Genomic DNA, 57,671 nt, shown 5'->3' on the forward strand with positions numbered 1-57,671 from the left:
GAACGCCACCGGTGAGCGCCCCGTTTCCCGCGGCCATCTCGCCAAGCCGATCCTGGCGGGCGCGGGCGTCCTCAGCGCCCTGTTCCTGCTGGGCCCCCACCTCCTGAACGACGACGCGCCGTCCAGGGCCGTGCAGGCCGGCGCGGAGGACATCGACCCGGAGATCGCGCCCGCCACCGGCACCCCCGAGGACCCCGCCGCGACACCCGCCCCGACGGCCCGCCGGCGCCCCGCGCGGCACCGTCGGCAGCGGCGCCGGACACGACCGCATCGCCGAAGTGGCGGCGGCCGTGCCCACCGGGTCGGGGAGCCCCGTCGCCGCCACCGGCAGGGCCCACGCCCCGGCCGGCGCCACCACCACCAGGAGCGCGACCCCCCGCGCCACCACCGGCTCCAGCGCGCCCCCGCGACAGCAGCAGCAGTGGACGAGCACCGCCATCGACGGCACCAGCGTGCTGGAGCCCGGACAGAGCTGGTCCACCAACCGGATCGTCCTCGCCTTCCAGGGCGACGGCAACCTGGTCCTCTACGACCGCCAGGGCACCCCGCTGTGGTGGTCGGGCACCGCCGGACAGGGCGGCGTCAAGGCCGTCTTCCAGGCGGACGGCAACCTCGCCGTGTACGCCGGGGACGCGCGGACCGTGTGGTCCTCGCGCACCGACGGCCACGACGGCTCCCGGCTGGTGCTGCGCGCCGACGGGAACATGGTGATCGAGTACGGCGGCACGGTGCTGTGGTCCACCGGTACCGCCATGTGACGCCCCCTCAGGACGCCGGCCCGTCAGCTGCCCTGAGGACGGGCCGGACCGCCGTGCCGCCCCGCCCCCCGTCGGGGCGGCACGGCACCCCCGGCCGGACCCGGTGGTAGGACGCGACCGCACGGAGAGGCAAGGCATGAGCGGCAACCCCACAGCAGCGCCCGCCCACCCCGGCGGACCGGCCGCGCCGCCCGCGCCCGGCCCCCGCTTCACCGCCCACCACGCCGGCCGCGCCTGGCTGCTGGCCCCGGCCGGCCCCGTCGACCCGCGCGCCCGCGCCTTCACCGCCGGACTCGCTCCCGACCCCGAGGCCACCGTCGTCGTCGCCGATCTGCCCGACGGCGCCGACGACGCCACCTTGGACCGGCTCGCCCGGGCCGTTCCCGCCGGGACCGGTGACCTGCGGCTGGTCTTCGGCCGCCCGCCGCTGCGGGACCCCGTCGCCGTCGCCCGGTGGCTCGCCGCCCGGCTGGGCCGTGCCGTCGTCGTCGCCCGGGGACCGCTGCTGTCCGTCCCCGGTGGCGGCCTCTACGCGGGTCCCGCGCACGGACCGGGCTGGCTGCGCTGCCCGCCAGGCGGGCCCGCCGTGCCCCACTCCCGGACCTTCCCCCGGCCCACCTGGGAGGCCGCGCTCCCCGACCACCCCTGGCGGCTCGGCCGCAGCGTCGCCGAACCCCTCCCCGCCGGCGTGTGGCTGCGCCCCGCCGACGGCGTCGCCGACCCGGGCGGCCACCGCGGGCGGCTCCTGCGCGGCGCCGGCGTCCACGCCGACCTGCTCACCGTGGCGGTCGGCGCCCCCGGTGCCCCGGCCGTGCCCGTCGCGGACGTCGCCCGGTTCTGGCAGGACCTGCCGCCGTCGCTGCGGCCCGCCGTGCGGTTCCTCTGCTACGGACCCGCCCGCCTGAGCGGCGGACGGCACTTCGGTGACGTCCTCGCCCAGGTCGTCGGCGAACCCGTCCGCCTCCTCGGCGGTCTGCCCCGTCCGGGCCGTGACGGGGCCGACGCCGCCCTGCTCACCGGCCCGGACGGCACGCCGGGCAGGCCGCTGCGGGCCCGGGAGTTCGTCCATCTGCCGCCGGCCGCCACGGAGCCGCCCGCCTCCCCGTACGCGGTGGCCCACGGATGGCCCCTCGGTGATCTCCCCGAGGCCGGCCCGGGCGCCCACCGGCTCGCCGAGGACGTGGTCGTCGAGGTCGTCCGCGGCGGACTGTGGGTCCGGCCGGAACCGGCCCCCGCGCACGCCGCGCAGGTACGCGGCGCCGACCCCGACCCCGAGCACGAACGCGTCCTGTGCGACGCCGGGTCGGAGGACCTGCTCCCCCGGCTGCGGAGACTCGCCCAGGAGCTGACGCGTTCCTTCCCCGCCGACCTGCGCCGCGCGGTCCGCCTCGGCGTCTGCCGGCCCACCGGACCGGACGGCGGCGCGGTGCCCCACGCCGCACCCGCGCCGGGAGGCGGCACCGCACCCCACCGTGCCGCCCCGCCTCCGCTCACCTCCGGGGCCGGTGACGCGGCCCGCACCGGTCTCACCGCCCTCGCGGCCGAGGTGCTGCGCCGGCACCCCGAACTCACCGGCCGGGAAACGGACGCCGACGCCGTCACCGCCCTCGCCGCCGTCCTCGGCCGGCTGGCGGGCGCCGCCTGCGAGAGCCCCGGCGACCTCGCCCTGCTCCGCCGCGGCCTGGACATGCTCCCCGTCCACCACGGCCCCACCGGGCTGCGCGCCCCCCTCGACGAGCCGATGCGCCAGTGGTACGCCACCCCCCGCGAGATCACCGACCCGCAACCCTGCGAGGCGTCGGCGCGGGGGCCGGCCGACGCTCCGGGCGGCACCGACTTCCTCATCTGGTCCACGAACGGCCGCCGCACCGATCTGCTCGACCCGCTCGTCCCCGGCCGGGTGCTGTTCGCCCCCGGTACCCGGTTCCGGGTCCTGGAAGCGGACCCCGGCGCCCCGGGCGTCGTCCTGATGCGCGAACTGGCCCCCGGCGAACCGGCCGGCGACACCGCCGCCGACCGCGCGGCGGCCCGGGACCTGGTCCGCGCGCTGCGGACCTGGAACACCGGCCACGACACCCCCTGAGGCAGGAACGCGCCCCACCCCGCGCGGTCCGCCGCGAGGACGTGTGCGCGGGGTGGGGCGCGTCCCACACCCGGGGACGGGTGCCTCGGTCTCAGTCGTCGTAGATCTCGGTGCACCGGTTGTTCGAGAACAGCGGGCCCTCGACCACGGGGAGGTCGTCGGCCGGGTCCTGGATGACGGTGGTCAGGCCCGTCACCTTGCCCAGACACTCGTCCGCGGCGCTCTCACTGTCCCCGCTGCCGCCACCGACGTACATGTCGAGCCAGGTGGTGGCACCCTCGGGCGCGGAGTCCAGGTTGTGGCAGGGCCCGTCCTGGGGACTGCCCCCGTCACCACAGGCGTCCTCGACGATGAAGTACCGGCGGACCTTGGGGAAGTAGAAGCGGGTGCCGGCCGGATAGTCGAGGGTGTCCTTGCCTCCCTCGTTGACATGCCCGACCGCCAGGGTGATGGGGTCCTCCCAGGTACCGGTACCGCCGGCCTCGTCGTGAACGACGGGATGGGAGATCTGCGCGCTGCCCCGGGGCGTGTTGTCGAACCAGGTGTAGCCCGTGGTGAACGCGTTGGAGATCGTCTTGCCCGAACCCGAACCCGAACCCGAGGCATCCACCGCGCCTTCCCGCATCCCAGCCACCGGCGAGGGGTCGACCGCGCCGCCGCGGAGCGTTCCCTCTTCCGTGGCGGACGGGGACGCCGGCGGTGACACCGGTACCGGATCGACCGCTCCGCCGGGAAGAGTGGCCTTACCCGTCCCGGGGGCTGTCGTGTTCACCTTGTTGAAGATCTTCAGGAACTCGTGGGCCTGCTGCTCCGTGCCGCTGCAGTCCTCGGAGAGCCCGCCCGCCTCCGGGCAGGCCTTGTCCCGGCCGACCGCCCAGAACGAGAGCTGCTGGATCCCCTTCTCCACCGCGAAGTCCGCCAGACGCGACGCGTCCTCCACCGTGAACGTCTCACCCGGGGTGTCGTTCACACCGATCATCGGCGTGTTCCCCTGCATCGCCCACAGCTCCTGCTCGGACTTCCCCGGCCAGATCTGCCCCAACTGCCCGTGCAACGCGGTCGCCGCGTCGATCGCGGCCTGGCCCATGTCCGCCACCGCCGAGCCGTAGTCCATCGTCATGATGTTCACCAACGACACCCGCAGCCCGGACTCCGCCGCGTCCTGGAGCATGGCCACCCCGTCCGCCTGCAACCCGTCCACCCCCGACGGCAGCGTGAACTGCACGTCCAGATGCCCCCCGGCACCCTCCACATCCTTCTGCAACGCCGCGAGCGCCTCATTGCGACGCCGGTTGGCGTCCATGTCGGCCAGCGTCGCACCCTCGATGTCGAAATCGATCCGGGACAACCCGTACGCGTCCACCACCGACCGGTACTGCGCCTCCAGCGCCTCCACCGAGTCACACCCCGACGCCAGCTCGGTGCCCGACGCCCCACCGAACGACGCGATCACCTCACCGCCCGAACCGCGCAAGCCCGTCACCGCCGCCAGCCAGCCCTCGTCCGACACCGGCGTCGTCCCGTTCAGCGCGGCCTTGCACCCGCCACCGTCCAGCACGAACGCCAGCGACGCGTACCGCAGTCCCGCCGCCCGCGCCTCCTCCAGCACCGACGGCGACTTCCACGTCTCCACGTACGGAGCCGCGTACCGCGACGGGAAGGCCGAGTCGGTCGCCAGCGGTGCCTCGCCCCCCGTCGGCGGGGCGATGTCCTTGCCGTCCTCGGTGACGAACTTCCAGGTGATGCCCTCCACCAGGCCCTTCTCCAGCGGCGCGAGCTGCTCGAAGGCGGACTGGGAGAGGTCGAGGTGGCCGGAGTCGCAGGAGGGGCACATGTCCTTGACGGGCACGGTGATGGTCTTGCCCCCGTACGACACCTGCACCGAGACACCGTCGCAGAGCGGGTCCTGGTTGGGGTCGGCGGAGGTCCACCACTCGTGGGACACCGCGACGAGGTCCTCGGTCGCCGCGTCCACCTGGGTGCCGCAGGCGCCGTACCCCTTGTCGTTGTAGTACGTCATCTGGCCGGCGATCTCCTCGGCACTGACCGGGGTGTCGGCCAGCGCCAGGGACACGCCGCCCAGGGCGACGGCCACCACGGCGACTGCGCCGCCCGCGATGACCCGGTTCCGGATGGGCACGCTTTCTCCTGATCGGTCGGACGGTGGTGTTCGGCCCCCGGCCCGGCTGATCCAGACCAGGGCGACGGCGCCGAACGGGGCCCGTAGCGCGGGCCCGCGCGGTCCGTGGCGGACGCGGCACCGGGCTGATCATGGGAGAAGGGGGCGGGTCCGGGCGGAGAACCGGCGGGCGTGTGCCCGGTGGGCCACTCACTCCGCCTCTTCGGCCACCGCGCCGCGCGGGTCGTTCACGAGCGGGCGATGGCCACTCGTGCAGGGCTGTCCGCAAACGGGCAGTCCTTCGCCGCCCGCCTGGAGGAGCCCCCGCCGCCTCTGGTCCGATGGTCCGGTCGGATGCCACCCCTGCCAGGGGAAGCGCGTACAGCACGGCCAGGACAGCGGGTGAGAAAGGCTTGGGCGAGACGCCTCAGCGCCGCCCCGGCGGCGCGCCGGCCCACCGCCCCGGCGTGCCGCCCGCCGGGGACGGCACCCCGTGAGCAGGCGCACCTCCGGCGGACGCGGCCCCCTGCGGAGCCTCGCGTCCCGGCTCGGCGGCTCCGGACCGGTCGCCGGTGCCGGCCCCGTGGTGCTGCTCCGGCCGGACGCCGCGCGGTCCGCGGACCTCTCGGCGACCGTCGACGCCCTGCGCCACGAGGACCGGGACCACGCGACCGTGGTGGTCGAGCCCGGCGACGACGCCACCCGGGGCGCGTGGCGGCACCTCGGCTCGGTACTGGACAAGTTCGTGAAGTCCGGTGTCACCACGGTGCGGTTGGTGTGGGCGGGCGCCGCGGCCGAGCGGCCGGGCCGGACCGCCCCCGCGCGGCGGATCAGCGACGACTGGGGGCTGGCGGTCGTCGCCCCGGCAGGACCGGTGGTGGTCGTCCCCGGAGGCTCGCTGTTCGCCCCCACCGGGCCCGGGGGCCTCGGCGGCTGGTGGCGGCTGGAGCCCGGCTCGGACCCCCGGCCGCTGGGCCTGCGGCATCCCCTGCCGGTCTGGGAGGACGCGGCGGCGCTCCTCGCCTCCGACGCCGTCGAGCGCCATGTCGTGGTCTCCGTGCCCGCCGGGGTGCAGATCCGCCGGGCGGAACCACTGCCCGGCGGCGCGGCGGACATCGGCGCCTTCATCCCCGTGGACCGGGACCGGCTCACCGTCGTCGTCGGTGCCCCGGGCACGTCCGAGGTGACCGCGCGGGCGCTGGCCGCACTGCTGACCCGGCTGCCGCCCCGCGCCCGGTCCGCCGTGCGGCTCGTCCCCGGTGACGGACGCGACCTCCTGGACGTGGGCCGGCGGACCGCGAACCTCCTCGGCACCGAGGTGGAGGTCGTCAACGGTGTTCCCGCGCTGCTGGAACCGGCGGACGGCACGGCGGGCGAGGCGGCGGTGGTCCTGGTCGGAGCGGACGGCGAACCGGCCTGGCGGCCCTTCGCCGAAGCGGTCGCCTGCCTGCCCGCCGGGGGCGGAGGCACCCCCGTGCCGCGCGTCCTGCGCCCCCGGTCGCCGGTGGCGGGGGAGACGGTCGGCGACGACGGGACCCTGCAACTGGACGACGACTGGCAGGTCACCGTCACCCGCGCGGGGCTGTGGGTCGGACCGCGCGGCACGGAACGGCCCGCCCACCTGGGGTGGACGCTGGACCCCGAGACCGTGGTCGTGGACGTCGGCGTGCCCGGACGGCGGCTGGACGACGGGGTGTGGCCGGTGCTCGACGGCTTCCTGGAGCGGCTGGAACCCGGCGTGAGCGAGCGCACCACCCTCCACGTCAGGGGGGTGAGCGGCACCCGGGGCGGACGTCAGGCGCGCCGCGTCGCCGAACGCCTCGGGCTCGGCCTGGAGTACGACGTCGAGCCGTCCGCGGACCACGACGAGCCGGAGGCCCGCCCCGCGCCCCAGCGGGACGGCGCACCGGACGCCCCCTGGCACGCGTCACCGATGAGCGTCCGCATCCGCCATGTGGCGGCACCGCCCGCTCCCACGGCGACCGCCGCGGCCGGTCCGACGACGGGTACGGCCGCCGAGGGCGGCGGTGCCGGCGTCCGCCCGGAGGGCGGGGGGCGGACTCCCGGGACGCCGGCCGGGCGGCCGGTGCCGGCGCCGGACGGCGTGCTTCCCTCGTGGCTCCCGGCGACGGGCACCGCGACGGCTGCGGCGACGGGCGGCACCGCCGGGGTGCCGGGCGGCGCTGCCGGAGTGCCGGGCGGCGCTGCCGGAATGCCCGGAGTGCCCGGAGTCACTGGGGTTCCCGGAGCGTCCGGGTCCTCCGGGGTGTCCGGGTCCTCCGGGGTGTCCCGGACATCTGGGGTGTCCGGGGCGGCCGGTGACGGAGTCGCGGGCGCCGGCGCGGCGGTTGCGCGGCCGCCGGTGGTGCCGGTCGTCGCCTCCTCGCGGATAGCCGACGGTCCGGTCACGGGAACACCCGCCGGGTCGGCCCTACCGCCGGGATACGCCGAGGCGTACGCGGCCAGCCGCTCCCTCGGGGCGCCGGGGCGCCGCCCGGTGCCGGTGGCCTGGAACACACCGGGTGCGAAGGAGACCACGGCGGCCGTGGCCCGGCCTGTCCCGGGGCCGCCCTTCCCGGCCCCGCCCGTCGTGGCTCCGCCCCTGCCGACCCCGCCCGCCCCGAACCCGCCCGCCCCGGCTCCGCCTGTCCCGGCTCCGCCCGCCCCGAATCCGCCCGCCCCGAACCCGCCCGTCCCGGCTCCGCCCGCGCCGACCCCGGCCACCGGGGCCGGGCCCGGCGCCTCCCGGCCGGCGGCCGTACCGCCTGCCGCGCGCCCGCTCGCCGGGAGCCCCGCCGGTACGGCCCTGCCGTCTCCCGCGTCCGGTCACCCTGGTCCTCCCGCCGGCTTCCGGCCGGGTGGTACCCCGACGCCCCCCGCCCCGTATCCGGTCACCGGGAACCGGCCCGGTGCGCCACAGCCGCCGGCACCTTCGGGGCCGGGCGTCCCCCCGCCGGCACCGGCGGCTCCCGCCCCGGACGTCCCCGGCGGGGCCGGGCCGGGTGTGCCGCGGTCCCGAAGGGGGCCGGCCGGCCCCGGCGCGGCGCCGGACCCGGCGGTGTCACCGGGCCGGCCGGACCCGTCCCCGCACACTCCGCCGCAGGCCCCCGTGCCCGCGCAGCCGGCCGCCGCGGGGATCGGGCCGCTGTACCGCAGCGGTCCGGCCGACCGGCAGGCGTTGCGGGCGCTGGGCGGCGAGCAGTGGTGGCAGCAGCAGGCCGCCGTCGCGCGGGTGCTGACCGTGTCGCCCGGCCTGCGCGGAGGCGACCCCGAGGACGTCGTCCTCCCCGACCTGATCGCCGTCCGCTCCTTCCTCACCCTCGACGACGCCCCGCTCGGCTGGCGCTGGCTGGAGCGCGCGCTGGCCGCCGGGTCCGCCGAGGCCCAGCCCTGCCTCGCCGGCCTGGCGTCCGGTCTGCGACGCCTCCCGTCGTACCGGGGCGTCGTCCTGCGCGCCGCCGGAACGCTCCCGCCGCGCGCCCGGGCGCCGCTGCCCGGGAGTGAACTGTGCCCCGCGGGCCCGGTCGGGGCGTACGCGTTGGACGGGGCTCCCGTGCCGGGTGGTGACCGGTACCTCCTGTGGTCCCTGACGGGCCGCAGAGTGCGCGCCCTGACCGGCTCCGCCGCACCGGACGGGCCGGAGGAGGTCGTCTTCGGACCCGGCACCCGCTTCCGCGTCCTCGGTACGCGGGACACCCCCGGCGCCACGACGGTGCTGCTGCGCGAGGTGGCCGCCGGTGAGCCGGTCCGCCGCCCGGGGGACCAGGACGCCGTCGACCGCCAGGCGATCGAACAACTGACGCAGGTGGCGGCCGGCCTTTCCGTGGCCGAGCACCCCGCCCCCTGGCCGCCCCGGCTCACCGGGCCGCTGGCCGAACGCAATCCGCTCGGGGACGGCGCGGCCTGAGACCGCGGGCCGACCGTACCCACACCGTAGAGGAGAAGAGACATGAGCGCTGAGCGCAGGACGCCGCGGGGCGGCACGCCGCCGCAGGGCAGCGACCGGCTGAGGATGCGGCGGGCCGTCGTCCTGTCCGACGCCGGCCCCGGTGATGGTGCGCAACCACTGCCGCCGGCCGGGCGGCGAGGCCGGCCGGACGGGGCGCACGGCGGCGGTGACGGGGGCGCCCCGGAGGAGGAGACCTCGGCCGCCAGGACCGGCCACCGGCCGATGCTCGCCGCCGCCGCGGTCGCGGGTGCCGTCCTGGTCGCCCTGCCCCTGGCACTGAGCGACAACGACGGCGGCGGCGACCACGAGGTCGACTACGAGGCGTCCGGCCACCGCACCGCCTCCCCGCAGAACACCGGCCCCAACTTCACCATCGACGTGCCGACGCCCACGTCCACGCCCACCCAGGGGCCGGGCGCCCAGGAGTCCGAGACCGCCGACCCCCCGCGGGCGGCCCCGTCTGCGTCGGCCTCCCCGGCCATCCCGGTCTCCCCGCGCAAGACGTTCCAGGGCCCCGGCATCCGCGCGCCGCATCCCACCGCGTCCGCCTCGAAGCCCGCCGGGCAGGCCGATCCGAAGCCCGCCACCGAACCCGCCACCGAACCCGCCGACGACTCCGGCGACGATCGGACCGACGAGGCGCCGGACACCCGCACCACCGCCCCCGAGCGGCCCGGGAGTGCCGTCGCGCTCGTAGCCGACCCGGCGGACGACCCGCACGCGCAGCGGCCCCCGGAGACGAAGCCGCAGCCGGACGCGCGGCCGGAGCCCGAGTCGCGGCCGGAGCCGGAGGCCACCGTCGTCACCGCCTCCGTCGTGCCCGACGCGACGATCGCCAGGGCCACCGAGCCGGACCCCGGCGCCCCCGTCCCGCAGACCCCGCAGCCCGGCCCCGACAGCCCGGACCCGGACGTACAGCCGACGCGGCAGAGCACCACGGTCACGGCGTCGGCCGTCACCACGCCCACCCCCACGCCCACCCCCACGCCCACCCCCGAGGTCACCACGCAGGAGGCGGCGCCACCGCGGACCACCGGCGCGGACACCGTCGTCCAGGCGACCCGGGTACTGGAGACGGGCCAGTCCCTCGCGTCCGAGCGGGCCGTGCTCACGATGGGCGAGGACGGCAACCTCGTCGTCACCGACGAGAACGGCACCGTCCGCTGGTCCTCGCACACCGAGGGCCAGGGCCACAAGGCCGTCTTCCAGGCCGACGGCCACCTCGTCGTCTACACGAGCGACGACCGCACCGCCTGGTCCTCCGGCACGGCGGGCCACGACGGCGCCGAACTCGTGCTCCAGAGCGACGGGGACGTGGTGATCCGGCAGGACGGCACCGACCTGTGGGTCAGCGGTACCGCCCACTGAGCGCCATCGCCTGCGGCTCGGCCGCGGGCCGGTCCGGTCCGGGCCCGGGACCGGCGGGGCGGTCGGGCCGCGGCGGCAGGGCGAACGGGTCGGGGTCGCGCGGGCGCACCACGCCGTTCCGCTCGTCCGCGCGCCACAGCCGCGCCATCACCGCGAGCCGCCGCGCGACCTCCCGCCGGGTCGCCCCGGCCGTGCAGAGCCCCGGGGGCGGCGCCTCGGCCAGCAGCACCGCCGCGCGTCCGCCCGCCGGGCCCGCGACCCCGAGGACCTCGAACCGCGTACCCGGTGTGAACAGCACCCGGTCCGGCAGTTCCGGCTCCAGCAGCGCCGTACGGCGCCCGGTGAGGGAGTGGACGAGGACATCGGTGTTGCCGGGAACGCCCGGCACACCGGACAGCGACCCCGCGCACACGCGGTGCGCGGTGGCCGTCCGCCCGGTGCGGTAGCGGCGCAGCTCCGCCGCGTCCAGCTCGGCGCGGAGCGCCACCACGCCCTGGTGGACGGGGAGCAGCGCCAGGGCAGCGAGCGTCTCGGGATCGATGTCCGGGGGCTCTCCGGACCCGTACGGCTCAGGCTCCCGGCCGGCCCGCAGGGCGGAGACGGTGAGCCGGAGCCGTACGGCGAGCAGGCCAGCGAGGACGATGTCGGGCGGCAGCAGCCCGCCGAGCCCGGGCTCGTGCTGAAGCGCCAGCGCGACGACGGCGGTGTCCTTGGGCGTGCCGGTGCCGGCCCCGCGAGGGGGCGCGGCCGGGACCGGCGCGGCCGGTGGCGGGGGCGCGGCCGGGACCGGGTCCGCCGGTGGCGGGGGAGCCGGCCGTTCGGCGGGCGGGGAGGGCGGCGCCGCGGGGAGCGCGCGGGACGGAGCCGCCGCGGGCCCGGCCGGCAGGGCGCGGGGCCGGCCGCCCGGGGTGCCCCAGGGCCGGTCGGCGGTCACCACCCGGACCAGCAGGCCGTCCTCGGCCGGCAGCCGGTGGACGACGTCCTGGGCGAGGCCCCGCAGCCGGGGCAGGTCCTCGACGGCGCTGTCGTCGCACAGGATCAGGGCGTGCTGGGGGTCGGCGGGCGCCGCGCGGACCTCGTCGGCGTGCGCCGGTTCGACGGCGGGGCGCACCCACAGCCCCCACGGCAGGACCTCCAGGACCACGCCGGGACCACCCCGGTACAGGCCCTGACGGAGCATCGGCAGATGACCGAGCGGCCAGCGGTGGTCCGTGGCCAGCGGGGCGTGGGACACGCTCCCCGGCTCCGGCGGCAGGTGCAGGAACTCGCGGGCGAAGACGGGCCGTGCCGGTGTCCCGTCGCGCGTCAGGAGCAGCACCTCCTCGCCGCCGTCCCGGCCGATGCGCGGATCGCCGGTGGGGAAGCCGTTGCAGACGTGCACCGGCTCGCCGGTGAGGGCGGCCAGGGTCTCGCCGAACGGCCTGCTCCCGGGGGCAGGGACGGTGCCGTACAGCACGAAGCGCGGGGCGGCCGGGGGGTGGCCGGGCAGGCTCCGCCAGAAGTGGGCGACGTCCTCGGCCGGCGGTTCCGGTGCGCCGGGGGAGCCGAGGACGACGGTCGGCGCGTCGTCCCGGCGGCGCAGCCGGGCGGCGAGCCGGCCCCGGTGGCGCTGCTGGTCGGCGTCCTCCCGTACCGGCCGCACCCACACCCCGGCGCCCAGCGGCTCGGCGACGGCGGACGGCCCCACCGGACCCGGGCGGTCGGGCAGCCACCCGTCCCACGCCGGGCGCGGGAAGCGGCGGGAGAGGAACCGGCTCTCGCCGCCCGGCGCGCACCGCACCCAGCCCCGGCCCCGGTCGGCACCGATGAACAGAGCGCCGCCGGCGGAGGGCCGCACGATCCCGTCGGGGACGACCACGGGCTGCCCGAGCCGCCGTGCCAGCCGGCGCCCCGTGGGCGCGGCACCCTGGGCGGGCGTCCGGCCGAACACCACCCGCAGCCCGGCGGGCCCGGCCGGTACGTCTCGGGCCAGCGCCTCCTCCACCCCGTCCAGGGGCGCGTACGGCGGAAGGTCCACCACCACCAGGGTGTACTCGGGGTCGGCGGCCAGCCCGGCGGCGAACAGCAGCGACTGGCGGTCGGGTCCGGCGGCGGGGTGCACCAGCCAGGCGTTGCCGACCCGCCGCACCCCGCAGGGTCCGGCGGGGGCCGCAGACGCGAGGGGGAGGACGGCGGTCTCGGCCTCCGGGAGCCGGCGCGGACCCGCCGCGGGCGGTGCCGAGCGGGTCCGCGCCGGCCGCCAGGGGCGCCGCTTGCCGGCCGTGCCGCCGTCGTCCCGGTTCCGCGGCGTCAAGTCCCGGTCCGCCCGGGCGCGCACCCACGGGGGCCACCCGGCCCCGTCACCTGACTGCGTCTCATGCGCGGCATCTCCGTGGTCGTGCTGAAACCCCGCTGTCCGGGCCGATCATAGGGAAAGCAGACATCGCCGGACGTGTCCGTGCCCGAGGGGGAAGGAACTGCGCCCTTCCGTGCACGGACGGGCGTCACGACGTGTGCGCGGCCGGCAGCCGCAGCCAGATCTCGAAGTGTCCCGAGCCGACCGAGGTGCGGTACGTCAGCGCGCTCGCCAGCCGGTAGCGGCCGGTGGACCGCATCTCCTGGCGGATCAGGGTCTGGATGTCACCGGGCTGGTCGGACCAGTCGAGGACGATGCCGTCGAAGTAGCCGTCCTGGATCGCGGCCCGGTACCCCTCCGGGCCGCTCAGGTGCCGGCCCTTGCGGCCCGCGTAGTCGATGTAGAAGATCGACGTCCACAGGGTGTAGTCGGTCAGGCCCCGGTCGCTGAGGTAGTAGACGGGTCCCTCGTGCGGCTGGCCGAGCCACTTCTGGCCCGGCCGGACGTTCTTCGCCAGCTCCGGGATCAGACGGCCCGTGTCGGGCCAGACGCCGTAGTTCTGCGCGGACTGCGACATGCCGAAGGTGAGCGCCAGCACGCCGACCGCGATGACCGCCTGCGGGAAGCGGAGGTGGGCGCCCATCAGCCGGGACAGGCCCACCCCCGCCATCGGCGCGGCGAACAGCAGGCCGTACCCGATGTGCTTGTGCAGCGAGATGCTGGTCTGGAGGTGGATCTGGTAGGCGGGCGCGAGCAGCGCGGTGCCGGTCAGCACGGTCCCCAGCGCGATCCGCCAGCCGCGCGGGGGCGCCGGGGGCGGCCGGTGGCCGGGGATCTCACCGAGGCCGGGACGGCGGGTGTACAGGACCGTGCCGAGGCAGGCCAGGAGGGACAGCAGCCCGCCCCACCGGACGCTGTCCCGCACCAGCAGCCCCACCGACGTGGTGCCGTGGGCGCGTTCGGTCGTGGTGCTCTGGATCGCCTGGAGGTAGTCCGTGCTCAGCAGGGCGATGCCCAGCAGCAGCACCGTGCCGGCGGTGAACACCGCCCCGCGCCGCACCGCCTCCCGCGTGCCCAGCCGCCGGTACGCCACCAGCATCAGCAGCAGCGCCAGCGTGGGCAGGTACAGCGCCGAGGCGTACTTCACGCCCACCGCGAGCGCCGCGACCGGTGCCACGGCCAGCGGCAGCGCCCAGTGGCCGGTGGCGTTGCGGACCAGCAGCCAGGCGGTCAGCGCGAGCAGGGACAGCGACATCGCGTCGTACGTGGCGAAGTTCCCGAGGAACAGCGTCGACTGGGTGACGGCGAAGATCCCGGCGGCGAGCAGCGCCGCCCGCTCGTTGAACAGCGTCCGGGTGAGGGAGTACAGCAGGCCGGTGGCGCCCAGCATGAACGCCAGGCTCATCAGCCGGACACCGGTCAGCCCCGCCGCCGAGTCCACCCAGGCCGCCAGCACCGGGTACAGCGCGGGCGAACCGGAGAAGTACGTGTCGAAACCGCCGTAGTCCGGGGCGCCGTGGAACAGGTGGTCGATCATGGCGTGGCCGGCGTACACGTACAGCGCCTCGTCCTCGAAGGCGCTGTTGTGCAGCCGCAGCGACAGCACCGCCTGCGCCAGCAGCAGACAGGCCAGCAGGGCCCGGCTCACCAGGGTCCGGCGCGGCGAGGGCGCCGCGGACCAGCCGCGGTCGGGCACCCGGCCCAGCACCCAGTCGGCGCGGGTGATCTCGTCGAAGGTGTAGCCCGGGGCGAGGTGCGGTCCGCGCGGAGCCGGCACCCGCAGCCGCAGGGTGGACTCGGGGTCGTACCGCCCGGTGGTCGCGCGGTCGTCGGTGGCCGTCATGGGCGCCTCACGTCGAAGCCGAACCGCGGGTCGGCGACACCGCGGCGGAAGGCGTCCAGCGCCCCGGTACTGCTGTCGATCCGCCAGTCCGTGCGGTCGGTGGCGTCCACCCAGACGAAGCCGACCACGTCGTCGCGGGTGGTCACGGCCCGCGTCAGGTCCTTCACCACCGCCGCCTTGCGCCCGCCCGCCGGCGCGGCCGTCCCGGCGACCAGCACGGGGGCCCGGGTGAAGGCCCGCGCCTCCTTCACCACCGGGCCGAAGAGGCCGTCGTAGGTGCGCGGCCCGTCCGTGCCGTACCGGCCCGTGAGCCCCAGCCAGTCGGCGTACGCGTCACCCGGCCAGTACGGCTCCAGCGGCACCGCCGGTCTCGCGGTCACCGTGGGACTCCACGTCCACACGACGTTGGACACCCCGGTGTCCTGGAACAGGTCGTGCAGGTGCCGCCACGCGGCGACGAACTCCCCGGCGCTCGCCGCCCGAGGGCCCCAGGGCAGGCCGCGTTCGTTCATGCCGGGGGCGAAGGCCAGGGCGACCGGCACGTTCAGGTCGCGGACGGCCTCGGCGGTCCGCCGGACATGGCCGTCGTCCACGCCCGCCGCGATCTCCCGCAGGGTCCGGCCGCGCGGCTCCCAGGCGAGGTACGGCAGGACCCGCTGCCGCCACACCGCCGTGACCCGGTCCGCCGGGAACTCCTCGCCCCAGGAGAAGCGCTGCGCCAGCAGATTGGGTGCCTTGCCCGCCTTGCGCGACCACAGGTCCAGGTAGCCCGGCGTCACCGACGCCCCGCCGAAGGAGACCCCGAGGTACTTGCGGCCCTGCCGGGGCCGGATCAGCCAGGTCACGTCGAACGGCACATACGGCGCCGTCCGCCGCTCCCCGCCCTCCCCGCCCGCACCGATCGGCGCGGTACGGCTCGGCGCGCAGCCCGCCGTCGCCGCCACCGAGGCCAGCGCCCACCTGAGGGCGGCCCGGCGGCCCACCGCCGTCATGCGGGGACCCCCTCGGCGGCCCCGGCCGGCTCCTCGGGCCGGGGCACCACCACCACCCGCAGCACGGCCGCCGCGTAGAACAGCCCCGAGGCCAGCGGCAGCGCGAAGTCCTCCGGCACCATCGTGTCCATCCGCCACAGCGCGGCCCCGACCCACAGCGCCGTCGCCGGCACCGTCCACGCCCAGATGCCGATCCAGAGCCGCCGGGTGTTGTTGCGGCGCGCCCCGCCCGACCCGGTGGGCTGCCAGCCCATCGCCCGGCCGCGCAGCACGTCCCAGATCGCGAACAGGTGCGACCAGCTGTAGAGCACCCGCGCCGCCCACGCCTCCAGGCGGTACGGCGCCCGGTGCCACAGCGGGTACACCACCACCAGGTACACCAGCCCCGGCAGCAGCAGCCGCATGTCGGTGAACTTCACCTGTTCCGGGAAGAACAGCAGCAGCACGCAGACGATCAGCGGCCCGGTGAAGAGGATGAGCGCGGACTCGATGTAGTAGACGAACCCGGACAGGTAGCACAGGCGGCTCGCGAACCGCATCCGCACCTTCCAGAAGTCCTCGACGCTGGCCAGCATGCTCATCGACGCCATGCACCAGCGGTACTGCTGGTTGTAGTACGCGCCGATGGTGTCCGGGCACAGCCCGGTCGCCAGCGCCAGCGGCACATAGCGCAGGTCCCAGCCGCGCGCCCGCAGGTCGAAACCGGTGTGCATGTCCTCGGAGTGCTCGATCAGGCTCGTGCCGCCCACCTCCGCGAGCGCCGTGCGCCGGTACACCGCGCAGGAGCCGACGCAGATCGAGCCGTCGCTGCGCTGCCGGGACACCTGCACCGAGCGGTAGAACAGCTCCTGCACCGCGCCCGCGCCCCGTTCGATCCAGTTCTGCTGGTCCAGCACCCGGAAGTACTGCGGGGACTGCACGATCCCGAGGCCCGGATCGGCGTCCATGTACGGCAGCAGCTCGTCCAGGAGGTCCGCGCGCGGCACGAAGTCAGCGTCCAGGATCAGGATGAACTCGCTGTCGGAGTGCGCGAACCCGTGCCGCAGGTTCCCGGCCTTCTTGAACCAGCCCCGGTCCGGCCGCACCAGGTAACGGAAGCCGAAGTCATCGGCCATCGCGGCCACGTCGGGACTGTCGGAGTCGTCCAGCACCAGCGGCAGCACCCGCCCCGGATAGGCGTCGGCCATCCGCTGGAGGTGTGTCCAGGTGTTGTGCAGCACCTCGATCGGTTCCCCGCAGACCGGCAGGAACACGTCGACCGCCGGGTACTCCCGGGGCGCCCACGCCCGTACCAGCGCGCGGTGCGCCCGCAGGTCGAACCCCGGACTGAACAGTTCGAGGCGCAGCGAGATCAGCACCCCGAGCACCGACAGCAGCAGCACGGGTGCGAAGAACCAGATCCACGGACCGTGCCGGGCGGAGTCCACCTGGCTGTAGAGCACGCAGGTGAACCCCAGGAACGAGGTGCTGGTCAGGAGCCAGTTGTGGCGCCGGACGTACGCGTACTTCTCCCGGTCGTCGGGCGGGGTGGGCAGCAGCCCGGACGGAGCCGCCGGCCGGGTGGCCCGGGGCGGGGTGAGAACACGGTGGACAGCCATACGTGGGTGCTCCAGGGGCGGCTGGTGGGGAAGCGGTCCGGAACGGGCCGGCCGACAGCACGGGCGCCAGGCTAGGGACCCGTGCGCCACGGCATGCCCGCGCGGGGCGGACCGCGCCCGTTGGTGCACGAGGTGTGCACCAAGAAGCGGCCGTGGTCCGCGACCGAACCCGCCCGTCCCTTCGGACAGAGCGGGCGTCCAACCGGGCACGGGCCGCGACCTGCTGTTTCCCTCCCGCGCTCCGGTGTTGTTGGTTGGCTCGCGAAGCGGTGGCACGTGCCGTCCGCGGACCTGAGCGCGGGAGGAGTGAGTCGATGTCCACGCCGTTCGACGAGCAGATCGAGCAACTGCAGGAGACCTACCGCACACAGCTGGCCCAGATCTCCGATCTCCAGCGCCGTATGCGCGAGGTCTCCGCCACCGCGACCGCCAAGGCGCAGGCGATGAAGGTCACCGTCGGGCCCCAGGGCGAACTGCTGTCGGTCGAGTTCCCGACCAACGCCTACCGCCGCATGACCCCCAAGGAACTCGCCGACCTGATGGTCTCCACCGTCCAGGACGCGCGGGCCAAGGCCACCGCCGAACTGGCCAAGGTGCTCACCCCGCACCTGCCCGGGGACGTGGACGCCGAGCACCTGCTGAAGGGCACGGCCGACGTCGGCACGCTGCTGCCGAGCGAGCCGGCCATGCCGGACGCCGTGCGCCAGTACCTGGAGCGGGGACAGCTCGCCCCGGACACGGGGCAGGGGCCGGGGATCGCCCGCCGCTGACCCCGCCGTTCGTTCTTCCCCGTCCGTCCGCCGTCTCTCTGTTTCGCCCTTGGAGCGTGTCCCATGCCGGAGCCCCTGCGCGTCGACACCGAAGGCATCGAGCGGGCCGCCGCCGTGCTGCTGCCCGTCGCCGAGAAGCTCAGGCTGCTCGCGGAGAACACGGGCCGCCGGATCGAGGCGCTCGGCGACCCCGCGGGCAACGACAGCTTCGGCCGCCAGTTCAAGGGCAAGCACGACCCCTCGGCCCTGCTGGTCAGGGAAGGGGTCACGGGAGTCGGCAAGGCGGTGGCCCAGGCCCAGGAGGGGCTGGAGAAGATGGCCGCCCTCTTCGAGGCCGCTGAGCAGGGTGCCAAGCAGACCACCACCCGCCTCAACACGCACATCGGTGAGGGCGGCGGCACGGGCGGCGGAGGGCGCCGGTAGTGGCGCACGTCCCCGAGCCGCTGCGGTACGCGGCTTACCTGACCGGTACGGAACTGCCGGAGGCGGACCCCGAGGGGCTGCGGCGCCAGGGGCAGATCTGGGCTGAGCTGGGCCGTCAGGTGCAGGCCATGGTCGGCGAGGTCAACGCCGCCAACGCCGTGGTGCAGGGGCATGTCACCGGTGAGCCGGCGGAGGCGTTCACCGACTACATGCGGCAGTTGAACAGCACGCTGCCGGCGCTGGCGCAGGCCGCGGACAACCTGCAGGTGATGAGCGACGACTTCGCTCTGCAGGTCGAGCACGCCACCAACCTCGTCATCGCAATGCTGTCGTGGATGCTGGTCGAGCTGGCCTTCCTGATGAACACGCTGTTCGGGATGGCCGCGGTGCCCGCGCTGATCACGGGCGTACGCCAGGTCATCATGGCGATCCTGCGGCGCCTGCTGACCTCGGCGGCCGTCGGCGCGGGGGTGATGACCGGTCTGGAGACGCTGCTCCAGGCGATCGAGATCCTCCAGGGTCACCGCAAGAACATCGACCCCAAGGCCATCCGGGACATGGCGGTCGGCGGTGCCATCGGCGGCGCGGCCTTCGGCGGGCTCTCCGGGATAGGCAGGGTGGTCGCCCCCAAGTACTCGAAGTCGTTGATCGGCCGGGGGCTGATCGGTGGTACGGCGGGTGTCGTCGGCGGCGCGGCGGCCAACGCGGCGCTCGGCGGTTCGATGGATCTCGGTCTCGCCTTCCTGGGCGGCGCCGCGGGCACGGCGCTGGGCCGGCCGGACACGGGCGGCGGGCGACTTCCCGACACCGCGGCCGGGTCCGCCGCCGACGCGGTCAAGTCCCTGCCCCGGAAACCGGACTTCACGGGGACCGCCGGACCGACGCCGCCGGCGTCGGCCGGCCCCGTCGTCCCCACGCCGCCCCGGGGAGCGGCCGGACCAGGGCCGGCGTCCGGAGCGCCGGGAAGGGGTTCGGCGGCAGCAGCCGGCGAACCCCTTCCCGGCACTCCGGACGGGGCCACGGCCCCGGTCCCCACGGCCACCGTCGCCACGGCCCCGGGTTCCACGGTCGCGGGCGGTGGTACGGGGGGTCCCCGGCCCGCGTCCACCGGGACGGGCGCTCCTTCGGGCTCGACCGGTGCCACGGGGACACCGGCGGCCGACACGGTGACCCCCGGCCCAACGGCTCCGGTGGGGGCGTCCGCCGATGGCACGGGCACCCCGCGGCCGACGGCGGGCGGCCTGCCCGGCTTCGAGGGAACCGCGCCCACGCGGGCGGGGGCGAGTGAGCCGGCCGGCACACCCGTCCGGGAGCCGGGGGCGGCGACCGGTTCGGACGAGCCGGCGGTGTTGCCGTCTGTGCCGGTGCGGGACCCGGCGGTGGCTTCCGGCGCCGATGCGTTGGCCGTGTTGCCGTCTGTGCCGGTGCGTGATCCGGCGGTGGGTGCGGGGATGCGGGAGCCGGCGGTGGCTTCCGGCGCCGATGCGTTGACCGCCTTGCCGTCTGTGCCGGTGCATGATCCGGCGGCGGGTGTGCCGGTGCGGGAGCCGGCGGCGGCTTCCGGTGCCGATGCGCTGACCGCCTTGCCGTCTGTGCCGGTGCATGATCCGGCGGCGGGTGTGCCGGTGCGGGAGCCGGCGGTGGCTTCCGGCGCCGATGCGTTGACCGCCTTGCCGTCCGTGCCGACGCACGATCCCGCCGGTGTGCCCGCGCGGACGGAGACGGGGCCGGACGCGGACCGGGGGACGGCCACGGCCGGAGGGACGCACACGGCACCGCCCGGGACGGCTCCCGGCCCCACGCCGCACACGGGCACTCCCTCGACGGCCGATTCCGCCGCCCCCGGTGGCCAGGCCGGGCCCGGAGCGACGCAGGTGCGGGCGGCCGACGGCCCGAACGCCACCACGACGCGCGGCAGCGAGCCGGCGGCGACTCCCGCCGCGGCGCCGGGCGCCTCCACCGGAACCGCCGCGCGCCCCGACACACCCGGTGCCCAGACCCGCCAGGACGGAACGGCGACTGCCGCCCCGGCACCGGCGCGTCCCGCCCCGGCCGGCCCCGCGTCCCCGGCGCCGGCCGGGGCCGGCCCCGTACGCACCCTCTCCCCGGGGCCCGAGACCGCCGGAGCGGCCACCCCGGCACGCCCCGGCGAGGGCCCCGCCTCGGTCCGTACCGAAAGCACGGCGGCCGGCCCGGCGGGCCGCGGGCCGGCACCGGCGAACGCGCCCGCGGGCCCGCCCGTCCGCACCGAGAGCGCCGCCGGTGCTCCCGGCCAGGGAGAGCGCACGACGGGCTCGTCGTCCGGCCCCATCACGCGCGCCGAGGGCACGTCGGGACTCCCGGCCGGTACCGGCGCCCGTACGGAGAACGCACCCGGCACGGGCCGCGCCGACACCGGCACCGGCGCCCCCCGGGTCCGTACCGAGACCGCCGCGACCGCTCCCGCCCCGCCCGCTGACGGACGTACCGGTGAGCCCACGACACCCGCGCGCGCCACCGCGTCCGCACGCGCGGAGGCCACCCCGCGCCCCGCCACCGCGGAGACCACCGGTCGTCCGCCCGGCCCCGCGAGCACCCGCACCGAGACCGACGGCGGCGCCGACGGCCCCGCCGGCCGCGACGCCGCCCGGAGCACGGACGCCCGTGCCACCGACCCCTTGTCGAGGCTGGCCGCGCTGTCGGCCCCCTCGGACACTCCGGGCGCCGTCACCCCGGCGGGGGGCGACACGCGGACGGCGGCCCTCCCGCAGCCGGACGCCCGCGAGGGGGGCGCCGCCGGGGGCGCGGACGAGACCGCCCCGGACCCGTTCGCACGGCTCGCCGGCACCCGCGTACCGACGGACCCGCCGGGGCCCGCCCTGCCCGACCTCCCCACCGCGCCCACCCAGGCACCCGTGTCCTACGCCGCCTACGTCCGGGGCGCCGCCACGCGCCTGGACGAGGTCGCGCGGGACGTGGGGCTGCCCGGCGACACCAGGACGGCGCATGTCCGCGACATCCGGCGGGCCGCCGACGCAGACGACTGGCCGGGCGCGGCCGACGCGATCGCCCGCTTCCGGGACGCCGTGGAGGCCCAGGACCTGGGCGGCCGGTACAGGTCCTTCGAGTCGCACCTGGCCGGCGGTTTCGACCGGCTCGCCGAGCTGGGCGTGCCGCGGGCCGAGTGGCAGCGTGCCGGCACCGCGGTGCGCGAGGCGTGGGCGCGGCGCGACGGCCACGCCGTGGACGAGGCGCTGCGCGACTACACCGCCTTGGTCGAACGGCACGTGCCGGCCGAGGTGCTGACCGGCCGGGACGTGCCGGTGCACCACGACCCGGAGCCGGCGCGGCTGCGGCGGGACATGGAGCGTGCGCGAGGTGCCGAAGCGGACCGGCTGTACCGGGACTTCCTGCGCGCCGAGGCCCTCTCGCAGCAGATGCGTACGCGCCTGGACCAGGCCGTGGCGGACGGGGAAGGGGTGCGCGAGGCCGTTCTCCGGCAGCGGCTGCGCACGTCGAGCACCCCGGAGGAGGCCACGGCCGCCGCGCGGGAGCTGGACGACCTGCTGCGCACCCAGAGTCTGGAGGAGCGTCTGCGCCGACTGTCGTCGGACGACGAAGACGCCACCACCGAGGAGGACGCGGCGCTGCGGCGCCGCCTGGACGCTCTTGGGGACGGCAGCGCGGCGGACCGGCAGGAGCGCGAACTGCGCCGGCGGCTGGACCGCGCGGAGACGGATGAGGAACGGCTGGGCGTCCTGCGGGAGCTGGAGGAACACCGCGACCTCCAGAGCCTGCGGCAGCGCGTCGAGGACCTGGGGCGGGAGGACCGGCCCGTCTCGGACGAGGAACTGCGTGAGCGCTTCCGCGCGCTGACGGCCGACGACACCGGGGCGGTGGCCGAACTCCGCCGCGAGATCCTGGACATGCCGGACGACACCCCCGAGGACATCGCGTCCCGGCGCGCCGACCGGCTCGACGCGTTGCTGCGCGAGGAGGAGGAAACACGGCTGCGGCGGGTGCGCGAGCTGGAGCGCGAACTGCAACGGCTCCTGGACGAGCGGCAGGCCGAGCGGTACGACCAGCTGGCGGCCCTGCGTCCACCGAGCGCCATCCCCGCAGGGGAGCCGTCGCGGCCCGGCGCGGACGCCACCTCCTCCGCCCCCGCGGCCCCCTCCGCTCTCGCGGACCGGATCACCGAGGCGCGCTCGCGTCTCGACGAGGCCAGGAGCGAGGCGGAACGGCTCCAGCAGTTGCGCGGCGAGCTGCTCACCGAACTGCCCCGCCTGGAGAACGCGGGCCACCTGGAGAGGATCACCGACCGCGGACTGTCCGAGCGGCGGGAGCGGTCCGCCGCCGCCGACCGGACGGACGAGGTGAGCGGTCTGCTGCCGTCACCTCCGGACGCCGTGCGCACCGGGGCGGACGAGCCCTCCACCACCTCCGAGCCGGGCACCGGCCCCGACGCACCGGACAGCTCCGGCACTCCTGACGTTCCCCTGACCCCCGACGAGCCGGGCAGCCCCGGCACCCCCGACGCCCTGATCCCCGACGCGCCGGTCACCGGACGGGACGCGTCGGACACTCCCGGCGCTCCCGAGGACCTCCGCGCCTCCGGCACTTCCGACACCCCGGGCGTCATCTCCGAAACCGCCGCCGGCCCCTCTCGCTCCGACACCACCGCCGGCCCCTCTCGCTCTGATGTCACCGCCGATCCCTCTCGCTCCGACACCGCCGCCGACCCTCCTCGCTCCGACGTCCCTGCGGAGCCCCCTCGCCCCGACAGACGGGACGAGCCGGCGGTGCCGGCGGCCGGCGCCGCCGTCGAGGAGGGCACCGCGACCCTCCAGCGTCCTTCCGCGACCGATCCGGAGCCCGGTCAGCCGCCCGTCAGCACCGGGGTTCCGCCGCGTGCCGCACCCTCGACGGTCCATACTGTGCCCCCGCCCGCGCACATGCCGGCCAGTGACTGGCGGGCATCGGCCTGGCGGACGGCCCAGGAGGAACTGCACCAGCGCTACACCGAGGAGTTCGCCGCCGTTCCCCGTACCGGGGAGACCACACCCGACGCCGATACGGCCGCGGCCGTCACCGAGGGTTCCGAGGCGTGGGACCGCCGGGTCGACGAGACCTTCCGGCAATGGCAGCGGGAGGCGGCGCCACGGCTGAGCCCGGAGCAGTTCCAGCGCGTACGGCAGCGGGCCGAGACGGACCTGGGCCACCTCATGGCCACGAGGCCGCGCGACCCGGAACCGGAGGAGAGCGGGTCCGTCCCCGCTCGGGAACCGGAGGAGAGCGGGTCCGTCCCCGCTCGGGAACCGGAGGAGAGCGGACCCGTCCTCGCCCGGGAACCGGACGAGAACCGGCTCAGGCTCGCCTTCGCCACGGCCGCGGCCTGGGAGCTGGGCCTGGCCCGGGGCGAGACCGCCTTCGACCGCGTCTACCGCGAGGATTGGGGCAGCCGGGTCACGGAGACCTGGCGCCACCGCATCGGTGATGCGGCGGAGCCGTTCGCGCTGACCGGTGAGGCGATCACGGCGGCGCGCGACGACGCCCACAGCGCCTTCCGAGCGGAGTGGAACCAGACTCTCCGCTCCTCGCTCACCACGGTCCGCTCCGAGGAGGAACTGCGGTCAGCGGTGCGGGACGCGGCGCGCGAACTGCGGCGGCTGACCGCCTCCCTGCCCGGCCGGCTCGACCACCGGGTCCTGCTGCACGGCTTCCTCGACCGCCTCCAGGAGACGGCGGACGGCATGGCCGCGGCCCCCTCCGCGCACCTCGACGACCGCGGCCGGGAATTGCTCGCCGCCTTCGAGGCCGAGGACGTGCCGGTCTCCGGACCCGGGCTGGCCCGCGTCCTGGACGAGGCCGCCCGGACCCTGGCCGACGACTTCGAGCGGGTCTTCCCCACCTGGGACCGCGCGGCGGGCGTCTTCTCCCAGGGCCGCGAGCTGCCCGCACGGTGGGTGGAGGACTTCCGCGCGCTGCTGAGCGAACTGCCCGTGCGCCATGCGCGGCAGGCCGTCCAGGAAGCGGAGATCCTGCGCTCGCAGGAGGCGGTCGAGCGGGCGGCCACGTCCTGGGCGGGAACGGACTCGACCGTGCGACGGTCCGTCGCGGAGCGCTTCCCGGTGGACCTCGCACCGCCGCGCCCCGCCGTGCTCCAAGCCCTGCGCACGTCCGTGGCCTCGGCGGTCAGCCGGCGGTTCGACGAGATCGTCGGCGCCCCCGGGGACGCCCCCCTGGCCGACCGCGTGCGGCAGTTCCGGTCCGCCTACGAGGACCTCACCGACCCGGAGCGACTGCACACCTGGCTGACCTTGCACCAGGCCCGCGAGCGCGTCACCACTCTCGCCGGCCAGGTCTTCGACGACAGTCTGCGACAGTGGCGTGCGGAGCACGCCGGAGCCGACCTGGCCGAGCCGGATCTCGCCAGGGCACGGGCCGGTCTGGACGAGCGGCTCCTGTCCGCCTTCGACGAGCTGTTCACCGCACGCCCCGTCACCGCCCGGGAAGTGCCCGGCCTGCTGCGCCGCTGGGACATTGTCCTCGCCGGCGAGGCAAGGACCCTCCCCGCCCACTTCACCTTCGAGACGGACATCGCCTCCTCGCTGACCGGCGCCGCCCGCTCCTTCGAGGATCTGCGGGCCGGCCGGGACATCCCGCCGGAGCGACTCGACCGGCTCGCCGCGGACTTCCGCGCCGACTTCCTCGCCGCCTACACGGACGTGTGGGGCCCGCGGTCGCTGTCCGCGTCCTGGGCCCAGCACGAGGCGGCCCACGCGGACTCCTTCACCAGCGGCCTGGCAGCCGCCCGCCTGCGCTCCCTCCTCGCGGAGGACGACGGCGACGACCGGGACGACCTTCCCGGGACCACGGAAGAGGCCGGGGACCGGCCGCGGCAGCAGGACGGCGAAGAGGGTTCCCGGCAGCTCCGGGACCGGACGGGCGAGCCGTCGCGGCCCGCCGTACCCACCGGACGGGAAGCCGGGACCGCTGTCGACCGGCGGGCGCGAACCGCCGCGGACAAGGCGGCCGGGGGAGCCGAGGGAGCCGAGGCGGCCCGGCGGCGGCTGGACCCCGGGGAGCGGGAACCGGCCACCCCGGACCGCCCGGAACCGGACGCCACCCGGCTCACCGTCACCGAGGTCCGGGAGCTGGCCGGCCTCCTGGAGGTCTCCACCGGCACGGCCGAGTCCCTGCTGGTCTCCGCGGGCCGTTACCTCTCCGCCCCCTTGGAGATCGGACGGGAACCCGAGGTCGAGGCGCGCCGGGAGGCGCGCCGGGACGCCCTCGTGCGGATCGCCGAGACCCTGCACACGCGCGGGGCGGAGGCCGCCGCGTCGCTCGCGGACCGGCTGGCCGCCGACCATCCTGATCTGTGGGCGGCCGGACCGGGCCTGCCGGCCGGTGCCCGACGCAAGACGGCGGCCAGGAACACCGGCACCGCGGAGCAACAGGGGGAGAGCAGCCGGACCGGTGCCGCCGCCACCGCCGTACCGGAGCCCGCGCCTCCGGCTCCGCTCACCGAGCGCGGCAGACAGCAACTGGCCGCGGCGGCCACGTCCGTCACGGCGGACACACCGGCCGTGCGCGGTGTGCTGCTCGAACGCCTCACCCGACTGGCCCGGGCCGCCGGATGGCACGAGCAGTGGCCGGTCAGGGCGCTGGCCGGACTGGCGCACACCGACCGGCGGTGGACCGCCGAGGAGAACCGTCCGGTGGTGGTCCGCCTGCTGCGACCGGACGCCGTCCACCTGATCGAGCGGGCGGCCGCCAACCCCTTCCTCTCCGTCTACCTCTTCACGACCCCGGCGCTGGCGGACGTCCTCCCGTCCGCACCCACCCTGCTGAGCAAGCTGTTCGAACTGCCGGGCCGGTACCAGCAGCAGGCCACGACCTTTCTGCACCACCCCGAGTATCTGGCCGCCCTGGTGGCCGAGTCCGCCCCCGGCCGGCGTGACCTCCTCGAAGCGATCGAGAGCGGGGCGGTCTGGACCGACCGGCTCTTCAAGACCCCCGAGCTGGCACACCGTCTGCGGAGCCAGGTCGACCTGCTGCGCGTCGTGTCCCACGCCAACGCGCTGCCGCTGGCCAACCTCGTCGCCCGCAGCGAGGAGTTCGCCGAGGCGCTGCGCAGGGCCGACCGCCCGGTGCAGCGAGCGGAACTGCTCGCGACCGAGCACACCCTGACGGCCGGGCTCACCCGGCTGACCGGCACCCCGCCCCCGGTCCCGCTCGATCACCGCAGGCTCCTCGCCCATGAGGAGCTGCGCACGGCGCTGCGGTCCCACGCGGACCAGCCGTACGCCCTGTTCGGGGTGCCCGGTCTGCTCGACCTGGCGATGGCGGACACCTCCGTGCCGGACGTACTGGCCGCCAGCCCGAAACTGATCGACGTCCTGCCGGACGTGCCCGCCTTCGGCGCGCGGATCGCCCGCTCCAGGGCACTGGTCGAGGCGGCGGCGGGCAACCCGGCCGTGGCCACCGTGCTCTCCCACGATCCCGCCGCGTTCGACGACGTGCCCGAGGACCGTCTGGCCGACGCGCTGACCGCCGCCGTACCGCCGCGGCGGCACCCCTCCGCGGCGGTACGGCCCGCGTCCACCGGCGGCGACGCGGTGGCCCGGCTGCGAGCGGCCGACCCCGTCGCCGACCTGGCCCTCAACGACCCCGGGCTGGTCGCGGAGCTGCGCGGCACACCGGGGCTCGCGGAGGTGCTCACGGACCGTCCCGGCCTGTTCCGCGAGCCCCACGAGTACCGGCGACTGCTGCGGAAGCACAGCGCGGCGGTACGCGCCATGGTGGCGAGGGCCGACATGGCGGAACTGTTCCAGCCGGGCGTGCTCAGGACCGTTCTGCGGCACCCCGCCCTGGAGAACCAGATGGTCGGCGAGTTCGCCAGGGACGTGGTCCGGCGCCTGGCGGGACTCATGTCCTCGTCACCGGGCATGCGGGAGGCCTACTACTGGAACGCGGCCCTCGTCGAGATCGTCGCCATGACACCGGGCATCGCCGTCATCTACCGGCCGTTGGCCGGCTTCGAGGAGCGGCTGCGGACCGGTGACCACCTGGTGACACTGGCGCGGGTGACGACCGGTGACTTCCTGCCCGACCCGATGCGGCCCGTCCGCGAGCGGCTCGCGGACGGGCTGACCGAGAACGGCGGAGCCCTGCTGACGCTCTTCGCGCGCAACCCGCGCGCGGCCACCGCCCTGACCCGGCCGGCCCGGCTGGCCAACGTCCGCGCCCATCCGGAGGTCGTACGCGACCTCGCGCACCGGCCCGGCCTCCCGCTGTCCGTCACCCACTGGGAGCAACTGTTCGAGGACCGGCCGCTGCTCGGCGTCCTGGAGGGCCGCAGCGACGTCCGGGAGATGCTGCTCGCGGCACCCGAGACCCTGCTGGAGGCCGTCGCCCGGCCGGGTTTCGCCGGCGCGCTGGCCGGCCACCGGCTCGACGAGGCACTCGCCCGGGTGGCCGACACCCGGGCGAACGCGAAGAACAAGAAGGGCCGAGCCTGGATCAACGACCTCCTGGACGTCATCCGGGACACCGGGGCCCCCGTGCTGTCCGTGGAGGGCATCCGGTACACCGGCCAGGACCTCTCGCTGGCCCAGGTCCTCACCCGGCCCGAACCGGAGGCCGAAGCCGAACTGCGGCGACTGATCCCGGACGACGGCCGGGGCGGGCTCGTCCGGGCACTGGAGACGAACCGGGACGTCCGGAAGGTGCCACGGCTGTTCGAACTGGCCAAGGCCCGGCCGGCGCTGGCCGCGAGTCTCTTCGGCAATCCGGAGCTGCTGGCGACCCTGCGCGACCGCAAGGCCCTCCTGGATCTCGTGGCCGATCCGCAGGAAGGCGTCCTGGCACTGCTGCACGACCACCACGACCTCACCCGGGCGCTCCGTACCAACGACTACCTCTACCGGTACATCGTCACCGACAGTTACAACCGCGCCTGGCTGATGAAGACGCCCAGCGGTGTGCGGCACCATGTCGACAACCCGGAACTCTCCCGGCTCGTCCTGTACCGCCGGGAGGTCAATCAGCGCCTGCACAGCGATGACGACAACAGGCTGGTGACGGCCAGCCAGGACGTCGCCCGGGTGCTCGCGGACGGCGGTCCCGTCATGGAGCTGCTGGTGCGGGAGCAGAGCCTGCGGCAAGGCATGCTGCGGGTCCTGCCGGCGCCGCACGGCCCGGCCGCGATCCGTGCGGCGGTGAGCAGCCTGCCCCTGCTCCAGACGCTGGTGGGCCACCCGGAGCGCCTTGCCGTGCTGGCGATGGTGCCCCGGCTGGCGGAGGCACTGGCCGCCCGGCCGGACGTCCTGACCACGCGGGCGCAGTACGAGAAGCTGCTGGACTCGGCGTCCTTGCGGAGCATGCTCACGCGCCACCCGGAGCAGACACCGCTGGTGCTCGGGGACGCGGCGCTGTTCGACACCGCGAGCGCGCAGCCGGCCCTCGTGGCGGCCCTCGCGAAGGACCCGCACGTGGGCCGTCTGCTCCAGCGCCGGCCGGTGGTCCACGAACTGCTGCGGCTCCACCCGGAGATGGCCGGCCGGCTGAGCGAGGACGGCTCCGCCCTGCGCCGGGCCCTGGAGTCGGTGCCCGGGCTGGCCGACACGCTGCGGGAGCAGCCGGGCGTCTGGCGGGACATCCAGCGGGCCCCCTGGCTCGTGGACGCGCTGCTGCGCAGTCACCGGCTGCTCGACGCGGCCCGGACCGGCGGCGCGCTGTGGCGGGCGGCACGCGCCGACCGCGTGCTGGCGCAGGTGTTCACCCCTCAGCTCGTACGACGGCTGGCGCCCCGGGAAGCCCTGCTGGCCACCCTCGCCGAACACGGCCTCGGCACCGCCGGACCGGAGGCCGAGGAGGCACGGCAGGTGCTGTCCCGGACCGATCTGGTCCGCTTCCTCGACGAGGAGACCTGGTTCGCCGTCCCCCTGCTGACCACACCCGCCTGGCGGGAGCGGGCCCTGCGGGACAGCGGCGTCACCGAGATCCTGCGGTCGCTGACGCGCGACGGGCGGCTGCGCGACCTCGCCGCGGCGCCCACGCCCGAGCCGCTGCTGCGAGCCCTCACCCGGACCGGCGGGCCGGCCAGGACCACGGCCGAGCCGGCCCCCGCCGAGCGGCAGCGGGACACGGGACGGCAGGGCCGCGGCGGCACCGCGACGAGCCGGACGGCGGACCGGCCCGCCCGCACCTCCGTCTGGGCGCAGGCCCTCGCCACCGTGCCCGAAGCCGCCGAACTGCTGCTGAGCCCCGAGGCCGCCACGCTGGCCGCGGCCACCGTGGACCATCCCGAACTGCTGCCGCTGCTGCTCGCGGTGCCCACGGTCGTCGAGGACCTGCGAACCGATCCCGGCCAGTGGCGCGACTACACGTTCGCGGCCTTCCTCGAAACGCCCGAAGCCACCCTCGTCGGCTTCGAGGACGACTACCAGAACTGGCTGGACGGCCTGAACCTGGTGCTGGAAGGCGACTATCGCGCACGTGTCGCCGAAGCCGCCCGCGCGGTGTGGTCGCGGGCCCGGGCGGAGCGCGCCGCCGAGCGGGCGCGCGAAGCCGCGGAGGTCGACCGGCGGATGACCGCCTTCGCGCCGCACGACAGCGGCACCTGGGAGTACAGCGGGCGGCTGGTCCTCGCCGCCCACGTACGGCCCGACCGGCTCACCGCGGAGCACTACCGCGTACTGCGCGAGGTGGCCTCGGGACAGCGCCGGCCCCGGGAGAACGCGGTCCACGCCAACAAGGCGCTGCACGTGCACCTGGACGGCGGCAGCGGCGGCGCCTCCCTCGCGCACGTCCTCGCCCCCGACGGCCGGGTGGACACGCTGGTCTACGCCCTCAGCACCTCCCGTCAGGGCAACCGCTACCAGTGGGAGGGCCACGGCGCCCGGTACGTGGACGGTCCGCTGGAACTCGACGCGGTGTTCAACGCGCCGCCGCTCGTGGCGTCGGCCGAACTGGTCCGCGAGGCCGCCCGGCGGGCCGGCACCCGGAGCACCGCCGCGGCGACCGGCACGGGGAAGAAGGGCAAGGGCAGGACGCAGGACACCCCGGCCGCCGCCGACGCGGTGCCGGCGGCGGTGACCGACCCCGAACTGTCCCGGCTGACCGGCGCCCTCGCCACGTACCACACGGCTCTCGAGGAACACGCCTCCGCGCGGCAGGCCCGGAACGCGGCCCGGACCATGGCCACCGCGCAGGGCCGGCTGGAAGAGGCCCGGCGCGCCCTGCGTGACCTCGGGCTGGACCCGGACCTCCGGGACACCGACGCCGGGCCCGCCCTGCTGCGGATGAGCTCGTCCGTCCGGCAGGCCGCCGGGCCCTCGACGTTCCCCCAGGACCGGCGCCGCGCGGACGGATCCTCCCGGCGGGCGGCGCCGGTGCCGGACGGCACCGTCTCGCTGCGCGACATCGACCGGCGGGAACTGATCGACGGCACCGGCCGGCGCGTCGGCTACGACCTCGTCCCGACGCGCGACGTGGCGGCCGGCCGGGTGCGGGCACTCCCCGGCGAGTCCGTCTGGCGGATCGACTACGACCCGGGCGTCGCCGGGCACTCCGCGCCCGCCGTCCGCGCCCACGGCCCCGACGGCCCGGTGAGCCTGCCGCTGCGCGCGTTCGCCGACCTCGTGGCCGCCCACCGCACCCGGCCGGGAGCCGTGCGCCTGGTCGCCCCGTACGCCGCCCGGTACGGCCTCGACCTGGCGAGGGCGGTGGCCGACCGGACCGGCACCCGTGTCTACACGCACCCGGGCCGGGTCGACCTCGTCCCCTCGGCCCTGGGCGACCTGGAGATACGACCCGTCGGCCGGACGGAGGACGGCGACGCGGCGGGCGACTGGGTCCACGTGGACCCGGGCACCGACCGGGCCACGGACGGAACCGGCCCGCGCGACGGGAGCGGCCCGGAGAGCGGAGGGGACACCGTCGTCCACTCCGTGACCGGCGAGAGCGTCCCCGTCCGCTCCCTCGCCCTGACCCCGCTCGCCGACGCCCGGGGAGAGCTGATCGGACACGCCTCGCTGCCCGAGCGGGAACTCGCGGCGTTCCGGGGGGCGCTCACCGGCCTGCCGGACACGGAGACCTACGAGGTGCCCTCCGGGAGCGGAACACGCGCGGCGGCACGCGGTCCGAACCCGTGGGCCGGCGCTTCCGGTGCCCGGTACCTCCTCGTCTCCCACGGTGTGGCCGAGGCGCCCTACACGAACCTGGTCACCCGGGACGGCCGAACCCTGGCCTTCACCGGGGACCAGGTGGCGGCGGTGCTGCGCCGCCGGGCCAGTTTCCGCGCGTTCCACGCGCGGGCGGTCCGGCCCGCGGACAGCTCCGTCACGGTGGTCACCTGCTACGCCGCGGCCACGCCCGCCGCCCGTGCGACCTCCTACGTCCAGAGCCTCGCCGACGGGCTGGGCCTGCCGGTCACCGGGCCGACCGGACCACTGGAGATCGGCGTGGGCAGGGTCGTCCTGGTGCCCTCCGGCGGGGAGGCCGGCTGGCGGACCGCGCGCCCCGGCGACGAGACCACGGTGTTCCGGGGCTTCACCGGGCTGAGCGAGGTCACCACCGGGGACGGCCCCGTCCGGCCGGCGGGCACCCTCGCCCTGTCCTCGGCCTCTTCGAGCAGCGGCGACCTCCCGGGCGCGGCGGTTCTGGAGCCCCGCCCGCCCCGCCCGGCGATGCCGAGCCTGGACGGCCTGCTCACCGGGCTCGACCTGGGCACCCCGCCCGCCGAACGAGCCGTACGCGAGCACCCGGTCACCCCGGCCGCCGAGACCGCCCGGCAGAGCCGGGACCGGCGGGATGCCGCGCTGGTGTTCGCTCCGCCGGCGTACGCCCTGTCGCAGGACGCCGGGCGGGGCGCGGGGACGGAGACCTACGCCTTCGCCGGCGACCGGCTGCCGAGGGCCCTCCGCGACGGTGTCCTGGACCTCGTCCCGAGCGCCCGGCGCGCGGAGACGGGCCGGCTGCTCGACACCTACCTGGCCGGCGCCGGCCTCGACGACGCCGTGCGCCAGGCCGTCGCCGACCGGCTGACCCTCGTACTGCGCCCCTCCGGCGGTCCGCTCACCGTCACGGTACGGCTGCGCTTCGGCGACTGGACCCAGCTCACCGATCCGCGCGGGGAACCCGTCGGGGACGCCGGCACGGCCGGCGTCCTGCGGGACGCGCCGCCACGCCCCCTCGCCGGGCAGGTCCGGGACTGGCGGGAGAGCGCCACGGCCGACCGGTCGGTCGACCACAGCCTGCGGCCGTACCTCAGCCTGCCCTTCTCGCAGGCCCTCGCCCATGTGCCCGGGCTCGGCCAGGCCGACTCCGTGGCGCAGGCGGTCCTCGGCGGTTTCTCGAAGAGGACCGCCTACAGCACCGCCACCTCGTCCGGCAGCACGCGGACCGTGCGCCCGGCCTCGGCCGGCCGCGAGGTGAGCTTCCTGCACGATGTGGAGGTCGGCCTCACGGTCCGGTTCGCCGGGCAGGACGAGCGGCGGTCACGGCAGGTCGTCGAGCGCGCCCTCATCGGGACCTACCCGCGCCGGGCCGTGACCGCGCTGCCCGCCCCCGCCGGCACCCGGCACGCCACCGGCGCGCTGTGGACGCGGCTGTCCGCCACCGCCGCGACGGACACCGCCGAGCCCGGAGCGACGCCGGACGGCGGGCCTCCCGCAGCCGGGGCCGCGTCCGCCCCGGGCGGTGCGGCCGTCACCCTTCCCGCGCTGTCCTGGGTGGACTCGGTGACCGGCGCCGCAGAGTACCGGGCCGCCGTCTTCGCCGCGGCCGACCCCGCGACGCGGGCCGACCCGGCCTCGGCGGCCTTCGCCGCACTGGACACCTTCGCCGGGGTCCGTTCCCTGCTGGACGGCCTGCCGGACGCCACCGCCGGCGGCCACTACTCGGCCCCGCTGGTGTCCGCCGCCGGACGCGCCGACGCCATCCGGGTCGACGCCACCCTCCACAACCCCCGCCCGGTACCGGACAGCACGGAACTGTCCCGGGTGGACGTCGAGGACGTCCGCTCGGGCAGCGTCGGCGCCGCCTCCGTCCAGGGCGACGCCGCGAAGACCGGCGCCGGGGCCGCCGTCACGCTGGCCGCCGCGGCCCTCGGCATCCCCGCGCAGGTGCCGCTGCCCACCGTCACCTTCGGACGGTCCGTGCAGTACACCCGGCCCGGCCGGCAGGACGACAGCCTGGAGGTCCGCCGGCTCCGGCACACGGACGAGCCCACCACCGTCGTCGAGTTCGACGTACGGGTGGCGACCCGGTCGCTGGCCGGACGCCCCGGAGCGTCGGCCCGGCTCACCGCACGGGTGCGCATGCTCACGGCGGACGCGGCCCGCTACGGCCTGTCCCCGGCGGACGCCGGGGACACCTCCGCCGGCCCTCCCGCGGACCCGGAGACCACGGCCCGCACCCGTCCCGGCCGGACCCTCACCCTGCCGCCCTCCATGGGCGACTGGCTGCCGCCCACCAGCCGGATCACGGAGCTGGACCCGCCGGCCGCGGCACGGGCGCTGCGCGCGGGCCTCGACCTGGTCCGCGTCCACTTCCCGGGCTACCTGTCCGCGCGGGAGCCGGGCGACGCCCTCGCCGGCGCGCCGCAGCCGCACCACATCACCAACCACCTGGCCCTGGCGGAGGCACTGCACCCCGCGGCTCTCGCCCGCCGGGCGCATCTGCTGACCGGCGCCGGACACAGCGTCGTCCTGACCCGCCCCGCCGGGCCGGACACGGAGCAGCTGAGGGTGACCGTCCGGTTCGGCCTGGAGCAGGCGGACTTCGCCTACGTACGGTCCCGCCGCGGCCAGACGGAGGTCGTCCACGGCACCTCGTTCGACCTCTTCAGCTCGGCGCTGAGGCAGTCGAAGGCCGCCGCGGGCATCGGCGTCGACCTCGGTGACCCGACCGGAACCGAGTCGTCCGCGCCGAGCACCCGGATCGCGCCCAAACTGAGCTGGAGCCGGTCGGTCGACGAGACCGGCGGCTTCTCCGTGGCCGGCGCCTTCGGCGGCGGGGCGCTGTGGCTCGCGGAGTTCACCGGACCCGTGACCCTGCACCTCACCGCCCGACCGGTCACCGGCCCCGGGCAGGACGTCGCGGAACCGGTGCCGGCGCGGGCGGTGCCGGCGCGGGCGACGCTCGTGGTGCCGGAGGACCTCGCCCTCGAACAGGACGCCGGCGGCCGGCCGCGCAGCACCCTGGACTTCACCACGGAGACCGACGCCGACGGGACGGTGCGGCGCGTGCCGCGCACGGTGGACCCGGCGCCGCGGCGGTCCTGGACCCCGGCCCCCGGCGAACGGCTCCCGCAGGACGCCCTGCACATGGTCCGCACCGACCACCTCTTCCCCCAGGCGGTCTCACTGCTGCGCGAGGCCGGCGTGCACCGCCTCGACCCGGCCGACGAGGCCGCTCTGCGGACCTCCCTGTCCGGGCTCGCCGCCAGGATCGGCGACCTGGGCGGAGCCCCGTACCCGGTCTGGCGCCGGCCCGCCGGGACGGGCACCTTCACCACCCGGGCCTGGGCGGAGGTGGCGGTCCAGGTCAGACACGCCGGGCTGACCGCACTCGGCGAGAGCGGCCACGCCTTCCACTACGACCACACGGCGGCCACCGCGCTGGTCCGCGACAGCAGGACCGGCGAACGGGGCGTGGAAGCCACCGTCGGCAGCGCGTTCGGCCCGTCCGCGCAGGACGACGCGCCGCTCGCCGGCCCCGACGGCACCCGGATCGACCTCGGTTACGGGCGCGGCACCCCCGTCACGACCGGGCACACGGCCAGCGGACGCGGTGACCGGACGCGCACCCGGGTCGGGGACCACGTCTGGGCCGAGGCGCCCGTGGACCTCATCGTCACCGTGCGGCGCTGGGAAGAGCCGTCGCTGCCGCTCACCGGCGGGTTCAGCTCCCGCCGGGCCGCCCAGCGCGAGATCACCGGTGAGCCGCTGCGCACGCCGGGCCTGGCCCTCGTCCCGTCCGACGCGGCACGGGCGCTCGGTCTGCTGGACGGGACCGCCGCCACGGCCGGTCCGGCCGGGGAGCCGCAGGCGCCGCGGTCCGTGGCACCCGCCAACGTGCTGCGCGGCGACGGCTTCGACCAGGCCCTGGTCCTGGGCGTGCCCGACCTCGGCCCGCTGGTCCAGCGGACGCTGACCCAGGTGCGCGCCCTCGGCGTGCTGTCCCGGGAGCACGCCGACGCGGTGGAGGCGGAGCTGTGGAAGGTGGCCGGGCGGCAGGGCACGGCGGCCCTCCTGGAGACGATGCTCAGCGGCCTGCCCGTGCTGGTTCCCCACCGCAACGCCATCAGCACCGCCATGGCCCGGATCACCCTCACCGCCGAGCTGGGCGCACCGCGCGCCCTCGGCCGGGCCGACGACGCGTACCTGCTGGAACGCGCGCACGTGCTGGTGCGGGAAGGCACCCGGACCGTCACCCGGAACACCAGCCACCAGGGGCGGGTGGGGGCCGCCGGCACCTCGGACCAGGCGGACCTCCTGACGGACCTGGGCTCCGACGTGGCCAGATCCCAGGTCTCCCGCGCGGAAAGCTCCGGTACCCGCAGCGCGGACCGGCGCGAGGCCGCCGCCCTCCAGATCCTGCGGCCCCAGGTCACCGCTTTCGACGTGCGGGTCACCGTCGAACTGGAGGCACACCGGGCGCTGAGCGCCGCGCCGTCCCTGCTCGGTGTCGTGACCCCGCTGCTCGGGACGGTGGGCCGGCACACCCTGGGCACGTCACTGCTGCCGGGTGAGCTGCGGCTGGGGCACGAGGAACGGCTGACCCGCCCCCGCACGGAGGTGGTGCCCCGGCCCCCGGCGGCCGTCCGGCCGGCGCCCGCGCGGTGGCAGCGCCCGGAGCCGCTGCTGTCCCAGGAGGTGCTGCGGGACGCCTTCGTCGGCACCATCGGTGACCTGGCCGGTCTGCGCCGGGCGACCGAGTCCCTGGTGACCGGCCTCGACGCGCTGACCGGCGCCTCGCCCGCCGCCCACTCCTGGCAGGGCGGCCTGTTCCTGCTGCACTCCAAGATCGCGGCCGTGTTCAGTCCGCCGTACCTGTACCAGCGGTTCCTGGACCTGGTGGCGGGCGGGACCCTCCACGAACCGGTCACCCTGCCGGGCACGGGCAGTGACCTGTCCGCCCGGCTGGAGATCTCCGCGGACGTCCGGGGGCTGCGCGGGAGCGGCCCCGGTGACCTGCCCGGCACCGTCGTCCAGCAGCCCCACCGCTCCGTGCTGCTCCCGGCGGGCCGGCCCGGGGCCGACGTGCGGCTCGGCCGTCCCCTGGGCTCCGGACCCGCCCTCGGCGCACCCGAGCGGGCCGCCGACGAGACGCTGGTGCTCACCGGCCCCGCAGGACAGGACGGCCGGGTCTTCTCCCGCCTGGAGGCCGACTCGGTCACCTGGCACCTCGTGCTGCGGCCGGCGGTCGGCCCGCCGCGGGCCGTGCGGGTGACCGTGACCGACCAGGCGGCCGTGCTCTACGTGCCGGCCGACGTCCTCGACGCGCTGCCGGACGACCGGGCCGGCACCGCACGCGGCACGGCGGAGCCCGACGGCGAGGCGGCGCACACCCAGGACAAGGACAAGGACAAGGACAGGGACAGGGACAAGGGCAAGGGCAGAGCGGCCGATACCGCCCGGGAACCGGACGACACACCGGACACGGCGGACGACGACGCCCGGGCCGGGCAGGACTTCACCGACGCGCTCACGCGTCTGGAACGCGCGGAGGCGGAGCTGGCGGCGCTGACGGAGCGTCAGGCACACTCCAGCGCCGGTGGCTCCGCCGATGCCGCCCGTGCGCTGGAGGAGGCCGAGGCCGCGGCGCGGGAGGCCCGGCAGCGGGCGCAGTCCGCCGCGGACCGCCTGTCCGACGCCCTCGACCGGGCCGGGCGGACGGGCCGGGCCGTCCGCCCCACCCCCACGGACGCCCTGCTGCGCGACCGGCCCGGCCTGCTCGGCGCCGGGCTGCTGGACGGCCTCCTGCGGCGGCGCGGGGACACGGCGGCCGTGCCTCCGGCCGAGACCGTCGAGCTGCGCCCCGTACCGCCGCGGCGGACACCCGCCGCCACCCGGGACGAGACCACCGGCAGCACCCCGCGGCCCGCCCCGGACGGGGACCCCGTAGCGCGGCCGGCCCCGGACGGGGACACCACGACGAGGCCCGCCCCGGATGGGAACGACGCGCGGCGGGCCTCCGCGGACGACCTGGTGAGCGACCGGTCCCCCTGGGGCGAACCCGTACACGACCGCCCCTCCTGGGTCGATCTCGTCACGGCGCGGCCCGCCCGGGAGGAGCCCGTTGTGGCACGGCGGCCCGAGGACGCCGGCCCGGCGCCGGTCACCACGGCCGAGCCCGAGCACCCCTGGTACGTGGACCACGGCCTCCTCGGCCACGCCTCCGTCACCTCCACCGCGGGCTTCGGCGCCGTGGCGGCCCAGGAGGCGGCCGAAGCGATCGCCGGGCGGCTCCCGGAGGCGCTGCGCCCCCTGGCCGGCGACATCGAGGCCGCGGTGCGGAGCCTGCTGCTCACCAGCGGCAGCCACGCCTGGGAGGACCTCCTGGCCCACGGGGTGACGCTGACGGTGCGGGGCCGGCTGGTCTGGCTGCGCCCCGTACTGGTGGACGTGCGCCCCGCGGCGGTGGCGGAGCGCGCCGACGGCGTGCGCGAGTACGGGGTGCGTTTCGCGACCACGGCCACCGGCCGCCAGCGCACCCGGCAGCGGGCGCTGGGCGCCGAGGCCGCCACCCTGCTGGGCTTCGGCACGGCCTCGGCGGTCGCGTCGTCGATGCTGCTGGGACTGCCGCAGCTGCACGCCGAGACCTCCGCCCGGACCACCGACGTCCTGCGGCGCAACGTCATCGCGGGCCGGACCCTGTTCATCGGCGGCAACCGGCCGTTCACCGCGTCCGTACGGGTCCGGGTCTTCGTGGACGGTGCCGAGCACACCCCCGAGGTGACCGTCGACCGGCGGCTGCGGGTGGAGTTCCCCGCCGAGTACACCGGCACCACCGCGCCCCGCCCGGACATGACGGCCCCGCCCGTGGCCGCCGCGCCGTCCACCGCTGTCGGCGCTCCCGCCCCCAGGGGACTGGACCGGCCGGTGCTCAACGCGATCGACATCAGCCCGGTCGTCGCGGAGCTGCACCGCAACCTGCGGCACGCGGGACTGGACGCCTCGGCGGCCGGGACGTTCATGCGGCACGCCCGGGAGATGCTCAACGAACGCACCGCCCGCACCCGCAGCCGATGGTGGCTCACCAGCGGGGACACCTCGGGCGTCATCGAGGTGCCGCTGACCGCGGGCCGCTCGGCGCGCGCCCGCCTGTCGGTGCGCGCCGAGGTGGACAGCCTGCAGTTCGCCGGGATCAGTACCGGCGTGCAGACCCGTGACGACCTCGGCCGGGGCATCGCCCGGGGCACCGGCCGCGCGACGAGCGGCTCGGCCGGCGTCTCCTTCGGCTACAACGCGTACGGCTTCTCCATGCCGGTCACCGAGGCCGGTTCCACGGCGCCGGGCGCCAAGGGCCTGCTGCCCCTGTTCGGCGTCGGTTTCGACCGCGGCACCGGCAGCGGACTGACGGTGACCTCCCAGACCCTCAACCACACCGTCCTCAATATGAGCGGCGACCAGGCCAGGTACCGGGCCCGGCTGCGGGTCACCGTGGAGGTCGGCGGCACCGGACGGCTGCGCGTCGCACCGGTGTCCCGGGTGGTCGAGGCGGACCTCGGGGTGCCCCTGCGCGACGGGGGCGGCGCCGCCGACTTCGAACGACGGGTGCTGGGTGCCGTCCACACCCCCGGGCTGCTTCCCGACGCGCCCACGGTGCTCCCCGGCCCGGTCGCGGCGCAGCCGCACGTACGGGCCCTGCTCCGGGAGTCCGGCACGGCGCCGGTCCGCCTGCGGGAGCTGCCGGAGCGCATGGCGGCCGGCCGCCCCCGCGCCCTGGACCCCGCCGAGCCGCTCGCACTGGCCGCGCGCCGGGGGCAGGGCTTCGCCATGGCCCTGGCCATGCCCGGTTCCGAGCTGGTGGGGGAGCACCTGCTCGCGGCGCTGCGGGACCAGGTCACGCCCGCCGTACGGCGGTCCACCGACTGGGCCGCCGTCGGGGGTGAGGTGAACCTGTTCTTCGGCCGCCCCGTGCTGGAGGCCGACCTGCCGTCGATGCTCGCCGGGATCGCGCACACGGTGACGGTCGGCGGGGCCCGGTACCGGCTGACGGCGCGGGCCCTCCTCGGCGACCGGCTGTCGGGCGGCGGCTTCGACATGACCGTCAACGCCCGCGCCGCGCGCACCGAGACGGTCACCGGCAAGCGTGGCTCCGAGTGGCGGGTCTCGGCCGGCGGCGGTGGCGGTGTACTGGTGCCCCTGGGCGAGGGCCGGCGCCTGCGCGTCGGCGGGCTCACCGTCCGCGGCGGCCTGGAGCGTTCCGTGGACGAACAGTTCACGGCCGCGCACGCCGGCTACCGCCGCACCGAGACCGAGGGCGCCGTCCACGAACACGTCTACGACACCGTCTACGAGCTGTCCGTGCGCCGGGAGGACGCCGCCCCCGGCCGGTCCGGCGCCGAGACCTGGTGGATCGACCCCGCCGAACGCCTCGTCACCCAGGTCGTGGTGCCGCGCCAGCACCTGCCGGCCGCCCCGGTCGACGCGGCCGCCGTGGCGGAGGCGGGCCGGGTCACCTTCCAGCGCGACTGGCCAGCGGCGACCGCACGACAGCTCGACCTCGCCCACGGCGGCACCGGGGGTCTCTACCCGTCCTTCCTGGTGATGCCCGAGCTGACCCGCCTGATCGCGCACGGCTACGCCTCCCTCGCCGGGCTGCCCCCGCGCTGGACCGCCGACCGGGGCAACTGGCCCGAGGAGATCACCGAGCTGACCCAGCCGTCGGTGCTCGCCGCCCGGCTGGGCGCCCTCACCGGCCCGGACGGCCACGAGACCGTCCTGCCCAAGCGCGACGGATGGCGGTACACCGTACGGCTGCGCCTGCGCGCCTACGCGCCCCGGGACCTCGGGCCGACCGGGGGGCCCACCGAGATCGAGCAGTACGCGCAGACCGTCGACAAGTTCGGGCGCGACGAGCGCCGGACCTGGCGGGTCGGACTGTCGGGCAGTGTCGGCCCGCAGTTCGGCGTGGGGGCGTTCGCGGGGAACTCGCACGGCACCCGGCACGACGACGGCGCGGCCGTCCTGGCCCGGACCGAGGACCCGGGGCACGGTCACGCGGACCCGGACACCGGCGGGGAACACGGCACGGTGGCGGGGGAGTCCGGCCACGCCGGGGCCGGGGCGCGCGTCGTCGCCCTGGCGCAGACCGAGGCCAAGTGGGCCTGGGGGAGGGGCACCGGCAAGGTGGCGGGCGTGGTGGAGATCAGCCGCGCCACCTACGCGGGCACGCCCCACGTCCTCCAGGCGTCCCCGGTCTTCGAGGCGACCGTGGTGCGCACGAAGGGCCGCCGGCGCGAGGAGTCCGTGCGGTACCTGCGCGTCGAACGAGGACTGGAACTCCTCGTCCCCGAACGCCGCCTGGAGGACCTGCTGCGACCCGCCCCCGAACCGCCCCCACCCACGGCCGCCCCCGTCTCCGAGCCGTCGGCGACCACCCCCGCCCCCGAACCGCCCGCCACCACTCCCGTCCCCGAGCCGGTGGCGTCCGGCTCCGGCCACCGTGCCCTGGACCGCCGCCACCTCCTCGGCCGGCCGCTGCCCGGGGCCGTGCACCCGGAGATCCTCCGCGCCGACGGCGTCCTGCGCGAGATCGAGCAGCGGCTCCAGCGGCGGGGCGCGCTGTCCGCGACCGGAGCGGCCCGCGAGCAACTGCGGCGGGCCCTGCGCGCCACCTTCTCCTCCGACGCGCTCCAGTCGCAGTACACCGCGCTCACCGGCACCGGTGTCGCCCGCTGGTTCCCGGTCCCCGGACCGTTCGGCACGACCCGCTACGTGTGGGTGAGGGCGACGGCCGAGGTGCTCCCGGCCCACTCCCACCGGCCCCGCCCGGAGATCAAGTTCACCCTGCGCTCCGAAGCGGTGAACGAGGACGTCACCGGCACCGAGCGCTCCTTCAAGGCAGGGGCCGGCCTCGGCATCCGCACCCGCTTCGGCACCCACGACGCGCACGGCGGAACGGAGCTGGAAGTCGGCTACGAGGTGAGCCGGGAGCACGCGCACGAGGTGGCCCGGCAGGTGGTGGACATTTCCCGGGCCAACACCCGGGAAGGCTCCGAGGAGTTCGAGCACCCCCTGAACGTCCGGGTCGAGATGCGCATGGCGACGGAGCCCCCCGCCGTCCTCGCCGTACCGCTGGACACCGCGCGGCAGGCGGCCCGCCGCACCCTGGCGGTGCTGCGCGGCGACCTCACCGCGGGAGCGCCGGAGCAGCTCAGGTGGGGCACGTGGTACGACGACGGCCTCGCCGCGGACCAGCGGGTGCCCGCGGAGGTGCGCCTGCTCGTCCCGCGCCACCTCACGGTCGCCGCCACCGCGCCCGAACCGCCCCTGGCCGAACCGGCCGGGCCGGTCACCACTCCCCACTGGACGGACCCGGTCCCGGCGCCGGCGGTGCCGCAGGCGCTCACCGACTTCATCCACCCCTGGGAGGTACCGGCGGCGCCCGCCGTGCAGCGCTGGGCCAGAGCCGCGGCCCACCAGCCGGTGACCGCTCCGGACCTCACCCGGGACAACGCCTGGGAGGTGCCCGGTCTCGTCCCGCACGACATGGCAGGCGTCCGCTACGACCACCACACCTCCACGGGCATGCTCCGCGCCAACGTCGTGCCGCTGCTCCGGCACGGCTACCGGGTGCCGGTCGGCGACCGCACCGTCACGGTCGGGTTCGACCTGACCGCCGCCGTACCGGTCGGCCCGGACGAAGGCGTCAAGTTCAAGGCCCGCCGTTACCAGCAGGACCACACCAGCCCCAAGAGCGAGCAGAGCACCTCGCGCGGTGTCGTCGTCGCCGCCGGACCCGAGACCGGCGGCATGCCGGACGGCGACAGGCTGTACGAGCGGACCACCTTCGACGTGTACAACCGGGGCGCCGGGGAGCACCAGGGCTTCGAGGCGGGCGAGACCCGGGAGACCAACCGGGAGGCCACCCGCCCCTACCGCCACTACCGCTTCGACGTCGATGTGGTGGTCCAGCCCGCCGAGGGCGCCCGCCGGGCGCTGCGCGTCCCGGTCCCCGGCGGCCTCTACGCCATGCTCCCGCTGGACGCCGACGGCCGGCTGGCGGGCGGCCTGGAGGAGTCCATGGCGCGCGTGTTCGCCGGGCGTGAGCAGACACCGGAGCCCGCACCGGACACCGCTGCCGCACCGGCGGAGAGCCAGGAGCCGACCGCACCTGAGCCGACGCGCGCCGAGGAAGACGCGGACACCACGTCCGGGAGGACCACGGCCGGGCCGCCCGCGCCCGTCCCCGTCGAGGACCTGCTGGAGGGCGTGCGGATCGCCCGCGCCGCGGACCGGCCGGTGGCGGTCTGGCTGCCCGGGGCCGAGGCCGCGGGGCTCGCCCTGGACGAGGCCACCCTCGACCGGCTGCCGGACCTGCTGCCCGCCGACGGCGTCCTGGTCCTCGGCGAACCGGTGACGGACGGCACCCCGGCCGTCGCGGACCGCCCGGTCACCGTGGACGCGCTCGCCGCACTGCTGACCTCCGCCGCACCCGGACACGCGCCGTTCCTCGCGATGCCCGGAGCCGACCGGATCGCGCCGGCGCTCGCGGAGCGGATGGGCGTGCCGGTCGTCGCGGCCGAGCACGGCCTCGTCATCGACCCCGCCGCGGGCGCCCTCGTCGCACCGGCCGCCCCCGGCGCGACGGGCACCACCGCGCTCCTCCGCTTCGACCGGGAGCACCCGGCCGGACTCGCCCTTGGTGCAGCGCCCCGTACCGCGCCCTGGTCGCCCGCGGAACCGGTGGCCGCGGACACCGCGGCCGGACGGCACCCCGACCGTGAGAGCGAGCGGGAGGCCGAGCCGCAGCCGGGACTCGGCGACCCCGTCGCCGTCCACCCCGCGGCCCGAACCATCGGCATCCCCCGGGCCGGACTGCCCGGCCTGCCGGAGGTGCTGCGGACCCTGCGGACCCTGGTGCGGGACGCCGGACGCGGCGTGCCGGAGACCGTCTGGAGCCTGCTGCCGCAACGCCTGCTGAGCAACTACCGCTACCTGGTCCCGGACGAGGAGGGCGCGGTCGGCGGGCTGCTGGTGCCGCTGGGCGAGGCGGAGGCCCTCATCACGCTCGACCCGCTCGACCCGCGGGCCGTCAGCCACCCGGCGGCGTCGTACGACGGTGTCTCGGCTCCGCGCGGCGACGCGGAGGAAGCCGCCCCGGCCCGGGTCACCCCCTTCGGGCTCGCCGCCATTCCCGAGGAGGAGGAGGGACCGCGCGGCCTGGTCCCGGACCGGGCCCCGGGACCGGAGCGCTTCCACGCCAACGAGGCGATCAACGCCTCCTACCTGACCGGGGCCTTCGTCCGCTCCCACTCCGGACCGACCACCGCCACGCGCGGCGGGATCTCGATGTCCTACGGCATTGGCATCGCCCCGGGCGTGCTACAGGTCGCCCGGGTCGGCGCGGGCGTCTCCGGCACGGCCAACGCGTCCTCCCGCTCCACCAACTGGGTGGGCGACGCGGAAGGCGGCCACGTCGAGGCGGCCAAGGCCGACTCCGTGATGCTCGCCTACCGCCCCGAGTGGACGGTGCGCCTGCGCACCGACGCCGCGCGGAGCTGGGACACCGTCGCACCCGTGCGGGTCGCCACCGACGACGACCGCAGGCTCCTGCTGTACGTCCCGGACCACTACGTCCGCGAAGCCGGTGAACAGGTGATCGCCGAGGGCACGAACGGTCTGGAGGACCTGCTGCCACTCGTGCACTACGCCTCCGGTCTCACCGGCCTGCCGGCGCTGTTCGACCGGATCGTCGAGGCCCTGCGCGGCGAGGGACTCCACCTCCCCGTCGGCAGCGTGCCCCGCGAGGAACTGCTGCAGAAGCTGTGGAACCTCGACTCCCACCTGGACGAGGCCGTCGGTGACCGGCACGGCTATCCCTTCACCCTGCACAACCGCTACGGCAAGCCCATCGCCACGGTGGAGGTGCACTCGGTGCGCCAGTCACGGGGCACCCGGGTCGGCAGTACCAGCGACAAGGCGCCGATCGAGAACGTCAGGACCGCGATCGACGGCACCAGCGGCGCGCACGGCCTCGGCCAGTCGACCACGCTCAGCGCCCCGTCGGCCGAGCTGAGCCTGGTGCCCCTGCCGCTCGTCAACCCCGCGCTGGGCCTGGGGATCAGTGCTTCCCTGTCGATGACCTGGAACCACTCCGACGGCATCAGCAGCGGCCGTACCGGACTGAGCGTCGTGGTCCCGCGCGACACCGGCCCGAGCGCCGCCTACCGCGTGGAATTCCAGCACAGGGCGCACGTCGCGGTGCGGGGCGGCAAGCTCGTCACCACCCCCGCGGTGCGCGGGCAGGGCATGGTGCGCATGCCCGAGGCCGAGGCGTTCGCGCACGGGTTCCCGGTGGACCGGGAGGCGCTGAACGACACCGCCGCCACCGAACCCCGCGTGCCGTACCGGCCCGGCCTGCTCCGCGACACCGGACACCGGCCGGACGACCCCCTCCACCTCGACCTGCCGCCGCACGTCAGGGAGGGCCGCGGCATCGGCACCGGCGTCGTGGAGTTCGACGAGCACACCGTGCGCGAGCTGCATGGCGCCCTCGCGGCCGAACTGCGGCGTCTCGGCTTCCTCACCGGCGACCGGACGGCACCCCTCTCCGACGCCCGCTGGTGGTCGCACGCCGCCACGGTGGACGGTCTGCTGCAGAACCACGAACTGCTCGACAAGTACGTCTCCCGGCGGGGACTGGAGTCGCACATCGACCAGTTGCTGCAGACCGGGGTGATCATTCCGATGACGCGGCCCCGGGGCGTCCTCGGCGTCGACCTCGACCTGGACGCCGTGAAGATCACGCTGCGGGCGCGGCCCAGTTCCGCGGAAGAGGCGCCGCCGGAGTTCCTCGGCGTCACCAGGACCAGGCCGGTCGTCTACCTCGCCATGGGGATGGAGACCGCCGGCCAGTCCACCGGCGGCAACCGCCAGATCGGGCTCGGCATCCGCTTCCGCACGGGCTTCAACCAGCTCAAGGCGGCCCCCGTCGGCCTGGACCTCAAGCGCACCGTGGGCGCCACCGCCGCCGTCACCTTCCTCAACAACCGGCCCGAACTCCTGGAGTACAACGGCGTGGTCGGCAGACACGCCCTGTACCTCGACCTCACCGCCACCCTGGAGCTCCAGCACAGCGGCCTCCAGGGACGGCTGCGGCCGGGCGCCCGGGACCCGCTCCCCATCGAGGTGCCCCGGCAGCGGATCACCGCCTATCTGCCACCGCTCGACACCACCGTGAGCACCGCGGTGAACCACCGGCGCCGGACCGACGCTTCGGTACTCGACCGGGCGGTCGTCTACCACGTCGACGCGACCGGCCTGCACGAAGCGGCCGTCTCCGCACTGGACGACCTGACCGGCCCGCAGGGCCATGCCGACTCGGAGCTGCACTCCTTCACCGGCACCATCCAGGTCCGGGCCCACCTCAAGGAGATCGTCCGCGGGCGCTACACCAGCGATCAGTTCTTCGACACCGGGTTCCGCAACACCCACGCCGCGGTCGACGTGCGCGCGAGCCTCGGGCCGTCCGCCTTCGCCGGTGTCCTGGAGGACTTCGTCCTCGGTGACATCGGTCTGTGGATGACCCAGACCAGCCACACCGACACCTCCTCGTCCGGCGTGAGCTGGGCGCAGGCGGGTGTGACCGTCGGCGGCCCGGTGGGCGGCGGCTCCCTGCAGGGGGAGACGGGCGCCACGAGGAACTGGCAGTGGAACACCTCCGCCACCCGGGGGCAGACCGGTGCCGAGGAGATGATCCGGCTCGGGTTCGGCCGGGGATACGTGTACCGGGCGCAGGCGGACTTCGAGGTGCGCAGCCGGTGGGAGAAGTCGGCGAAGCTGCTGCCCTCCAGCCACCGGTCGGACCGGCGGCTCGTCTCCGGCAACACCGTGATGTACGTCCTCAGCGAACCGGACGCCCTGGAACGCTACGCCGAGGACGCCCTTCCGGTGCCCGACGAGCGGCTCGTCGACGTCATGAACCGCTGGTACGCCGGTGAGGTCCGGCTCAGCGGAACCACCGTCGCCGGCGTGCTGTCCCGGTGGATGGCCGACACGCCCGAGCCGGCCGACCGGACCGCCGCCCACCCCCTGGCCGGACTGACCCTCGGCCGCCGGGATCTGGCCCGGACCCTGGCCCAGCTGCACGACAACGGCGTCCTGCCCGTCCTGGACGCCCGCACCAGGGCGGCGTTCGGCCGGCGCTTCGGCCTGCCGCTCTCCGAACCGGGGAACGCCTTCCCCGCCAGCGGCTTCCCCGAGTACCTCACCCACCGGAACCCGGGCGGCACCATGCTCGGACACAGCACGGTGCGCGGTGTCTCCTACGACACGGCCCGGTCCACGTACGACATCGTGCGCGCACAGGTCGACCGGGTCGCGCCCGGACTGCTCGCCGCGCGGCCCGAGCTGTGGCGTGGCGACGGACGCCGGATCGGCCGGCTGCAGGGCTCCGTCAACGTCCTGCAGTCGATGCTGGCCGAGGGCCGCGACTCGGCGATGTGGGAAGACCTGCTGTCACCGAACGGGCACACCTTCTACCTGGTCAACCCGATCGGCTGGCTGCTGTCCGACGTGGTCGAGATCAAGCTGAGCGACGCCCTGGACTCCGCGCCGCAGGTGTACGACTTCCGGCCCGACTCCGGCCTGGAGAAGTACGGCCACGGTTACGAGTCCACCTCGGCCGGAAACTCCCGGGACGTGGGCCAGAGCTTCACCGTCGGCAAGATCGGTGGCGGCGAGACGTACACCTCCCACAACGGCGGGATCGGGGTCGGGACCGGCTCGCACCAGGGCGTCACCAGGGCCGAGACCGCGACCACGGAGCGGACGGCGTACGCCTGGGACGGCACCTACCTGGCCCGCCTGCGTCACACCCTCACCGTCTCCGTGCGCCGTCTGGACACCGCGGGCCGGCCGCTGAACACCTGGCTCACCGGCCTGTACCGGGCGCTGGACGGCGCTCGTTCCACCACCGCCGTCACCACCGCCTCCGGCACACTCGACCTCCAGGTCCCGCGCGGCCTCGGCGAGTTCCACCCCCAGTACGGCCCCTCCGGCGCGCACGACCCCCGCCCGCTGCCCGAGCTGCCCGGCGACGCGTACGTGGCGGGCACCCTGCTGGACGACGCGCTGCCCGCCGGCCAGCGGCTGATGCGGCGCCTGTTCGGCGCGGACGCCGACGGCTCGCGCATCCTGAACCCCCTGCTCAGCCGCCTGCACCTCACCAACCACCTGCTGCAGGCCACCGCCGGCCACCGCCACCTGCTCACCGACTCCCTGTTCGAGCCGGGCCGGACCTCCCGCCGGGCCCGCCTCTACCTGCGGGGCGACCTCTTCGGCCTGGAAATCCTCGGCCCGGTCCACGGCACCGGCACCGGCCGCTACACCAAGCACCAGAGCGGCACGACGGCCAGCGCCTCCCACGACCGCTGGCGTCCCGTGGCCGGCGCGGGCACCTCCGCCTCCGGCGTGCTCGCCCAGCACGACCCGGCGAAGACCTCCGACGGGCAGAGCTACCCGCCGTACACCGGACAGGGCGGCGCCTCAGCCTCCTGGAACACCGGCAACGGCCTCGCCGGGGCCGGTACCGAGAACTACCGGCGCGAACAGCACATCAAGCAGCAGGGCCCGGTCCACCTGGTACGCCTGCGCGGCCGCTACCGGCTGGAGGCCGAACCGTACACCCGGCATCTGCTGGGCCCGGCCACCACCAGGCCCGGCGGCGTCGGCCCTCTGGTGAGCGACCCGTTCACCGGTGACGTCTACGTCGAGCTGTTCCAGGCCGAGATCGGGGAGCTGCGGGCCCGCCTGGAGCGCACCGGTCCGCCGCCGGCCCTGCCCGGCGCGGCCTGGGAGAAGCTGGCCGACGCCCCCGCCCTCGACCTGACCGCCCTGCTGGAGCGGGCCGCCGGCGGGCCGGAGGGGACCGTCTTCCGCCTCGGGCAGGAGACGGCCCGCCTGATCCGGGCCGAGGACGTCGCCACCCGCGCGAAGGGCGCACTGGACGCGGCCGTGCTCCGGCTGGACCGGCCGGAACTGGTCACCCGCGCCCGGCGCGCCATGCTCCACTGGGCGGTGGAGACGCTCCGCTCCGACCTGGAGGCGGCCCGCGCCACCGACCCGGCCGTCCCGGCCCCGGCGGCGCTCGCCACCTTCGAGGGGCTGCTCGGCGGCCCGCCCGTCCCCGCCACCGAGGAGTCTCTCTGGGACGTGGCACGGGAGGTCGACCGGGCCCGCGGCGAACTGGCCGGGGGCCGGGTGCCCCCCGTGGCCCTGCCGCCGCTCGCGGCCGTGACCGGTCTTTCCACGACCCCCTTGCTGCGCGAACTCGCCCACGAACTGGACATACCGGTCCGTGCCGACCTCACGGGGACGGACGGCACCCTCCTGCACCGCTGGGTCGAGCCCAATGGACGGGTCCAGGCCTTCGACCCGCTCGCCACCGACGGCCCCGGCGTGCACGCCCTCACGGTCGAACAGGCCCGGACTGCCGGTCTGCTGGAGGAGGACTCCGCCGTCCTGCTGGACGGGATGGGGGTCCCGGCATCCGAACTGCCCCGGTTCCTGGCCGAGCTGTACCGCACCTCCGTGGAGCGCCGCTCCGCACTGGCCGAGGAGATCAGGGCCGAGGCCGGGCGCCGCGCCGGTGCCGACCGGCCGTCGGTCCGCACCACCGACGCCCCCACCCCGCCCGTCGTCTCCGACGCGCGGACCGACGGCGACCGGGCGTCCGGCGACGACACGGCCGACGCCCCCCTGCGCGTCGACGCCGTCGAGGAGGCGGTGCGCGCCGCCGACACGGACGCCGGCGCGGGGACCGCGACCGCCGCCCCGCCCGCCGTCCCGACGTTCGGCGCGCCCCCGGCCCGCCCCGCGCCGCAGGACGCGGAGGAGCGGACACCGGTTCCGGCACCGGACGTCTACGCGTCCGCGGCGGACCCCGGGACCGCCGGCCTCGTGGCCGGTCTGATCCACCTGCCCGACGGGGTGAGCCGGCCCGTGGCGGCCCGCAACGAACTGGTGCGCCTGTTCACCCGCGTCCTGCGGGACCGGGACGTGGCCGCACGCGTCGCCGCGTCCGGAGCACGGGTACTGGTACTGCCGCGCGGCACCCGGCTCACCGACCTGCCCGGCGTCGCGGACCTGACCGGCCCGCCCGACGGTCCCACGGACACCCTGCGCGGCGTCACCCACGCCAGGGCGGGCCTGGTCGTGGTGGCCGAGGAGAACCTGCTCGGCCAGGACCCGGACCTGCCGGAAGCCGTGGGCCACCCCGACGGCTACTCGACCGTCACCCACGAACTCGCCCACCTGGTGCACCTGTTCGGTCTCGATGAGACCGACCGCGCGCTCGTCCGGACCGCCTACGAGCAGCTGCTGGCCGCGGGCCACGACGCCGAGTGGGCCGACGGCCCACGCCGGGACACCCGGGGCGCCCCGGTCGACAACTACGCGTCCACCGGCGTCGAGGAGTACTTCGCCCAGACCAGCACCGCCTATCTCGGCGCCAACCGGGGGCACGACCCGTACACCGGCCGGCCGCGCCACAACGGCGCCGACTGGGTCCGCGAGCACGAACCGCTGCTCGCCCCGCTGCTCCGCAGGCTCTACGGTGACCACCCCGACAGCGAGCCCCCCGGCAACCCCGTGCTCGCCTCCCGCGCGGAGGACGAGGCGACGACGGCCGCGCGCGACCTCGACCGGCTCACCACCGCACCGCCCGACCCGCTGACCGTCCCGCTGCCCGAGTCCGTGGCCGACCTGACCGAGACCGCACCGCCGGCCGTCCCCGCCGAAGAGCGGCTCAGCAGCACCGTCGCCACGTTCGGCACGGACCGCCCGGGTTCCCTCGGGCTCGTCCACGTCGCCCCGGTGCCGGACGGGACGGTGAACTGGCTGCATGAGCGCATCGCCGAGCAGGTCGAGGCCGGACGGGGCGAGGACGCCGCCTTCCGCCGGGCCCTGCGCGCCGAGCTGACCCCGGCTCGCCTCAGCAGCGAGTGGCCGCGGCTGTTCAGCACCCACGGCCTGCCGCTGCGGGCGTCCTACCGCGGCGACACCTACCCGGTGGCCCTGCGCTTCACCACGGACACGCCCCGCCGGGTGTCCGCGCGGATCGAGGAGATGCCGGACGGCCCGCCGGTCAACATCCAGCGCTGGGCGCTCGGTGTCAGTGAGGCGGGCACCACCGACTCGGTCGGCGACCTGCGCTCGCTCGCCGTCAGCCATGGGCACACGCTGCCCTTCGCGCACACCGGATGGTTCCGCCGGCTGACCCTGACCCCGCAGGTCACCTACACCCACAACCAGACCACGACCTCCGTCAGCACCAGCGCGACGGTGATGCCGATGGCCATCCTGCAGAGCCGTGAGCGGTCCTGGCCGGTGGAGTACACCCTGCACGCGGAGATACGCACCACCGGCTCGGTCCGCCAGGCCGTCACCGGCACCCCCGCACCGCACCAGTGGGGCGCCCCGCGGACCGCCCCGGACCCGCTGACCGTCTGGTTCCCCCAGCACCTCATGGAACCCGTGCCGGATGACGGCGCGCAGCCGCGCCCGGCGCCGCTCCCCACCCTCCTGGAGGAGGTCCCGCTCCTCGCGGCCGAGGCCATGCCCGAGGCCGACGTCTTCCTCTCCGACCTTTTGGACGCGTTCGCGCACGAGCTGGGCGACGCCTCCGAGGCGTCCCTGAACCAGCTCCGCCAGTTCCTCGACGAAGGCGTGGTGCGCGGCAACCTGCCCCTCATGACGGGCGGGCACCTCAGCTCCCCGACCCTGTACACCACGAACGGCTCCGTCATCGGCATGCTGCGGATGCGGGCGGAGATCTCGCAGACACCGGGCGGGGAAACGCTCGCCGGGCCGGCCACGCGCAACGTCGTCCTGCAGAGCCATGTGCTGCGCTCGGTACGGATGTCCGGCAGCGCGGCGGTCACCAACGCGGCCGGTCTCGGACTCGGCGTCAGCGGCGGCCTCGCCTTCGGCGCCCCGGACGCGGCCGGAACGGAACCGGCCGGCCTCACCCTGACCGCCCAGGGCACCTTCCAGCAGCAGGTCACCCACACCCTGACCGCCGGTGGCAGCGCCCGGACCTCCCGCTCCCTGCGCACCGCCGCCCCCCTGCTGCGGATGAGGACGCAGGTGGTGTTCGACGTCACCCTCGTCCGGCCCGACGGGCTGGAGGTCACCCCGGCCGCCGGGTCCGCGCCGGCCACCGGGAAGGCGTACCCGCTGATCCTTCGGGCACCGTCCCTGGAGACGGTCACCGGCGCGCCCGTGCGCCCGCGCCACCTCCCGCCGGAGATCCTGCACCTCACCGACCTGGGCGCCACCGTGACCCCGCTGGCCGTGCGGGGGGCCGAGCCGCTCTTCGACCACTTGGAGACCTGGCTCGCCGACCACGGGTTCCTTCCGCCCCGCCGCAACCGCCCCGGCGGCTGGTACCACGGCCCGCTGAGCGGCGCCGTCCACCTCCAGCGGCTGAACAACCAGCGGGCCCTGGACCAGATCCGCTCCGCCACGGGCCTGCGCGCCGGCTTCGACGAGATGACGTCCGGCGGACTCCCCGTCGTCTTCGAACTGCCGGGAATCACCGGCACCCAGCGGGTGTCCTTCCGCCTCACCGCGGAACGCCGTTACCTCGACGACCAGGAGCACGGCGGCGTCACCCACGACCGGGACCTGGCCGCGGTGCAGACGAACAACTTCACCGGCTCGACGGTGCTCGGCGACGAGCAGCTCAGCAAGGTGCCCCTGGTGCTCAGCGGCGGTCTCCAGGCATCGCTCAGCAACCCCTTCGACCAGCGCGGCAACCTGTGGTTCCAGGGCCTGACGCCGGAGTACACGTACAGCCGCCAGTCGGCCACCACCACGGGGTCCAGCGCGGGCACCGGGCACGAGTACTACCTGCTCAGCCCCACCGCCGACGGCGTACAGGTGCACACCCTGCCCGTCACCTACCGCGCCTCGATGTCGTACAGCCACGGCGAGGCCCCGCAGGCGGTCCCGGCCGAGGGCCGGGTCAGCCTCGCGGTGCCCACGTACAGGACCCTGGAGCACCCCGACGAACGCCGGCCGGCCGCCCCCGGCCGCCCCCGGCCGGTCACGGACGCCGACGCCGCTCTCCGGGACGACGCGGTCAGACTGCCCGAGACCGCGCTCATCGACCGGGCGGCCGGCAGCGAGCAGTTGCGCGCGGCGGTCGACGACATGCTCGCGGCGGCCGGCCGTCCGCCGCGCCCCGAGGAGGAGGCCGCCGGGGAGACGGACCAGGGCATCGAACTGCGGCCGGTACCGGGCGCGTGGCCCGACGCCGTCCCGGAACACCGGGAACCCGCCGCGGCGCCCTCCGCCCCCTCGCCGTACGCGCGCTGGGCGGCCGACGCCCTCGGCGGTGCCGGACGGGCCGTGCGGTCCGCCGCGGCGGGCGTCTTCGGCCGGCTGGGCGCGTCAGCGGCCGGCGAGCCACTGACCACGCCCGGGAGCGTGGCGCGGCAGCTCATCGAGACGGCGCTGTCCCCGCACCACCTGAACGCCAACGCGTTCCGCCTCTTCAACGACAGCTACGTCATCGAGGGCTCCGTCGGCTCGGGCGCCCTCGCGGGCACCGACGTCGTCATCGAGGTGGAGGGCTATCTGTCCGGCGTACGGGAACTGGCCCGGCCCGGCATCCTGGACTACGAACGGTGGGTCCAGTCGGTGGACGCCGCCGCCGACACCCGCAGCGGCACCAGCGCTCACGCGACGGGTGTCACCCTCGCCGCCGACTACGGGGCCGGCACGATCGCGCCGGCCGGCCACTACGCCCGCCGGAGCGCCGTCACCGAAGGCACCACGGTCACCGACACGTCCGCGATCTTCCGGGTCACCAGTGAGAACGACGTCCCCGCACACCGCTACACCGCCGACATCACCTACAAGGTCACGGTCCGCGCGGGCCTGCGCAACGTCGTGACCGGCACGGTGGCCGGCCGGCCACGGTTCGAGGACTCCCGGATCGTCGAGGTCCCGGGCGGCCTGGAGTTCCTGCTCAGCGATCACGACCTCGCCAACGACCCCGACTTCGCTCCCGACCCGCTCCCCACGAAGCCGGTGACGGCCCCCGCGGACCGCGCCCTGCCCTCCTGGTTCACGGCGAGCGGCGGTCGCCTCGGCTTCGGGGCCGTGACGGAGGTGCGTCCGCCGGTGGAGGAGACCGGCTTCCGTTCGGTGTTCGAGGGGACCGTGCGCGAGCTGGTCGAACGGGTCGCCCCCGGAGTCACCGTGCCGGGCTCGGCGACCCATCTGCCCGGTGTCCTCTCCCGCATCAACGAACACGCCTCGTCCCTCGGCATGCGCGTGCTCGCCGCCCTCGGACCGGACAGCCGCACCGCCTTCCACTTCGTCCACCGCTCCTGGCTCGGACCGATGCTGGTGGAGGTCGCCCTGCGGGCCGTACCCGACACGGCACTGGACGCTGTCCGGGGCCGGCGCGCGGCGGGGAACCCCGGACTGGACACGATCCTCGGCCACGCGAGCGGCGCCGGCGGCTCGCTGCCGGTCCCCGGCAGCACCCGGCAGACGGTCACCCGGACGACCTCCGACACGCTCGACGCCTCGCCGGTGGTGCAGCACGACGGCATCCGCTACCGGCCGACCCTCGCGGTCACCCGCCAGTCCGGCACCACCGACGCCGCCACCTCGGTCCGCGAACGGCGCGTGTGGCAGCGGACGATGAAGGACGTCTCCGAGTTCGAGGTGCCCTACCGCTTCGAGGTGACCGTCTCCGCCCGAGCCATGGACGAACTCCTCACCGGCATGCCCCTGCGGCTGCTGTACGGCGGTGCCGACCGGGCCGTCGGGCAGGTGGCACGGCTGCTGCCGCCGAGCGTGCGCGACCTGCTGCCCCGCCCTGTGCAGCAGGTCACCCGGCACGTCACCGCGGACGTGGTGCTGCACTTCAACGGCTCGGACACCCCCGCCGCCCCGGTGCCGTCGGACGCGCTGGCCGAACCTGCCGTCTACCGGACGGACCCCGCCCTGCCCCCCGTGGCCAGGCCGGGGGAGACCGCCGTCGACATGGAGGTGCCCCCGGAACTGCGCGCTCTGCTCACCGGCCCGGCATGGGTCCCCACGCGACCGTTCGCGCTCTACCACCTTGATGCCCTGCCCCAGCTCGCCGAGGCGCTGCGGGCCGTCGACCCCGCGCTGGGCCGGCCGGGCGACCTGCCGTTCTCGGCCTCGGCGGAGGGCATGCTGGTGCGTCTGACCCAGCTCGCCAGGAGCGGCCGTCCGACGCTGCTGTCACCGGCCGCGACCGCGCCGTTCCTGGGCCAGCCGGGCACGAGCGCCACCTCCGTGCACATGGCGCTGTACGCGCCGCGCGGTGAGGCGGACAGCATCGACGCCGGTGTCGACCACCTGGAGGTCTCCACCGACGGTTTCGTCTCCCAGGGCGACCTCACCACCTCGCCGGCCCTCGGGTTCGGTGCCAGTGTCCCGCTGGACGCCGCCGCGGCGGACCGCGTCGGCCCCACCGTGCCGGTGACCGGACAGCGCACCACCGCCGGACTGACCCACACCCAGACCGCGCCGCGCCGCGAGGTGCTCCGCTTCGGCACCGCGCTGGCGGGCGCCGAACGCGGCGCCCACAGCCACCAGATACGGGCGCTCGCGGTGCTGCGGGTCGTCGGGCCCCGGGGAACCCGCTGGGTGGTCGGCACCGTGGTCCTGCGGACGACCGAGACCCCGCCCGCCGACCGCGGCACCACCCCCGCGCCGCCCTCGTCCGAGGCGGCCCCCCGGCGGACGACCGAGCCCGCCCCGCGGGCCGGAAGCCCCACGCCGCCCTCCCCGCGTGCCGTACCCGTCCCGCGCCGCCACCTCGCCAAGCCGGCCACCGGAACCCGCAGCCGCGGCCACCGTTCCCCGACACGCCTTCCGCGACCGGACGGTGACCCCACCGGCCCGGAGACGACGGACGGCGTCCCTCCGGGTGACGCGCCGGCCTGATCAGCCGGGCGGCGGACGGCGCAGTCCGGCCGCGATGCCGCGGATCTCCTCCAGCACCGTCATGACCGCGGGCACCGAGGCCATGTCCGGCCACAGCAGCGCGTAGGTGCGCCGCAACGGCCACTGCCGCAACGGGCGGTACACCAGGCCGGGCGCCACATGCGCGGACAGCGCCATCTCACTCACCAGGCTGATGCCGAGCCGGGCGGCGACCAGGGCCTGGATGGCACTGACGTCGTCCATGGTGGCGACGATGCGCGGTTCGAACCCCAGATTGGTGCAGGCGGCCAGGAAACGGTCACGGAAACTCTCCATCACCCAGTCACGCGAGGCCAGGGAGGCGAGGTCGACGGTCTCCTGGGCGGCCATCGGATCGTCCTCGGGCATGAGGACACACCGGCGGTCGGTCATCAGCTCCACCCGCCGCATCGTGGCCTCACCCTCGGGCAGGTCCTCGTTCTCCCAGTTGCACAGCAGACCGAGGTCGGCCTCACCGGTCCGGACCAGATGCCGTGCCTCGACCGGCTCGGCCTGGGTCACCGTCACCCGCACCTCGGGGTGGAGGCGGCGCAACCGGGCGACCAGTTCCGGGACGAGAGTGACGCAGCTGCTCTGGAAGGCCACCATCCGCACCAGTCCGCCACCCCGTGCCACCTGTGAGGACACCTCCTGGTCCACGGCACGCAGGACGGAGAAGATGGCGTCCGCGTGCTGGACCAGGGACCGGCCGGTCTCGGTGAGCCGCAGCCCCCGCCCCACCTTCACCACGAGCGGTGTGCCCACCGCCTGCTGGAGCTGACGCATCTGGTAACTGACCGCGGGCTGGGTGTATCCGAGCGAGGTGGCCGCCGCCGTGTAGGAACCTGTCCGGGCGACCTCGGTCAGCACCTTCAGTTGGTGGATGTCCAACATGGGCGAACGATAAGCGACTTTGATGCAAGCGCGAAAAAATCCTCGTTGGACACCACCGGCGCGGTCCGGTCAAATAGCACGTGCAGATGAGCCGTTCGTCTCCCACTCCCCGCCCCCAGCAGGAGTTCCCGTGACCAGTACGGTGCGGACCGACGCGGTCCCCGAGACCGGCGCCGGCAGCGCGTCGGCCGACGGGAGACCGTGACCGCGGGCACCCCCCCGCCGACGGCGTCCCCCGCCCCGCCGAGGGACGGGAGCCCGGCCGGCGGCGCGCGGATGCCCGTCGCCGCTGACTCCGTACCGATCCGGCGGACACCCCGCCCCCAGACACGGACCGGACGCGACCTCCCCCGCTCACCCGGTCCGTCCGGTATCGCCGCCACTGCGACCCAGGGCGGCGATACCGGTGCCCCCGTCCTGTCGAACCGTTCCCTCGCTCCCCGGAGAGTCCATCGTGCTCAGCACCGTACGCGGGCGCCGACGCGCCCCGCTGGCCGCCGCGGCGGCCGCCGCCGCCCTGGTCCTGGCCTCCGCCTGCTCCGGCTCCTCGGACACGGTCGTCCCGGGAGCACCGGCCGCCGCCGGCAAGAAGGCCGGCACGAGCGCCATCGACCGGCTCATCGCCGACGAGAAGCCCGCGAGCGCGTCCCTGATGCCGGCCGGCTCCACCGCCGCGAAGATCAAGGAGGCCGGCACCCTGGTGGTCGGCGGCACCCAGACCGCCGCGCTGTTCTCCCAGCTCGACCCCACCACCGGCAAGGTCGAGGGCTTCGACGCCGCCCTCTCCCGGCTGCTGGCGAAGTACATCATCGGCAAGCCGGACACCAAGCTGGTCAACGTCACCGCCGCCACCCGCGAGGCGCTGCTGAAGAACCACTCCGTCGACGCGGTCATCGCCACCTACACCATCACCGACGAGCGGGCGAAGGCCGTCAACTTCGCCGGCCCGTACTACGTCGACGGCCTCGGCATCCAGCTCCGCGAGGACCAGAAGGGCATCGCCTCCCTCGACGACCTCAAGGGCAGGACGGTCACCACCCAGTCCGGCTCCACGGCCGCCGCCGTCGTCGAGGAGCGGGTGCCCTCCGCGAAGATCCAGCTCTTCGACACCAACACCGAGTGCCTCCAGGCCCTGCGCCAGGGCCGCGCCGACGCCTACGTCCTCGACCAGGGCGTCCTGGCCGGCAACGCCGGCACCCACCCCGACGTCAAGGTGGTCGCCGGGACCTACGGCGAACAGCCGTACGGCATCGGCCTCCCGCTCGACCGGCCCGACTTCAAGACGTTCGTGAACGACTGGCTGAGGAAGATCGAGGCGGACGGCACCTGGGCCACCCTGTGGAAGAACACCATCGGCACCCAGG

At 75.9% G+C, this 57,671-nt stretch carries 14 protein-coding genes (1 of these 14 running past the window's edge); 8 read left to right on the forward strand and 6 right to left on the reverse strand.

What is annotated here, in order from left to right:
- Positions 1–290 precede the first annotated feature (290 nt).
- Together Sdagh_RS18345 and Sdagh_RS18350 are read left to right on the forward strand one after the other, a co-directional pair.
- Positions 291–758 (forward strand): hypothetical protein, encoded by a 468-nt coding sequence (locus Sdagh_RS18345; RefSeq protein WP_226535403.1) that lies wholly within the window; start codon positions 291–293, stop codon positions 756–758.
- 136 nt (positions 759–894) lie between these two features.
- Positions 895–2,841 carry a hypothetical protein gene (locus Sdagh_RS18350; protein ID WP_189422246.1) on the forward strand — a complete coding sequence of 649 codons (1,947 nt, stop codon included), beginning with the start codon at positions 895–897 and terminating at the stop codon, positions 2,839–2,841.
- A gap of 91 nt (positions 2,842–2,932) precedes the next feature.
- Here the strand turns inward: Sdagh_RS18350 and Sdagh_RS18355 are convergent, their stop codons facing one another.
- Complete coding sequence (locus Sdagh_RS18355; protein WP_189422245.1) at positions 2,933–4,981, reverse strand: cysteine/serine endopeptidase inhibitor; 2,049 nt, start codon at positions 4,979–4,981, stop codon at positions 2,933–2,935.
- A gap of 472 nt (positions 4,982–5,453) precedes the next feature.
- Here Sdagh_RS18355 and Sdagh_RS18360 point away from each other — a divergent pair, with 472 nt between their 5' ends.
- Together Sdagh_RS18360 and Sdagh_RS18365 are read left to right on the forward strand one after the other, a co-directional pair.
- The gene (locus Sdagh_RS18360; RefSeq protein ID WP_190078240.1) at positions 5,454–8,867 is read left to right on the forward strand and encodes a hypothetical protein; all 3,414 of its coding nucleotides are present in this window, start codon (positions 5,454–5,456) and stop codon (positions 8,865–8,867) included.
- Positions 8,868–8,909: 42 nt separating this feature from the next.
- Positions 8,910–10,277: a hypothetical protein gene (locus Sdagh_RS18365; RefSeq protein ID WP_190078239.1), complete on the forward strand. Its 1,368-nt coding sequence runs from the start codon at positions 8,910–8,912 to the stop codon at positions 10,275–10,277.
- On the opposite strand, the gene Sdagh_RS18370 is transcribed toward Sdagh_RS18365, so the two are convergent.
- From Sdagh_RS18370 to Sdagh_RS18385, 4 genes are all read right to left on the reverse strand, one after another.
- Positions 10,258–12,570 (reverse strand): hypothetical protein, encoded by a 2,313-nt coding sequence (locus tag Sdagh_RS18370; RefSeq protein WP_190078238.1) that lies wholly within the window; start codon positions 12,568–12,570, stop codon positions 10,258–10,260. The genes Sdagh_RS18365 and Sdagh_RS18370 overlap by 20 nt on opposite strands.
- Positions 12,571–12,760: 190 nt before the next feature.
- Positions 12,761–14,455, reverse strand: coding sequence for an ArnT family glycosyltransferase (locus tag Sdagh_RS18375; protein WP_189422241.1), 1,695 nt, complete (start codon positions 14,453–14,455; stop codon positions 12,761–12,763).
- Entirely contained in the window at positions 14,452–15,447 is a 996-nt protein-coding gene (locus Sdagh_RS18380) for a glycoside hydrolase family 26 protein (RefSeq protein ID WP_190078237.1), read from the reverse strand. The genes Sdagh_RS18375 and Sdagh_RS18380 overlap by 4 nt, the downstream gene beginning before the upstream one ends.
- The gene (locus Sdagh_RS18385; RefSeq protein WP_190011845.1) at positions 15,444–17,045 is read right to left on the reverse strand and encodes a glycosyltransferase family 2 protein; all 1,602 of its coding nucleotides are present in this window, start codon (positions 17,043–17,045) and stop codon (positions 15,444–15,446) included. The genes Sdagh_RS18380 and Sdagh_RS18385 overlap by 4 nt, the downstream gene beginning before the upstream one ends.
- A gap of 314 nt (positions 17,046–17,359) precedes the next feature.
- Here Sdagh_RS18385 and Sdagh_RS18390 point away from each other — a divergent pair, with 314 nt between their 5' ends.
- From Sdagh_RS18390 to Sdagh_RS18400, 3 genes are all read left to right on the forward strand, one after another.
- On the forward strand, positions 17,360–17,815 hold the full coding sequence (locus Sdagh_RS18390) for a YbaB/EbfC family nucleoid-associated protein (protein ID WP_189422238.1): 456 nt from the start codon (positions 17,360–17,362) through the stop codon (positions 17,813–17,815).
- Between the two features lie 63 nt (positions 17,816–17,878).
- Complete coding sequence (locus Sdagh_RS18395; protein WP_189422237.1) at positions 17,879–18,238, forward strand: hypothetical protein; 360 nt, start codon at positions 17,879–17,881, stop codon at positions 18,236–18,238.
- Positions 18,238–55,395, forward strand: coding sequence for a WXG100-like domain-containing protein (locus Sdagh_RS18400; protein WP_190078236.1), 37,158 nt, complete (start codon positions 18,238–18,240; stop codon positions 55,393–55,395). Before Sdagh_RS18395 ends, Sdagh_RS18400 begins: the two co-directional genes overlap by 1 nt.
- Here the strand turns inward: Sdagh_RS18400 and Sdagh_RS18405 are convergent, their stop codons facing one another.
- Entirely contained in the window at positions 55,396–56,307 is a 912-nt protein-coding gene (locus Sdagh_RS18405) for a LysR family transcriptional regulator (protein ID WP_189422235.1), read from the reverse strand.
- A 454-nt stretch (positions 56,308–56,761) separates the two neighbouring features.
- Between Sdagh_RS18405 and Sdagh_RS18410 the strand changes: the two genes are divergently transcribed.
- Positions 56,762–57,671, forward strand: partial view of a glutamate ABC transporter substrate-binding protein gene (locus Sdagh_RS18410; protein WP_226535404.1) — the 5' portion only. The gene runs 38 nt beyond the window's last position; only the first 910 of its 948 coding nucleotides appear in the window; its start codon is at positions 56,762–56,764; its stop codon lies beyond the right edge, outside the window.

Source organism: Streptomyces daghestanicus (assembly GCF_020521275.1).
Classification (GTDB): domain Bacteria; phylum Actinomycetota; class Actinomycetes; order Streptomycetales; family Streptomycetaceae; genus Streptomyces; species Streptomyces griseoviridis.

Excerpts from the sequence above, each read along its gene's own strand:
- Sdagh_RS18365 (WP_190078239.1), top strand. The coding sequence starts at position 8,910 with ATGAGCGCTGAGCGCAGGACGCCGCGGGGCGGCACGCCGCCGCAGGGC.
- Sdagh_RS18390 (WP_189422238.1), top strand. The coding sequence starts at position 17,360 with ATGTCCACGCCGTTCGACGAGCAGATCGAGCAACTGCAGGAGACCTAC.
- Sdagh_RS18395 (WP_189422237.1), top strand. The coding sequence starts at position 17,879 with ATGCCGGAGCCCCTGCGCGTCGACACCGAAGGCATCGAGCGGGCCGCC.
- Sdagh_RS18350 (WP_189422246.1), top strand. The coding sequence starts at position 895 with ATGAGCGGCAACCCCACAGCAGCGCCCGCCCACCCCGGCGGACCGGCC.
- Sdagh_RS18375 (WP_189422241.1), bottom strand. The coding sequence starts at position 14,455 with ATGACGGCCACCGACGACCGCGCGACCACCGGGCGGTACGACCCCGAG.
- Sdagh_RS18405 (WP_189422235.1), bottom strand. The coding sequence starts at position 56,307 with ATGTTGGACATCCACCAACTGAAGGTGCTGACCGAGGTCGCCCGGACA.
- Sdagh_RS18380 (WP_190078237.1), bottom strand. The coding sequence starts at position 15,447 with ATGACGGCGGTGGGCCGCCGGGCCGCCCTCAGGTGGGCGCTGGCCTCG.
- Sdagh_RS18385 (WP_190011845.1), bottom strand. The coding sequence starts at position 17,045 with ATGGCTGTCCACCGTGTTCTCACCCCGCCCCGGGCCACCCGGCCGGCG.